General features: G+C 59.7%; 58 protein-coding genes (1 of these 58 only partly in view). 30 read left to right on the forward strand and 28 right to left on the reverse strand.

What is annotated here, in order from left to right; translation table 11 throughout:
- Both EJ576_RS29895 and EJ576_RS25045 read left to right on the forward strand, forming a co-directional pair.
- Positions 1–212, forward strand: a 212-nt coding sequence (locus EJ576_RS29895; RefSeq protein ID WP_218570339.1) for a hypothetical protein, incomplete at its 5' end; no start/stop codon positions are given.
- Between the two features lie 146 nt (positions 213–358).
- Positions 359–688, forward strand: a complete 330-nt coding sequence (locus EJ576_RS25045; protein WP_126571391.1) for a hypothetical protein — start codon at positions 359–361, stop codon at positions 686–688.
- A gap of 8 nt (positions 689–696) precedes the next feature.
- Here the strand turns inward: EJ576_RS25045 and EJ576_RS25050 are convergent, their stop codons facing one another.
- The gene (locus tag EJ576_RS25050) at positions 697–1332 is read right to left on the reverse strand and encodes a LysE family translocator (RefSeq protein WP_126571392.1); all 636 of its coding nucleotides are present in this window, start codon (positions 1330–1332) and stop codon (positions 697–699) included.
- 126 nt (positions 1333–1458) lie between these two features.
- Here EJ576_RS25050 and EJ576_RS25055 point away from each other — a divergent pair, with 126 nt between their 5' ends.
- The 5 genes from EJ576_RS25055 (at position 1459) to EJ576_RS25075 (ending at position 4383) form a co-directional block, all read left to right on the forward strand.
- Complete coding sequence (locus tag EJ576_RS25055; protein WP_122725519.1) at positions 1459–1830, forward strand: PH domain-containing protein; 372 nt, start codon at positions 1459–1461, stop codon at positions 1828–1830.
- Positions 1831–1962: 132 nt separating this feature from the next.
- Complete coding sequence (locus EJ576_RS25060) at positions 1963–3126, forward strand: S-type pyocin domain-containing protein (RefSeq protein ID WP_126571393.1); 1164 nt, start codon at positions 1963–1965, stop codon at positions 3124–3126.
- A 14-nt stretch (positions 3127–3140) separates the two neighbouring features.
- Positions 3141–3428 carry a colicin E3-like toxin immunity protein gene (locus EJ576_RS25065; protein ID WP_122725524.1) on the forward strand — a complete coding sequence of 96 codons (288 nt, stop codon included), beginning with the start codon at positions 3141–3143 and terminating at the stop codon, positions 3426–3428.
- 105 nt (positions 3429–3533) lie between these two features.
- Positions 3534–3821 (forward strand): colicin E3-like toxin immunity protein, encoded by a 288-nt coding sequence (locus tag EJ576_RS25070; protein WP_126571394.1) that lies wholly within the window; start codon positions 3534–3536, stop codon positions 3819–3821.
- 4 nt (positions 3822–3825) lie between these two features.
- On the forward strand, positions 3826–4383 hold the full coding sequence (locus EJ576_RS25075) for a hypothetical protein (protein ID WP_305956023.1): 558 nt from the start codon (positions 3826–3828) through the stop codon (positions 4381–4383).
- Here EJ576_RS25075 and EJ576_RS25080 read toward each other — a convergent pair.
- From EJ576_RS25080 to EJ576_RS25090, 3 genes are all read right to left on the reverse strand, one after another.
- Positions 4322–4894 carry a hypothetical protein gene (locus EJ576_RS25080; protein ID WP_122725528.1) on the reverse strand — a complete coding sequence of 191 codons (573 nt, stop codon included), beginning with the start codon at positions 4892–4894 and terminating at the stop codon, positions 4322–4324. The genes EJ576_RS25075 and EJ576_RS25080 overlap by 62 nt on opposite strands.
- Positions 4895–5034: 140 nt before the next feature.
- A complete protein-coding gene (locus EJ576_RS25085; protein WP_028617863.1) occupies positions 5035–5412 on the reverse strand; it encodes a cytochrome c family protein in 378 nt (125 codons plus the stop codon).
- 43 nt (positions 5413–5455) lie between these two features.
- Positions 5456–5887, reverse strand: coding sequence for a VOC family protein (locus tag EJ576_RS25090; RefSeq protein WP_126571395.1), 432 nt, complete (start codon positions 5885–5887; stop codon positions 5456–5458).
- 148 nt (positions 5888–6035) lie between these two features.
- Between EJ576_RS25090 and EJ576_RS25095 the strand changes: the two genes are divergently transcribed.
- From EJ576_RS25095 to EJ576_RS25105, 3 genes are all read left to right on the forward strand, one after another.
- The gene (locus EJ576_RS25095) at positions 6036–6416 is read left to right on the forward strand and encodes a response regulator (RefSeq protein ID WP_122725532.1); all 381 of its coding nucleotides are present in this window, start codon (positions 6036–6038) and stop codon (positions 6414–6416) included.
- Between the two features lie 195 nt (positions 6417–6611).
- The gene (locus tag EJ576_RS25100; RefSeq protein ID WP_122725534.1) at positions 6612–7226 is read left to right on the forward strand and encodes a biliverdin-producing heme oxygenase; all 615 of its coding nucleotides are present in this window, start codon (positions 6612–6614) and stop codon (positions 7224–7226) included.
- Positions 7223–9466, forward strand: coding sequence for an ATP-binding protein (locus EJ576_RS25105; RefSeq protein WP_126571396.1), 2244 nt, complete (start codon positions 7223–7225; stop codon positions 9464–9466). Before EJ576_RS25100 ends, EJ576_RS25105 begins: the two co-directional genes overlap by 4 nt.
- Before the next feature lie 11 nt (positions 9467–9477).
- On the opposite strand, the gene EJ576_RS25110 is transcribed toward EJ576_RS25105, so the two are convergent.
- Both EJ576_RS25110 and EJ576_RS25115 read right to left on the reverse strand, forming a co-directional pair.
- Positions 9478–10794, reverse strand: a complete 1317-nt coding sequence (locus EJ576_RS25110) for a cell wall metabolism sensor histidine kinase WalK (RefSeq protein WP_123477969.1) — start codon at positions 10792–10794, stop codon at positions 9478–9480.
- Positions 10791–11501, reverse strand: a complete 711-nt coding sequence (locus tag EJ576_RS25115) for a response regulator (protein ID WP_016979629.1) — start codon at positions 11499–11501, stop codon at positions 10791–10793. Before EJ576_RS25115 ends, EJ576_RS25110 begins: the two co-directional genes overlap by 4 nt.
- 165 nt (positions 11502–11666) lie before the next feature.
- Here EJ576_RS25115 and EJ576_RS25120 point away from each other — a divergent pair, with 165 nt between their 5' ends.
- The 3 genes from EJ576_RS25120 to EJ576_RS25135 all read left to right on the forward strand — a co-directional run bounded on the left by EJ576_RS25120 (position 11667) and on the right by EJ576_RS25135 (position 15949).
- Entirely contained in the window at positions 11667–12455 is a 789-nt protein-coding gene (locus EJ576_RS25120) for a VacJ family lipoprotein (RefSeq protein WP_126571397.1), read from the forward strand.
- 449 nt (positions 12456–12904) lie between these two features.
- Positions 12905–14794, forward strand: coding sequence for an alkaline phosphatase D family protein (locus tag EJ576_RS25130; protein ID WP_126571398.1), 1890 nt, complete (start codon positions 12905–12907; stop codon positions 14792–14794).
- 141 nt (positions 14795–14935) lie between these two features.
- Positions 14936–15949, forward strand: coding sequence for a diguanylate cyclase domain-containing protein (locus tag EJ576_RS25135; protein ID WP_126571399.1), 1014 nt, complete (start codon positions 14936–14938; stop codon positions 15947–15949).
- Positions 15950–15961: 12 nt separating this feature from the next.
- On the opposite strand, the gene EJ576_RS25140 is transcribed toward EJ576_RS25135, so the two are convergent.
- Positions 15962–16990, reverse strand: a complete 1029-nt coding sequence (locus EJ576_RS25140) for an amino acid ABC transporter substrate-binding protein (protein WP_126571400.1) — start codon at positions 16988–16990, stop codon at positions 15962–15964.
- A gap of 144 nt (positions 16991–17134) precedes the next feature.
- On the opposite strand from EJ576_RS25140, the gene EJ576_RS25145 reads away from it, so the two are divergent.
- Together EJ576_RS25145 and EJ576_RS25150 are read left to right on the forward strand one after the other, a co-directional pair.
- A complete protein-coding gene (locus EJ576_RS25145; RefSeq protein ID WP_122725550.1) occupies positions 17135–18034 on the forward strand; it encodes a LysR substrate-binding domain-containing protein in 900 nt (299 codons plus the stop codon).
- 83 nt (positions 18035–18117) lie between these two features.
- On the forward strand, positions 18118–19368 hold the full coding sequence (locus EJ576_RS25150; protein ID WP_126571401.1) for an aspartate aminotransferase family protein: 1251 nt from the start codon (positions 18118–18120) through the stop codon (positions 19366–19368).
- On the opposite strand, the gene EJ576_RS25155 is transcribed toward EJ576_RS25150, so the two are convergent.
- On the reverse strand, positions 19365–21389 hold the full coding sequence (locus tag EJ576_RS25155) for a c-type cytochrome (RefSeq protein WP_126571402.1): 2025 nt from the start codon (positions 21387–21389) through the stop codon (positions 19365–19367). The two genes, EJ576_RS25150 and EJ576_RS25155, sit on opposite strands and share 4 nt — an antisense overlap.
- Before the next feature lie 199 nt (positions 21390–21588).
- On the opposite strand from EJ576_RS25155, the gene EJ576_RS25160 reads away from it, so the two are divergent.
- The gene (locus tag EJ576_RS25160; RefSeq protein ID WP_123477955.1) at positions 21589–22092 is read left to right on the forward strand and encodes a DUF6622 family protein; all 504 of its coding nucleotides are present in this window, start codon (positions 21589–21591) and stop codon (positions 22090–22092) included.
- A gap of 70 nt (positions 22093–22162) precedes the next feature.
- A complete protein-coding gene (locus EJ576_RS25165; RefSeq protein WP_122725558.1) occupies positions 22163–22882 on the forward strand; it encodes a hypothetical protein in 720 nt (239 codons plus the stop codon).
- 132 nt (positions 22883–23014) lie between these two features.
- Here the strand turns inward: EJ576_RS25165 and EJ576_RS25170 are convergent, their stop codons facing one another.
- From EJ576_RS25170 to hmpA, 8 genes are all read right to left on the reverse strand, one after another.
- The gene (locus tag EJ576_RS25170; RefSeq protein WP_126571403.1) at positions 23015–24109 is read right to left on the reverse strand and encodes a pyridoxal phosphate-dependent aminotransferase; all 1095 of its coding nucleotides are present in this window, start codon (positions 24107–24109) and stop codon (positions 23015–23017) included.
- A gap of 145 nt (positions 24110–24254) precedes the next feature.
- Positions 24255–25142: a heme o synthase gene (gene cyoE, locus EJ576_RS25175; protein ID WP_003194050.1), complete on the reverse strand. Its 888-nt coding sequence runs from the start codon at positions 25140–25142 to the stop codon at positions 24255–24257.
- An 11-nt stretch (positions 25143–25153) separates the two neighbouring features.
- Positions 25154–25495 (reverse strand): cytochrome o ubiquinol oxidase subunit IV, encoded by a 342-nt coding sequence (gene cyoD / locus EJ576_RS25180; protein ID WP_010206434.1) that lies wholly within the window; start codon positions 25493–25495, stop codon positions 25154–25156.
- Positions 25495–26121 carry a cytochrome o ubiquinol oxidase subunit III gene (locus tag EJ576_RS25185; RefSeq protein WP_010206435.1) on the reverse strand — a complete coding sequence of 209 codons (627 nt, stop codon included), beginning with the start codon at positions 26119–26121 and terminating at the stop codon, positions 25495–25497. Before EJ576_RS25185 ends, cyoD begins: the two co-directional genes overlap by 1 nt.
- A 3-nt stretch (positions 26122–26124) precedes the next feature.
- The gene (gene cyoB, locus EJ576_RS25190; protein ID WP_028617881.1) at positions 26125–28143 is read right to left on the reverse strand and encodes a cytochrome o ubiquinol oxidase subunit I; all 2019 of its coding nucleotides are present in this window, start codon (positions 28141–28143) and stop codon (positions 26125–26127) included.
- A gap of 3 nt (positions 28144–28146) precedes the next feature.
- Positions 28147–29088 carry a ubiquinol oxidase subunit II gene (cyoA, locus tag EJ576_RS25195; protein WP_028617882.1) on the reverse strand — a complete coding sequence of 314 codons (942 nt, stop codon included), beginning with the start codon at positions 29086–29088 and terminating at the stop codon, positions 28147–28149.
- Positions 29089–29880: 792 nt separating this feature from the next.
- On the reverse strand, positions 29881–30387 hold the full coding sequence (locus tag EJ576_RS25205) for a disulfide bond formation protein B (protein ID WP_010206438.1): 507 nt from the start codon (positions 30385–30387) through the stop codon (positions 29881–29883).
- Positions 30388–30597: 210 nt separating this feature from the next.
- The gene (gene hmpA / locus EJ576_RS25210) at positions 30598–31779 is read right to left on the reverse strand and encodes an NO-inducible flavohemoprotein (RefSeq protein WP_126571404.1); all 1182 of its coding nucleotides are present in this window, start codon (positions 31777–31779) and stop codon (positions 30598–30600) included.
- 147 nt (positions 31780–31926) lie between these two features.
- On the opposite strand from hmpA, the gene norR reads away from it, so the two are divergent.
- Entirely contained in the window at positions 31927–33450 is a 1524-nt protein-coding gene (gene norR, locus EJ576_RS25215; protein ID WP_126571405.1) for a nitric oxide reductase transcriptional regulator NorR, read from the forward strand.
- Positions 33451–33498: 48 nt separating this feature from the next.
- Here the strand turns inward: norR and EJ576_RS25220 are convergent, their stop codons facing one another.
- Entirely contained in the window at positions 33499–34401 is a 903-nt protein-coding gene (locus EJ576_RS25220) for a DMT family transporter (RefSeq protein WP_126571406.1), read from the reverse strand.
- A gap of 138 nt (positions 34402–34539) precedes the next feature.
- Here EJ576_RS25220 and EJ576_RS25225 point away from each other — a divergent pair, with 138 nt between their 5' ends.
- Positions 34540–35415, forward strand: a complete 876-nt coding sequence (locus EJ576_RS25225) for a helix-turn-helix domain-containing protein (RefSeq protein WP_126571407.1) — start codon at positions 34540–34542, stop codon at positions 35413–35415.
- Here EJ576_RS25225 and EJ576_RS25230 read toward each other — a convergent pair.
- The 8 genes from EJ576_RS25230 to EJ576_RS25265 all read right to left on the reverse strand — a co-directional run bounded on the left by EJ576_RS25230 (position 35412) and on the right by EJ576_RS25265 (position 45631).
- Positions 35412–37913: a LuxR C-terminal-related transcriptional regulator gene (locus EJ576_RS25230; RefSeq protein WP_126571408.1), complete on the reverse strand. Its 2502-nt coding sequence runs from the start codon at positions 37911–37913 to the stop codon at positions 35412–35414. The genes EJ576_RS25225 and EJ576_RS25230 overlap by 4 nt on opposite strands.
- A 146-nt stretch (positions 37914–38059) precedes the next feature.
- The gene (locus EJ576_RS25235; protein ID WP_126571409.1) at positions 38060–39418 is read right to left on the reverse strand and encodes a DUF1329 domain-containing protein; all 1359 of its coding nucleotides are present in this window, start codon (positions 39416–39418) and stop codon (positions 38060–38062) included.
- 26 nt (positions 39419–39444) lie between these two features.
- On the reverse strand, positions 39445–41235 hold the full coding sequence (locus EJ576_RS25240) for a DUF1302 domain-containing protein (protein ID WP_122683432.1): 1791 nt from the start codon (positions 41233–41235) through the stop codon (positions 39445–39447).
- 484 nt (positions 41236–41719) lie between these two features.
- A complete protein-coding gene (locus EJ576_RS25245; protein ID WP_028617890.1) occupies positions 41720–42631 on the reverse strand; it encodes an SDR family oxidoreductase in 912 nt (303 codons plus the stop codon).
- 117 nt (positions 42632–42748) lie between these two features.
- Positions 42749–43651, reverse strand: coding sequence for an alpha/beta fold hydrolase (locus EJ576_RS25250; RefSeq protein ID WP_068932145.1), 903 nt, complete (start codon positions 43649–43651; stop codon positions 42749–42751).
- The gene (locus EJ576_RS25255; RefSeq protein ID WP_126571410.1) at positions 43651–44433 is read right to left on the reverse strand and encodes a class II aldolase/adducin family protein; all 783 of its coding nucleotides are present in this window, start codon (positions 44431–44433) and stop codon (positions 43651–43653) included. Before EJ576_RS25255 ends, EJ576_RS25250 begins: the two co-directional genes overlap by 1 nt.
- A gap of 150 nt (positions 44434–44583) precedes the next feature.
- Positions 44584–45270 carry an LrgB family protein gene (locus EJ576_RS25260; RefSeq protein ID WP_123477938.1) on the reverse strand — a complete coding sequence of 229 codons (687 nt, stop codon included), beginning with the start codon at positions 45268–45270 and terminating at the stop codon, positions 44584–44586.
- Positions 45260–45631: a CidA/LrgA family protein gene (locus EJ576_RS25265; protein WP_126571411.1), complete on the reverse strand. Its 372-nt coding sequence runs from the start codon at positions 45629–45631 to the stop codon at positions 45260–45262. The genes EJ576_RS25260 and EJ576_RS25265 overlap by 11 nt, the downstream gene beginning before the upstream one ends.
- Before the next feature lie 98 nt (positions 45632–45729).
- Here EJ576_RS25265 and EJ576_RS25270 point away from each other — a divergent pair, with 98 nt between their 5' ends.
- On the forward strand, positions 45730–46626 hold the full coding sequence (locus EJ576_RS25270) for a LysR family transcriptional regulator (RefSeq protein ID WP_028617895.1): 897 nt from the start codon (positions 45730–45732) through the stop codon (positions 46624–46626).
- On the opposite strand, the gene EJ576_RS25275 is transcribed toward EJ576_RS25270, so the two are convergent.
- Positions 46607–47062 carry a flavodoxin gene (locus EJ576_RS25275; RefSeq protein WP_122814845.1) on the reverse strand — a complete coding sequence of 152 codons (456 nt, stop codon included), beginning with the start codon at positions 47060–47062 and terminating at the stop codon, positions 46607–46609. The genes EJ576_RS25270 and EJ576_RS25275 overlap by 20 nt on opposite strands.
- 128 nt (positions 47063–47190) lie before the next feature.
- On the opposite strand from EJ576_RS25275, the gene EJ576_RS25280 reads away from it, so the two are divergent.
- On the forward strand, positions 47191–47658 hold the full coding sequence (locus tag EJ576_RS25280; RefSeq protein WP_028617897.1) for a PAS domain-containing protein: 468 nt from the start codon (positions 47191–47193) through the stop codon (positions 47656–47658).
- A gap of 58 nt (positions 47659–47716) precedes the next feature.
- Positions 47717–48322 (forward strand): hypothetical protein, encoded by a 606-nt coding sequence (locus EJ576_RS25285; protein ID WP_126571412.1) that lies wholly within the window; start codon positions 47717–47719, stop codon positions 48320–48322.
- A 2-nt stretch (positions 48323–48324) separates the two neighbouring features.
- Here EJ576_RS25285 and EJ576_RS25290 read toward each other — a convergent pair whose 3' ends face one another.
- A complete protein-coding gene (locus EJ576_RS25290) occupies positions 48325–49275 on the reverse strand; it encodes a MerR family transcriptional regulator (protein ID WP_126571413.1) in 951 nt (316 codons plus the stop codon).
- Positions 49276–49490: 215 nt separating this feature from the next.
- On the opposite strand from EJ576_RS25290, the gene EJ576_RS25295 reads away from it, so the two are divergent.
- From EJ576_RS25295 to EJ576_RS25320, 6 genes are read left to right on the forward strand one after another with little or no spacing between them, the layout of a single operon-like run.
- Positions 49491–50051 carry an antibiotic biosynthesis monooxygenase gene (locus tag EJ576_RS25295; RefSeq protein WP_028617900.1) on the forward strand — a complete coding sequence of 187 codons (561 nt, stop codon included), beginning with the start codon at positions 49491–49493 and terminating at the stop codon, positions 50049–50051.
- A gap of 57 nt (positions 50052–50108) precedes the next feature.
- Entirely contained in the window at positions 50109–50819 is a 711-nt protein-coding gene (gene folM, locus EJ576_RS25300; RefSeq protein WP_126571414.1) for a dihydromonapterin reductase, read from the forward strand.
- Positions 50820–50838: 19 nt separating this feature from the next.
- A complete protein-coding gene (gene folE / locus EJ576_RS25305) occupies positions 50839–51393 on the forward strand; it encodes a GTP cyclohydrolase I FolE (protein WP_122725587.1) in 555 nt (184 codons plus the stop codon).
- A gap of 2 nt (positions 51394–51395) precedes the next feature.
- Complete coding sequence (gene folX, locus EJ576_RS25310) at positions 51396–51767, forward strand: dihydroneopterin triphosphate 2'-epimerase (RefSeq protein WP_003176029.1); 372 nt, start codon at positions 51396–51398, stop codon at positions 51765–51767.
- A 22-nt stretch (positions 51768–51789) separates the two neighbouring features.
- Positions 51790–52086 (forward strand): DUF1244 domain-containing protein, encoded by a 297-nt coding sequence (locus EJ576_RS25315; RefSeq protein ID WP_010206472.1) that lies wholly within the window; start codon positions 51790–51792, stop codon positions 52084–52086.
- Positions 52079–52417 carry a HopJ type III effector protein gene (locus EJ576_RS25320; protein ID WP_122725589.1) on the forward strand — a complete coding sequence of 113 codons (339 nt, stop codon included), beginning with the start codon at positions 52079–52081 and terminating at the stop codon, positions 52415–52417. The genes EJ576_RS25315 and EJ576_RS25320 overlap by 8 nt, the downstream gene beginning before the upstream one ends.
- A gap of 187 nt (positions 52418–52604) precedes the next feature.
- On the opposite strand, the gene trxB is transcribed toward EJ576_RS25320, so the two are convergent.
- Complete coding sequence (gene trxB, locus EJ576_RS25325; protein ID WP_016976180.1) at positions 52605–53567, reverse strand: thioredoxin-disulfide reductase; 963 nt, start codon at positions 53565–53567, stop codon at positions 52605–52607.
- 283 nt (positions 53568–53850) lie between these two features.
- Here trxB and cysZ point away from each other — a divergent pair, with 283 nt between their 5' ends.
- Together cysZ and EJ576_RS25335 are read left to right on the forward strand one after the other, a co-directional pair.
- Positions 53851–54618 (forward strand): sulfate transporter CysZ, encoded by a 768-nt coding sequence (gene cysZ, locus EJ576_RS25330; protein WP_123477924.1) that lies wholly within the window; start codon positions 53851–53853, stop codon positions 54616–54618.
- 54 nt (positions 54619–54672) lie between these two features.
- A protein-coding gene (locus EJ576_RS25335) for a glycosyltransferase family 1 protein (RefSeq protein ID WP_028617905.1) crosses the window boundary here: on the forward strand, positions 54673–55485 show its 5' portion. Its footprint extends 390 nt past the window's final position; 813 of the gene's 1203 nt are visible here — the first part of the coding sequence; its start codon is at positions 54673–54675; its stop codon lies beyond the right edge, outside the window.

Genomic DNA, 55485 nt, shown 5'->3' on the forward strand with positions numbered 1-55485 from the left:
TTTTCAGAAGCTTTCGAAGATTTCTTCAACAACTTCAACCACTTGCGCTTCCGATCTCTCGTCAGCGGGAGGCGAATAATACAGCTTTAAAATTCGTGGTCAACCCCAGCATAGAAATTATTTTTCCTTACCGAAGAGCTCAGGTTGCCACTCTGAAAATGTCCAAGGGCTGTACAACATCTCCGGGCAGCACGGTCAGAAGGTGTGCTTGAAACGCGTCATGAAGTTCCGCGGCGCGCCATAAGCATTCCAGTTGCCTGCATACCCATAGTAGTAGCCCCAGGTCTTTTTTTTCCGCCACAGAACAGGGATCATCGCCCTCCCCTACTATCCCCAAAGACGCCGAGGAACCGAGACCATGGAATTGACGCTGGAAGCGGCTGCGCTCTTTGCACTGAAGCTGGTGCAGGAGACGGACGACAGCAGCCCGGTTTTGCGGGATGACCCGGTGATGGAGAGGTATGACCGCGAAGTGTTTGGGTTGTTGATACGGCAGGGGGATTTGGCTGGGATTCAGTTGAAGCTCAATGAATGCCTGAAGTTGGCGCTCGACTCCCTGGGCGGCGCCGATACTGTGCTGGGTCGCGAACTGCAACGGCTGGCGGTGGATGTGCGCCAAGCGTCGACACTGAATGAACTCAATGCCCCGCTCAGCGCACTCAAGGACTATCTGAAAGCCATCCTATAAAGAACAACTTACCGCCGCCCTTCCACCGCCATCCGCACCGCCAACCCCATCAACACCGACCCCATCAACCAACGCTGCACCACCTGCCACCCCGGTCGGGTGACGAAAAACACCGCGATGGAGCCCGCCATGGAGGCAATCACCGCATTGACGCTCACGCTGATAAAAATCTGCGTAAAACCCAACACCAACGATTGCGCCAGCACACTGCCATGACCGTTCGGGTCGATGAATTGGGGCAGCAATGACAAATACATTACCGCCACCTTGGGGTTCAGCAGGTTGGTGACCAGGCCCATGGTGAACAGCTTGCGCGGGCTGTCCTTGGGCAGGTCCCGCACCTGAAAGGGTGAACGCCCACCCGGCCGAATCGCCTGCCAAGCCATATACGCCAGGTACATCGCCCCGCCGAAGCGCAGCACGTCGTAGGCAAACGGCACCGCCATCACCAACGCCGTGATCCCCAGCGCAGCACACAGCATATAAACCAGAAACCCCAACGCCACGCCGCCCAGTGAGATCAATCCGGCCTTGCGCCCTTGGCAGATCGAGCGGGAAATGAGGTAGATCATATTCGGGCCGGGGGTGAGCACCATGCCGAGTGAAATCAGCGCATAGGCCAGCCAGTTGGAGAGTTCAGGCATGATGGGGCTCCGTTTTTGAAACATCTGGCCAAGGTTGTAAGGTTGGCCGCCATGGTAGGGCGCTCAAAATGCCCGCGTTAGATACAGATCCGCGAGCAAAACGGCATACACCCAAGAGGCAGGCCCATGATCGATTTCAACAACAAAGGTTTCTTCAAACTCAAGCAAAACAACGAATACGCCGAACGTGTCGCCGACCTGCTGCTGGACGGTGAAAAAGTGGTGGATGCGTACAAGGCCATGCGTGATGGGGTGGTATTTACCAACCAGCGGATTATCGCGGTGAATGTGCAGGGGATTACCGGTAGCAAGAAGGACTTCACGTCGCTGCCGTACAAGAACATCGTCGCGTATTCGGTGGAGACGTCCGGGACGTTTGATCTGGATTCGGAACTGGAGATTTACTTTTCTTCGCTGGGCAAGGTGAAATTCGAATTTACTGGGAGGACCTCGATCGTCGAAATTTCACGATTGATTTCCAAGCACCTGCTGACCTGATCAACCTGCAGAAACAGACGCCTCCACCCAACCGTCAGTCCACTTTTCCCACATCAATCACCGATTGATGCCGACATAAGGTTTTAACTACCCCTCGTACGCTCACTCCCTCCCACAAGGAAGTGAGCCGACATGTCAGAACGCTTTTACCCACCCACAGAAGAAGAGTTAAGCAAGCGACGGATCCTGACCCCGCAGCCATCGCGTGCGCCGTATTCGCCGTCTGTTGATTACTTCGAGGCATCCCCTGCCCCGCCACCCGCGATAGCCAAACCTCCCGGCTGCGTCTTTATCAAGCCCTGCCAACTGCCTGACGGCATCACTCATTACTTCAACCCCGCCGGTTATGTCCCGCTGGAGCTGATCAAGGAGTACAGCCATTTAAGCCTGTTGGGTGGGCGTGAAGTGGACAGCCGGGGGACGGTTGCCTTACGCAAGATCAGTGGTAGCGCTTTGCCTGCTGGGTTGGGGCAATTGGCATTGCGTTCGGCGGTCCTGGAGTCGGCGACCACTGCCGTTGTGTCCGCTGCTGGTGGATTGTTGACAGGTTTGGTGGCGCTGGCTTGGCCGTCGGAATTGGGCGATAGCGCGCTCTACAGCGAAGCGCAATTGCGCTCGATGCAGCGGGCGCGTTCGCAGATGCGGTTGCATGTCGAGCAAAGGGAGGACGGCACGCTTAAGGGGTATGGGTTTTACACAGGCAACAACCCTGACTGGCAGATGATCGATGTGGTGCAGTTCCAAGACCGTGGCGATCAGTTTGTGGCGGAGCTGGGTGAGGGTGTGGAGCTGATCTGGACACCTGCCGTTGATCCAGGCGACACGTTAGGTATTCCGGCTTTGGAGGCTGCGCCGCAAGCGCCGGTGATCTGGATTTATCCGCCGACGGAGAAGGCGGCGCAGATTCTGGTGAACCCGATTTACCCGCCGGAGTATCGGGATTTTATTCTGGTGTTCCCGGTGGAGTCGGGGGTTCGGCCACTGTATGTAGTAGTGAATGAGCAACGCAAGGGCCTAAGAAATGCGGATCATGATTACTTTGCAGCGCCAAGGACGGAGGACCTTACTGGCTTCCCCGGTTTAATAAAGCAAAAGAGGAAGTCCTCAAAAAAGGATGGTCGCGGGCTTCGCGAGCGTTGGAAGGACGCCAAAGGGCGACGGATTTTTGAGTGGGACTCAGAAAAAGGTGAATTGGAAGTTTACCGATACAGCGATGTGAAACACCTAGGTTCATTTGACCCCTATACCGGTGAACGTCGAGGACCGGCGAAAGATGAACGACGCATTAGAAAATAAACGGAGAGTCAATCATGGTGATGAAGGTAAGACTGGAATGGTTTGATAAACAAACCGAAAACTTAGAGGCGGACGAATACTCCGCAAACCTTGACGAGGACGATGGCATCCTTAAAGCACTGGACCTGCATGATGAACCTCAAATCTATGCCGGAGGATTCGATGTTCTCCCAAGCTGGATAGCGATACTCCAGCCACATTTCCGGCATGTTATAGAACCTCGCTTTTTCGACTATCAAATTTCCTTTCGCTACCAAGGCGCTTGGCCACCACCTCCCAAGCAACCTAACAAGGAGTTTTGATGCAATGAGACCTGTACTTTTGGCGCGTTTGACCCTTACACCGCCGAACGTCGAGGCCCGGCGGACCCGAAACGTCGAATCTACAGATAACGAGGAACTCGGAAAATGGTGATGAAAATCAAATTACGATGGTACGAAAAGCACAGCAATGACTTGAAAGAGCATGAGTACTCAGCGGACATCGAAGATTCAGACGGCGTTTTTGAGGCGTTGGGTTTAGCTGAAGAAACTGCGATATATGCAGATGTATTCAACGTATTGCCTAAGTGGCTAGCGATTATTCAACCGTACTTCCAACACATGATTGAACCCGACCACTTCGACTATCAAATCTCCTTCCGCTACCAAGGCGCCTGGCCACCACCTCCCAAGCAACCTAACAAGGAGTTTTGATGCAATGAGACCTGTACTGCAAAAGCCCCTCCTCTACCGCTCAGTCAACACCCGAACCCATGGCGTACGCCACGGGAGTTGCAGCGCTTACCGGTACGAACGCCACAGCAAAAAGGCACAGCGCGCACTATCAACCCGAGGCTCGATGCACAGCCACCATCAACACGGCTTTGATTACACCCCGCTATTTCGCTTCCTCCTATCCAAAGTCGGTCACCCCTGGGATCAGGTTTTCAGCGAAGCCAACGCCCGCCTGAATCGCCCGGAGCCGGTGTTCTGGATGGTTGCGCAACATGAAAGCGACAAGCAGGACTACGTGGCAACGGATGAAAATAGCTACTACAGCGGCTTGTGGGTCGACGAAGCCGGCCTGCTACAAAAGGTCAATCCACAGCTGACGCCCGAGCAGATGAACCCCGTTTGCGATGGCTACACCCACACCTTTAACGGTGTGGTATTCGCCCAGCCTTTACCACGCAAACGGAGGTCAACGCCCACTATCACCCCTCCTTCACCTCACTCCCCGCGCCCCCAATCAACACTCGATTCCCCGGATCCGTAATATCAAACACCTGCAGCGCACACGCCGCACGGTTGAGCCGGAACTGGTACTCCACCAAATACACCTTGGCCTTCTCCGGGCTGAACGTGCTCATCACCGGCCCGCAGCTATAGTAAGTGCCATTGCCCTGGCTTCTCGCCGAGCTGGACACGGTGAGTTTCTTGCCAGGATCCGCCTGTATCTCCAATTGTGGAAACCGCTTGAACCCCACACTCGCCACCGTCTGGTTGACCTTGGCAATCCAGTTGAAGACCTTGCCTTCGCCGGTATCCATCACAGTGCCGAGGGTTTCCAGGCGTTGGTCGGGGTCGCCTTCGCGGCGGATGGCGAATTCGACGGGGTTCGTGCCGCCGGTGGCCTTCATGATGACCTTGGCGTGCTCCGCATCCACGTCCACGGTTTTCTGGCGCAGTTGAATGCCGTCCTTGAGCAGGCTGGGCGACGAGTCGCGTTGGTTGGATTGGCAGGCGCCCAGGGCCAGGGCGATGGAGAGCAGCGCGATTCGCTTCACGGGGGATGTCCTTATCGGGGTGAGAGTGAGTAATAACTGGACCCGTGTTTAAACGGATTGTTCCCCCACTATGCCGACTCGTTAAACACCCACTGCGCGCCATTGGCGTTGCCTCGACGTTCAGAAACGTGCGCGAGTGATCACTTAGGCTGGAAGGTTTCCAGGTACGCCAGGATGTTTTCGATTTTCTCCTGATCACTGATGCCCCAGAAGATCATCCGCGTGCCACTCACCACCTTCTTCGGTGCCTCGATGTAGGCAGCGAGTTTGTCCCGGGTCCAGACCACGCCGGAGTTTTTCATCGCGTCGGAATACTGGTAGTCCGTGGTGGTCCCGGCGGGTCGGCCGATGATGCCGTTGAGTTCTGGACCGAACCCACCTCGCGCACCTTCACCGATACTGTGGCAACCGCCGCAAGTCTTGGTGAAGAGCTTGCCGCCGGCCTCGGCGTCGCCGGCTGCGAAGGCAGGGCTTGTGGTGAGGATCAGGGCGAGGGTCATCAAAGCGCGGTACTTCATGGGGACTCCATTTCAAGCGTTGCGGCGACAAAGGTCGAGGCAATTATGCCGGTACTAAAGGCCTTTCCCCCAGCCGTTCAACCAGGCGTACCAGGTAACCGTCCGGGTCTTGCACAATGAACTGGCGCTGCCCGGCCTCTACATCGCCCGCGCGGTACCAGGCTTGCTCAACATCCTTGAATAGCGGCCAGTCAACACGGGCCAAACGTTGCAAAATCGGCGCGACGACGGGTACGTCGATCTGCAGGTTGATACCTCGTCCGAAAGGTCGATCCAAAGGTGCGGTCAACCACTGCCCGCCGTTGGGGTCGTATTGCTCCAGCATGATTTGCGCGCCATTGAGGTCGAGGTATGCAAAGCCTTCCTCAACGCGCTGGTAAGCCAGGGTGAAACCCAACTGGTGCACCCAGAAATCCAGACTGGCACTGAGGGTGGTAACGATCAGTTCTGGAACCATAGGGTTACGGATAAACATGTCAATCCTTGAGCACGTAGAAGCGAGCCCCACACTTTACCGGATAGTGCCTCTAAAACGACCATCCATCGCCCCATAGATATCCAATCGAACCTATATAGACGTGTTCTACTCCACCTCTATGAACCCTGATGGTGGAGTAAGGATCATGGCTCAGCCATCGATTTTAGTGCTGGAAGACGACGAGATTATTCGATCATTGATGGTGGATTTACTGGAGGATTTCGGCGCGCTGGTGACGTCGTTTCCTTCGGCGGATGAAGGGATGATTTACCTGGAACGGGGCGATGACCCGGTGGACTTGATTGTCAGTGATATCCAGATGCCGGGGTTGCTCAATGGTTATGACTTGAGCCGGGTAGTCGCCCATCGTTGGCCGAGCGTGCCGGTGGTGCTGACGTCGGGTAACACCAGGCTGGCGGCTCAGTTGGGGGGATCCGTGCGCTTTCTGCCCAAGCCGTGGAGCAGCGAACACCTGATTGAATGCGTGAAAACTGCCCTGACCCAACAGGGGTTGTCCATGCATTAATGGCGTCACGACATCACTTGAACCGAACTTCGCGACAAGCGCTGCGGTCATTAATGAGGCAAGGAGCGACTTTTCTGATCCGCTGGTCAGCCTTTTCGCCTTGTGCGTACAGATGAAGGCTTTGAGGTGTGTAGAATCGTCGCCCATTTCGACGCGTCATTCATGGCCGAGAGGCCCACAGTTCGAGCTCATTGAATGCATTCACAGGCCCATGACGCTGGTGCGCCCTCATTGCTGGAAGCGTTGCGCACAGGCACGGCCCTGCTGCATGTGGCGCTGGAAAAGCGCCTGCCGTTTTTCTCAGAACGACTGGATGCCGATTGGTACGTGCGCTTGCTCGAGGCGTATTACGGGTTTTATCAGCCGATGGAGTCCGCCCTGTATGACAGTGGCTTGATCCCCGATGGATTCGACACAGCGCTGCGTGTGAAAACACCCACGTTGGTGTGCGATCTCAATGCCTTGGACCTGGATGCCCCGGCCATCAACACCCTCCCCTGTTGTACTGAACTACCAACCTTCGATACCCCCGCCGCCTGCCTCGGTGCTCTGTATGTACTGGAAGGCGCGACCCTGGGCGGCCAGGTATTGCGTCGGGAAATGACTCAGCGCCTGAACGTAAACGCCGACAACGGTGGTGCGTTTCTCAATGTGTACGGAGCCGAAACCGGTCGGCGCTGGAAAGATTTTCTCGACTACCTGGGCGTCCAGCCACTGGACGCGCCAGCCAGGCAGCGCGCAGTAGACGCTGCCCGATCAACATTCAGCTGCTTTGAGCATTGGCTCGACAGCCAGGAGGTACTGCTATGAAACCCGAAGATTTTGAAGAGCTGCTTGCCAACTGTGCCGACGAGCCCATCCGTTTTCCTGGAGCGATCCAGCCCCACGGTGTGCTGCTGACGTTGTCGGAGCCGGACCTGAACATCATCCAGGTCAGCGCCAACATCGCCAATTTGTTTGGCCATGCCCCCGAGGCGCTGCTGGGCCAGCCACTGCACACGTTGGTAGGCGCGGAGCACGCCAAGGCGGTTGCCGTCATGGCCGAAAACCATACGTTCTTCGATGCCCCCCCTTTGCATGTCACATTCAACGGCGCGGAATTCGAAGGCCTGCTGCACCGCCATCAAAATGTGCTGGTGCTGGAGTTCGAACCGCTGCTCAAGGATTTCCGCCCACGGGTGCTGAATGGTCGCACCAGTGACCTGGGCAAAATGCTGCAGCGCTTGCAGTCGGCGAAAACCCTGCAAGCGCTGTACGAAATCAGCGTGAATGAAATCCAGGCCATGACCGGGTACGACCGGGTACTCATCTATCGCTTCGAAGACGAAGGCCATGGCCAAGTGATCGCCGAAGCGTCGGCGCCGTCCATGGAGCTGTTCAACGGGCTGTTCTTCCCTGCGTCCGACATCCCGGAGCAAGCCCGCGAGTTGTATCGCACCAATTGGCTACGCATCATCCCGAACGCGGCCTACGAGCCCGTGCCACTGCTGCCCAAGCTGCGCCCGGACACCGGCCAGCCGTTGGACTTGAGCTTCGCCACCCTACGCAGCGTGTCGCCGATTCATTGCCAGTACATGCAGAACATGGGCGTGTTGTCGTCCATGAGCATTTCATTGATGAAGGGCGACAGGCTGTGGGGCCTGATCAGTTGCGGCAACCGTGAGCCGCTGCTGGTGCCTAATGACCTGCGTACGGCCTGCCAAACCATCGGCCAGGTGTTGTCGTTGCAGATCAGCGCCATGGAAGCCCTGGACCTGAGCCGTCAGCGTGAAGAGAAAGTCGAGGCCCTGGCCTTACTGGCTCAGGCGATGAAGCGCTCGGAAGCAAACGTGTTCGACGGCCTGGCCCAGCAAGGTCGGTTGCTGATGGACCTGACCCTGTCCGGCGGCGTGGCGATCATCGAAGACAAGCAACTGCACCGCTACGGAAACTGCCCGGAGCCGGCGCAGATCCGTGCTTTGCACAAGTGGCTGCAAGAGGGTGGCGAGCCAGTGTTCTCCAGCCATAACCTGTCGTCGGTGTACCCGCCGGCCGCCGAGTTTCAGCAGGTAGCCAGTGGGGTGCTGGCCATGAGCCTGCCCAAGCCTGTGGATAACGGCGTGCTGTGGTTCCGCCCGGAAGTGAAGGAGAACATCAACTGGAGCGGCGATCCGAAAAAACCGCTGGATCTGGAAAACTCCGACGCCGGCTTGCGCCTTCGCCCACGCACCTCGTTTGAAATCTGGAAGGTGGAGATGGCCGGCATCTCCACCAAGTGGAGCCATGGCGACCACTTTGCCGCCAATGACCTGCGCCGCTCGGCCCTGGAAAACGACCTGGCGCGCCAGGTGCTGCGCGAACAACAAGCCGTGCGCGCCCGCGACGAGCTGGTGGCGGTGGTGTCCCATGACCTGCGCAACCCGATGACGGTGATCTCCATGCTGTGCGGCATGATGCAAAAGGCCTTCAGCTCTGACGGCCCACACACATCGCGACGGATTTCCTCGGCCATCGACACCATGCAGCAGGCCGCCGGGCGCATGAATGTGCTGCTGGAAGACTTGCTCGACACCTCGAAAATCGAGGCCGGGCGTTACGTGGTGCGGCCAGTGATCCTGGATGTGAGCCAGATTTTCGACGAGGCCTACTCGTTGCTGGCGCCCCTGGCGATGGAGAAAGGCATCGATCTGTCGTTCAACGCCGAACCGGGCCTGCAAATCAATGCCGACCCGGAGCGTCTGTTTCAGGTGCTGTCGAACCTGATCGGCAATGCCATCAAGTTCACCCCGCGCCAGGGCAATATCGGTATCAGCGCCATGAGCAATGGCGAAGAAATCGTGTTCTCGGTGCGCGACTCCGGCGAAGGTATTGCACCGGAACAACTGCCTCACGTGTTCGATCGCTACTGGACGCAAACAGAAAACAACCCGACCGGCAGCGGGCTGGGACTGTACATCACGCAAGGCATCGTCCAGGCCCATGGCGGCAAGATCGTTGCCGAGAGTGAGGTGGGTCGCGGCAGTGAGTTCCGGTTCACGGTGCCGAAGGTGATTGACGACTCGCATACCTGACGGACCTTGGGCTAAACAGGTAACACCACCACCGCCTCCAACCCCCCACCCTGGCGCTCGGCCAGGGTCAAGGTGCCGCCATGTTCCAACACAATCGCCCGAGCGGTAGAGAGTCCCAAGCCGACACCGCCCGTGCTTTTGTTGCGTGACCCTTCAAGGCGATAGAACGGCAGGAACACCTGCTCACGATGCTCGACGGGAATGCCTGGCCCGCGATCGAGTACGCGAACCACCACCTCTCCATTTTTTTGCTGCAATTCGATCTCCGGCGCGGTGCCGTAATGAATCGCGTTGTCCATCAGGTTGGTCATCACGCGCTTGAGGCCCAACGGTCGGCCGAAGTACACCAGGCGCGGCGGGCCGCGAAAGGTCAGGTCAATGGCCTGGTCGCGGTAGTCGTCGATCAGGGTTTGCAGCAATTCCGCGAGGTCCAGTTGGGTGGCTTGTTCCAGGCGGGCATCGTCGCGGAAGAATTCCAGCGCGGTGTTGATCATGGCCTGCATTTCATCCACATCGCGAAACAGCTTTTGCTGTTGATCAACATCCTCGATGAACTCACCACGCAGGCGCAGGCGGGTCAACGGCGCGCGCAAGTCGTGGGAAATGGCCGCGAGCATTTGGGTGCGGTCCTGGATGAAATGCCGCAACTGCGCCTGCATGCTGTTGAAGGCGAGGATCGCCTGGCGGATTTCATGCGGGCCGACCGGCTCGATGGGCGGTGCCCGAAAGTCGGCACCAAAGCGCCGCGCCCCCTGAGTGAAGTGCTGCAGAGGGCGGGCCAGGCGGCGGGTCGCGACCAGGGTGACCAGCGCGGTCGAGATCAGCACCAGCAACACCACGATCAGGCTGCGTGCACCATCGTCCAAACCCCAACTGCGCGACGGCGCGCTGAACATCAGCCAGGAGCGGTCAGCCAATTGCACCAGTAGCGCATAGCGGCCGTTGCCGCCGGGCCAGTCAGACGGCTCATACGCTTCCATCGGACGAGGTGGCCCTTGGAGCAGGTGCTTGAACACCTGCTCGCCCGAGTGGAAATCAGGGTCGGCCAGAACGGGTAACCCCAATGCCTGGCGCTGCCCGGCCCAGGTCACCCTGAACGCTTCGTCACCTACCGCTTGGGCCAGACGTGAACGTTGCGACGGGTCGGAGGCCTCGACCACGCGCACGACCACGGCGATCCTTTCCAACAATCCGATTTCAGTCAGCGGTGGTCGCGCCCACACACCTGCCATTTGCACAAACAAAGCGTTGAACGCCAATGCAGTCAACATCGCAATCAGAATGGTCAGGGCGATCCAGCGCGCCACAGTATCGCGTGGGCGCCTCATGAGCGGGTCACACTGGCGGTGAATTGGTAGCCACCGTTGCGCACCGTGCGAATCATCGCCGGGCGCTTGGTATCGAATTCCAGCTTGCGGCGCAGGCGGCTCACTTGCACGTCAATGCTGCGGTCGAATGCATCATGACTGTGGCCACGCGCCAGGTTGAGCAATTGCTCGCGACTGAGCACCCGTTGGGGGTGTTCGACAAACACCAGCAGCAGGTCGAACTCGCCGGATGACAATGGGATCATCACCTGATCGGGCGAGCGCAATTCGCGGCGCGTGAGGTCCAGTTGCCAGCCGGCAAAACGGATCAGCGGGCGCGCGGCATCGCCCAAGGGCGGCCGGCTCTCCCCCGCCCGGCGCAACACCGCACGCACTCGGGCCAGCAATTCACGCGCGTCGAAGGGCTTGCTCAGGTAATCATCGGCGCCCATTTCCAGGCCCACCACACGGTCACTGAGTTCACCCATAGCGGTGAGCATGATCACTGGCGTGGCGTATTGCTGGCGCAGACGCTGGCACAGCAGCAGGCCGTTGTCGCCGGGGAGCATCAGGTCGAGGATGATCAGGTCGGCGGGCTGGCGCTCCATGGCCGCCCACAACTCGATGCCACTGGCCACGGTCTCGACCGCATAGCCGTGTTGCAGAAAGAATTTCTTCAGCAGGGCGAGGACTTCAAGGTCATCGTCCACGATCAACAGGTTGCTCACCGACGGTCTTCACTGGGCTGGGACAAGGTGCCATCTAAAACCATTCGGCGCGGCTCGTCATATATTTCAACCGTGCAATAAAGCGTCAACGGCGCAATAAACCAGACATCTTTGCGCAAGACGGCAGTGCCAGCATCGGCTTCCTTTTTGCGGAGACCGTCCCCCATGCGCTCGCTAACCTACCCCCAACATCTGGCCCGCCAGGCCGTGCTGTTGCTGACTGTGTCCTACCTGACGGGCTGTGCGAGCCCGTCGCCCGTAACGCCCGCCACGCAGTGCGCACAGGTGAACTACCCGGTGTATGACCCGGCGGAGCCGGTCAACCGTGGGGTGTTTGCATTCAACCGTGCGGTGGACGACTACGCACTGGCTCCCGTAGCCCGCGGTTACCGTTACCTACCGGATTTTTTCCAGCAGGGTGTGCATAACTTCGCGAGCAACTTCAGCGAGCCAAAGGTGTTTATCAACGATCTGCTGCAAGGCAACCCGCGACGCTCGGTCAATACCCTGGGGCGTTTCGCAGTGAACACGACGGTAGGCGTGGTGGGGCTGTTTGATGTGTCAGATAGCCTGGGCATCCCGCGCCACACAGCTGACTTCGGCCAGACATTCGGCGTGTGGGGCATGGGTAACGGCCCCATTGTCGAGTTGCCATTGCTGGGCACCAGCAACAGCCGGGACGCTGCGGGCAAGGTCTTGAGCTTCCTGGTTTCGCCACTGGGGGACAGCGACACGGTGCAGACCCTGGGCACTCTCAGCCTGGTCGGCGGTACGGTCGATACACGGGCATCATTGTTGCCGCTCACCGACAGCCTGCAGAAACTGCCGGATTATTACAGTGCGTTGCGTAATGTGGTGGCGGACAATCGCGCGGCGTTTGTGCGGGAGGGCAAGCAAGGCGCTACCTCTCCCGGTCTAGACAGTTGCGCGAACAGCGCCTCGGATGACTTCTGAAAGCGCCAGCCACCCCCTGGTCATATCTTGCAGCAGCGCGTTTATAGCTGACCCGTTTCGTCCTCTATAAGTTTGGCCTCACTTCGCTCCAACAGGCGAAGTAACCCTCTACTCACTAGAAGGAAACATTCATGCTTAGCGCAATCAATCACTCAGTGGGCAGCTTTCAATACCCTCCCCAGCAGCAGGATGATGCAGAGCCCCAGCGCAGGAAGCGCAGCATTGAAGCAACACATACGCAACAGAGCGCCGCTGATCCTGAAGGCACGGCCGCCAATGATCGGCACCGTAAAACCGGAGGTGGGCTAGACAGCCTCGGTAGAGGCAATCTGCTTTAAACCGCATTAGACGAAGGGCAGTGCACGGCCCTTCGTACTCGCGCTTAACAAAATCATGACATTCACTGGATTAATCTTGCGGGTTCAATCCAGTCTGGAAATCTTGCCTGCATGCCGCTCACCCACACACTGCCCGCCGTACTGGCTGGACCACTGCTGCGACGCCTCGAACCACGGCGCCTGGTGTTGTGGCTGGTGGGGAGTCAAGCACTGGCATTGACCCTGAGGCTCCATCTGCCCTCACGAATCCTGGAGGTCCCCCTTGACCACTGTCAGGTCGTACCCGTGGGGCGCCATGCCTTTATCCACCTGATCGATGTGACACTGGACAACGCACTGCCCCTGGACGTGGAGATCAGCTACGACCTGCTGTTCGACAACACCGGCATCGCCGACTGGGCACCGCACCTGCTGTATGCCAACGCCCAGTTGCCGAGCTTCGTGCTGCACAGCCGCATCCATCAATTGGTTCACGGCTCATGCCGCAAACCCCATCACAGCGCCGACGAGGGTCTTTTGTGTGTCGATCGCCTGCTGGCCGCTGCCCAAACGCCTGCCGACCGCCCGGCGCTGTTGATGATGAGCGGCGACCAAGTCTACGCCGACGATGTCGCTGGGCCGATGCTGCGGGCAATCCATGCATTGATTGCACGCCTGGGCTTGTTCGATGAATACCTGGAGGGCGCTGTGGTAGATGACAGCGCCAGCCTCTATGGACATAGCGCCAGCTATTACCATCGCGCCGACCTGCTGCCGGCGTTGGACAGCAACGAAACCCTGCGCGAACGCTTCTTTGGCGGTGTGAAAAAACCAATCTTTACCAGCAGCACCGCCGACAACCACCTGGTGACCTTCGCCGAAGTCATCGCAATGTATTTGCTGGTGTGGTCGCCGACGCCCTGGACGCTGATCGCGCCTCAACCTCCGCATCTGAACGCAGAACGACAGCAGCGCTACGCCCGTGAACAGACCCAGATAGAGCGATTCCGCGACGGCCTGCCAGGCGTCGCGCGGGTCTTTGCGCACCTATCCACCTTGATGATCTTTGATGATCACGACATCACCGATGACTGGAACCTCAGTGCCCAGTGGGAAGAAACCGCCTACGGCCACCCCTTTTCAAAGCGCATCATCGGCAACGCCCTGTTGGCCTACCTGCTATGCCAAGGTTGGGGCAACCAACCGGATGCGTTTGGGGAACTGATCAACCAGACCCAAGCGCTCACTGCTCAACCGCAAGCCAACCATCTTGACGCCACCGCGCAGGATGAACTGTTCGAAACACTGCTGGAATTTCAACGCTGGCACTACGTACTGCCCACCACGCCTGCCCTGGTGGTGCTCGACACCCGCACCCGCCGCTGGCGCAGCGAATTCACGCTCAAGCAACCTTCCGGCCTGCTGGACTGGGAAGCCTTGAGCGAACTGCAACAGGAACTGCTGGACCACCCCTCGGCCATCATCGTCTCACCCGCGCCGATCTTTGGCGTCAAGCTGATCGAGACGGTGCAGAAGGTCTTCAGCTGGTGCGGCCACCCCTTGCTCGTCGATGCGGAAAACTGGATGGCCCATCGTGGCGCCGCCCAAGTGATCCTCAATATCTTCCGCCACTCGCGCACGCCGGGTAACTACGTGATCCTCTCCGGTGACGTGCACTACTCGTTCGTCTACGAAGTGCTGATCCGCCATCGCAACGCTGGCCCCAGGATCTGGCAGATCACCAGCAGCGGTATCAAGAACGAATTCCCACCACGATTACTGGAGTGGTTCGACCGCCTCAACCGCTGGCTCTACTCGCCCCGCTCGCCCCTCAACTGGTTCACGCGCCGCCGCACCATGCAGGTGGTGCCACATATTCCCGAGCATGCCGAAGCAGGCGAACGGTTATGGAATTCGGCGGGTATCGGCCAGGTATTTTTCAATGATCAGGGCCAGCCAGAAGCGATTTACCAGCACAACGCAGATGGGAAGGTGCCGACGAGGATGGCGGCCCCAAATTAATAGCCTATAGCCATCAATCGTAAGCCGTACATCTGCCCTATTCAAAGCCTCCAGCCCGCGTTGTACAGTAGCCTCAGCCACGGAGTATCGGCGACAACAATGGCGGGCTTCAGATGCCTGCCTACGCAAGGAAACGCGCAGATGAACGAGACCTCCGACAACAATCCGTTAAAGCAGGATTTCTCTCACTTCAACGCCGACATGCTGCACACCGTCCTGGAGCTGGTCAGCGATGGGATCTGGGATTGGAACGCCAATACCGGGTTCGTCTACCGCAACCCCGGCTGGTACGAAATGCTTGGCTATCATCGCCACGCACTGGAGAACAGCGTATTCACCTGGGAGAACGTGATCCACCCGGATGACTACCCCCAGGTGATGAAACGGTTCGACGACTACATCCACCGTCGCGCCCCTCACTACCAGGCCGAGTACCGTTGCCGCAAAAAAGATGACAGCTACCTGTGGATCGAAGACCGCGGCTACGTGATTGCGCGCAATGAGGATGGCTCGGTGGCGCGCATGGTGGGCGCCCACCGCGATATTCATCTAAGGAAATGCTCCGTCGAACAGTTGGAACGGCGCAATCAATCCCTTGAAGCGCTGGTGGCCGAACGCACCCGCGAGCTGTCACGGGTCAATCAACAGTTGCAACTGCAGTTGGATGAAAACCGCGCCCTGGCCGAAAGGGATGCCCTGACTCTGGTCGCCAATCGCTACCGCCTGGAAAAAGTGTTGTTGGAAGAGTGCGACCGCTCCCAGCGCTTTCGCCTGCCGCTGGCGCTGATCGCCATGGACATCGATGATTTCAAGTCGATCAATGATCGATACGGTCACGGTGTGGGCGATCAAACGCTGGTGCAGGTGGTTGAATGCCTGCAAAGCTGTATTCGCCCAGGTGACCTGCTGGCTCGCTGGGGTGGCGATGAGTTTGTGCTGATCCTGCCCAAAACCTCGGTGGAAATCGCAAAAACAATGGCGGCGAGTGTGCGGCTGAAATTGAAGAACAGCCCGCACCGGGATGACTTCAAGGTCACCCTGAGCCTGGGCGTGGCCGAGCGTCAAACGGATGAGCCCCCCGCCGCGTTGATAGCGCGCGCCGATCAGGCGTTGTATCGCGCCAAAGCGGCGGGGAAGGATGGGGTGTCCGAATAACACCCCAGCGTCTCAGCGAACCGGCGGTGCGTACTGGATGCCGCCGTTGTTCCACAGCGCGTTGAGCCCGCGCTTGATCTTCAACACGCTGCCCTGGCCAATATTGCGTTCAAACACTTCGCCGTAGTTACCCACCTGCTTGACGATCTGCACTACCCAATCCTTGCGCAGCTTCAGGTCCTTACCGTATTCGCCGTCCGTCCCCAGCAACCGCGCGACATCCGGATTCTTGGTGGTGTTGGCCTGCTCTTCGACGTTCTGCGAGGTGATGCCCATTTCCTCGGCGTTGAGCATCGCGAACAGGGTCCATTTGACGATGCTGAACCACTCGTCATCACCCTTGCGCACCAATGGACCCAGTGGTTCCTTGGAGATCACTTCCGGCAACACCACGAACTCGTCCGGGTGAGCCATCTTGATGCGCTGGGCGTACAGGCCCGACTGATCGGTGGTCAGCACGTCGCAACGCCCGGCTTCCAGGCCCTTGGCGCTTTCGTCGGCGGTGTCGAAGGTAATCGGCGTGTACTTCATGCCATGGGTGCGGAAGTAGTCCGAGACATTCAACTCGGTGGTGGTGCCGGCCTGGATGCACACCGTGGCGCCGTCCAGTTGCTTGGCAGCGGTGACGCCCAGTTTGTTGTTTACCAGGAAGCCAATGCCGTCGTAGTAGGTGACGCCGGTGAACACCAGGCCCATGCCCGAATCACGGGAACTGGTCCAAGTGGTGTTGCGTGAGATCAGGTCGATTTCACCGGATTGCAGCGCGGTGAAGCGCTCCTTGGCGGTCAACTGGGTGAATTTCACTTTTGATGCGTCACCGAATACCGCAGCCGCCACGGCGTGGCACACGTCCACATCGATACCGGTCATCTTGCCCTTACTGTCCGGTACGCCGAAACCCGGCAGCCCGTCACTGACGCCGCACTGGATAAAACCTTTTTTCTGGATGGCGTCCAGGGTCGTGCCCGCCTGGGCGGTGCTCGCCAAACCGAAAACGGCGGTGGCGCCGATGGCAGCCAAGGTGGTTTTGAATGGGTTCATGCAAGGCGCTCCCTGTCATTCCTTATTATTCGGCGCCCCACAGCCCGCGCCGGTTTATAGTGCTGCCGGGCAGTATCAACGGCTTTGCGTCACTGCCACAAACGACCTTTAGGCAAAGGCTCCTTCCGATTTGGAATGAACTGCATGATTTCAAAACGCTTGACCCCTTCGATGACCGCCCTGCAATGCTTCGAAGCCGCCGCCCGCCATTTGAGTTTCACTCGCGCCGCCGAAGAGCTGCACCTGACACAGAGTGCAGTGAGCAAGCAGGTGGCGCAGCTGGAAGAGATGCTTTGCCACAATCTGTTCGAACGGGTGCGTCAGCGCCTGTACCTGTCGCCGGCGGGCTCGCTGTACCTGGCCGAGGTGCACAAGATCCTCACTCAGGTGGACATCTCCAGCCGCTACATCCTCACCTACGGCGGCGAGACTGAAGTGCTGCGCATCGCCACCCAGCCCACCTTCGGTGACCGCTGGCTGGTGCCCAAGCTCAAGGATTTCGCGGCGAAACATCCGAATATCCATCTGGACGTGCGCAACGAGCTGGAGCCTTTCGACGTATTGCAGGCCAAGGCCGATATCGCGTTTTTCTTCGGCCAAGGCTCATGGCCGGGGGCGACCTGCATTGAGCTGTTCCGTGAGGCGGTAGTGCCGGTGTGTGCGCCAGGATTCGTCGCCGAAGGCAGCGATGCGTCGTCGCGACACACCTTGCTGCAATGCACCTCGCGTCCGGAAGCCTGGCACGAATGGTTCCTGGAACAGGGCCTGCACTCGCAAAACAGCTACCACGGCCCGCGTTTCGACACGTTCTACATGTGCATCCGCGCGGCACAATCGGGCTATGGCGTAGCGCTGGTGCCGCAGTATCTGGTGGCGGATGAACTGGCGCAGGGTAGCCTGATGATTCCGTGGGACTACGCGATGCCCAGCAGCGGCGCGCACTTCATCGCCCATGCCGAACATGCCGGCGAGATTCCGAAGGTAAAAGCCTTCCTCAACTGGATGGTGGAGTACATCGGCACACATCCCGACTTTCAGTCATGACCCGGCGACTTTATTTCGTTTGCGGCAAAGGCGGGTGCCCGGCTTAGATAAAAACAAGCCCGTCACTGCCGAGTCCCCGATTCATGAGCCGCGAAACCATCAGCCAATCGATTTCCATTGTTCACCCCATCAGCCTCAGTCACGGTAAAAACGCTGAGGTCTGGGACACCTCGGGTAAACGCTACATCGATTTTGTCGGCGGCATTGGTGTGCTCAACCTCGGTCACTGCCATCCCGGCGTGGTCGAGGCAATTCGCGACCAGGCGACCCAGCTGACGCACTACGCGTTCAATGCCGCCCCTCACGCGCCCTACATCGAGCTGATGGATCGTCTTACCGCATTTATGCCGGTGGACTACCCGGTCAGCGGCATGCTCACCAACAGCGGCGCGGAGGCGGCGGAAAACGCGCTGAAGATCGTACGCGGCGCTACCGGCCGCACCGCAGTGATAGCGTTTGACGGCGCCTTCCACGGCCGTACCCTGGCCACGCTCAACCTCAATGGCAAAGTCGCGCCCTACAAACAAAAGGTCGGGGTACTACCAGGCCCGGTGTATCACCTGCCCTACCCCAGTGCCGATAACGGCGTGACCTGCGCCGAGGCGCTGAAGGCCATGGACCGCCTGTTCAGCGTGGAAATCGATGTCAGCGACGTGGCCTGTTTCATCATCGAGCCGGTACAGGGCGAAGGGGGGTTCCTGGCGCTGGACATCGAATTCGCCCAGGCGTTGCGGCGCTTTTGCGACGAGAACAACATTTTGCTGATTGTCGATGAAATCCAATCGGGCTTTGGCCGTACCGGCGAGCGTTTTGCGTTCTCGCGCCTGGGGATCGAGCCGGACTTGATCCTGCTGGGTAAAAGCATCGCCGGCGGTGTGCCGTTGGGCGCCGTCGTAGGGCGCAAGGCGTTGATGGACAATCTGCCCAAAGGTGGCCTGGGCGGCACCTATTCCGGCAACCCCATTGCGTGCGCGGCAGCGTTGGCGACCCTCGATGCCATGACCGATGACCACCTGAAAACCTGGGGCTTACAGCAGGAAGAAGCCATCGTCAGCCGTTATCAGACCTGGTGCGCGCAAGGCCTGACTCCTTACCTGGGCCGTCTGACCGGCGTGGGCGCCATGCGCGGCATCGAACTGGCCAACGCCGACGGCACACCCGCGTCGAAACAGCTGACCCAGTTGCTCGGCCTGGCGCGGGACGCCGGTTTGTTGCTGATGCCCAGCGGCAAGTCGCGGCATATCATCCGCCTGCTGGCACCGCTGACCATCGAGCCTGCGGTGCTGGAGGAAGGCCTGGATATTCTCGAGGCCTGCCTCAAACAGTTGGACTAGTAACGCGCATCGACAGGTTTACCGCCGTTCGGCCAGTCCTTGACCTTGTCCGGGAAGTCCGGGCGCGGTTGACCAGAGAAATACGCCGCCACATCCACGGCTTCCTGGTCCGATAAACCGCCCTGCCCCAGCGGGAATTTCTCGTGGAAGCCGATCGGCATGTTGCGTTTGACGAACGCCGCTGCCGTGTAGGTGCGCGCCATGCCGGCACCGATGTTGAACGATTGGTCGCCCCACAGCGGCGGGTAGATCAACTCACCATCAGCACGTGCCAGGCCCTGGCCGTTGTCGCCATGGCACACCGCGCATTGCTTGGCATAGACCTGTTTGCCATTGGCCAGGTCCGGCTTGATCGCCGGGTCGACCTTGCCCACGCCGCGCCCGGCTACTTTGTCTTCGGGGCGGGTGTTGTTTTTCATCCAATCGAAATAGGCGACCATCGCTTGCATGTCTGCCGATTGTGGCGGCAGTGGTTTGCCATTCATCGAGCGGCGGAAGCAGCCGTTAATTCGTTCTTCCAGGGTCACCACCTTGCCTGCGCGCGGCGCATAGCTGGGGAAAAACGCCGAGACGCCTACAAACGGAGACCCATCCGCTACCGTGCCAGCGTTGAGATGGCAACTGGTGCAATTGAGTGAATTGCCGACATTGTTGGGCAGCAGCTCTTTGGTTTGCAGATGCAGGCGCATGCCGCGAATCACCTGGTCGGCGTTTGGCGCCGCAAGCAAATCGGCCAGGCGCGGGGTTTCGAAGGCCGATGAATCGGTGGTGGCCGGGTTGAGTTGGTCACGCAGTTTCTTCACCTGGCCGGCGCTGATCGGCGTGCCTTCGTTACCCCAACGGGTACGTACGAAACTGAGGATCTCAGCGATTTCCTGATCGTTCAAACGGGCGAAACCGGGCATGGTGTAGATCCGCGGGTGCGTTGCCGTTTGTGCGGTCTCCCAGCCGGTGAGGGTGATGTGCAGCAGTGACGTCGGGTTGCTGGACGCAATGCTCGGATTGCCGGCCAAAGGTGGGAACAGACCTTTCACGCCCGCACCATCGCTGCGATGACAGTCGCTGCAGAACTGCATGTAACCCAGTCCGCCACGACTGGTGAACAAATCTGCAGGTGGCACGGCTGGGGCCTGGGCCACGGACGGCATGGGCAAGTCGTCTTTACCGAGGGGTAGGGATTTCAAGTAACTGGCGATAGCCGTCAGGTCGTAGTCGCTGAAGTGCTGGGTGCTGTGGTGAATCACATCGGCCATGTTGCCGGCGACCGTGGCAAAGCGGTTTTGCCCGGTCTTGAGCAGTTGCACGGTGTCTTCCACCGTCCACAGATTGCGCAGGCTCAGGGCGCGCCAATGCTCGACGGTTTCGCCGGCCAGGTAGTGCTGGCCGCTAGAACCCTCGTCGCTCATGGCTTTTTCCTGGAACGCAATGCCCCGTGGCGTGTGACAGGAGCCGCAGTGGCCCAGGCCCTGGACCAGGTAGGCGCCACGGTTGAGTTGTTCATCGCGTGCAGGATTCGGCTTGAAGGGTTGTTTGTCGAGGAAGACAAAATTCCACAACGCCAGACCCCAGCGCTGGTTGAACGGGAAGCCCATGTCCGCCTCAAGATTGGCCTGCTGCACCGGCTCGACGCCTTGCATCAAATAAGCGAACAGGGCACGCATGTCGGTTTCGCTCATCTTGGCGTAGGACGGGTACGGCATCGCCGGGTACAGGTTCATGCCCGTCGGCGTCACGCCTTCGCGCATGACACGGTCGAACTCTTCGAAGGAGTAGGCGCCAATCCCTGTCTCTCGGTCCGGCGTGATATTGCTCGAATAGATCGTGCCCATCGGCGTGCTCAGCTCCAGGCCGCCGGCCATCACCTTGCCTTGCTTGGCGGTGTGGCAGGCGATGCAGTCGCCCAGTTGCGCGACGTATTTGCCCTGCTCGATCAGCGAAGCGTCGGGAACGTTGGCGTGCAGGGGAAGAGACAGGCAAAGCGTCGCCCCCAGCAAGGCCAGGCGGGAAAGGGAAAGCGCCATCGCATTAGTCCTTTAATAACCTGACGTGGGGCGGTCCCCTCGGCGCAGGTCAGTGGTCGTTTTTATGGGTTCATCAGGCCTCTGTGTTGTAACGGTTTTGTGGGCGGGGAGTGTTGATGTGGGTCAGAGGCAGATCGCTGGACAAAGGCGTCAGTACTCAACGACTATCCACCACCTCCCCTCTGCACGGACGCACACCATGCTCGACATCCTCCAAGGCACGCCCATTTGGGTCTACGCCATTTACCTGTGGATTTGCTACTACGGCATCAAGGCCTGCCTGGGCGGACGCGAAAATCGCCGCTCACTGGTGATCCTGCCGGTGGTGCTGGTGGTGTGGTCGTTGATGTCGCTGGCGCCTTCAATCTTGTCGAGCGGCGCCTGGGTCGCCGGCGCGGTGCTGGGCAGCCTTGTGGGGATGGTGCTGTTCAACGTTGAAGGGGCGCGGCTGGATGCCAATGGCGAGACCCTGGTATTGCCGGGCACCTGGAAAACCCTGCTGATCTCGCAACTGTTCTTTGCGGTGAAGTACTACTTCGGCTACCAGCAAGCCGTGCATCCGCTGATGCTGAGCACGCCGACGATGTTGATGGCAGTTGGCGGTGTATCGGGGTTTACCGTAGGTCTGTTTTGCGGACGAGCCGTACGACTGCAGCGGGCGCTGACGGCGTTGCGTCGGGATAAGGGCATTGTGCTGCCTTGACCTGACCTCCCTCCCCCCTGAAAATGCCCGACGCTTTTTTGTCCTCGTTTACTGAAGTAGTGAAATTTCAATGTCCGATTCTTACACCGAAATATCCGCCCCCGAAGAATCCGTAGCCGCGCTGCAATCCAAAGCCGAATACGAAAACGCCATCAATCTTTCACAGCATCTGCCAGCGGCCAAGATCATCAGCGAGATGGTGCTGGACGCGTTCCACACGTCCAAGGAAAGCGACCAGATCCGTGAGCTGCGCGTGGCCATCCGCCAGGCCCATGACGCCTTCGACGACGACAAGGCCTACGACCTGATGGGCCAGCTCAAGCAACTCAAGGACGCCGAAGCCGCCGATAACGCAGCCCTGGAAGACCTGAGCAGCCAATTCTCGATCAGCCGCATCCTGTCCAGCTTCAAGGACGACCCTGAATTCCAGGAGTTGGTCTACGGCCTGGCGCTGAAAGTGCTGAACCAGAGCCACCAGGCCATCAGCAACCCGAGCGCCGGCAAGAGCAAGGCCTCGCGGCCCAAGAAAGAGGCCGAAGTGTTTGTGATCAGCAAGGATGGCATCAGCGTCACCCTGCCGCTGCGCACACCGCGCTCCAAGCTGAACGTCGACCGTGAAGCGTTCGAGTTTTTGGGGTTCAGCTTTGTGGGTGAAGGGGATGAGGCGGAGTTGGACGTTGAGAGTTTTGTCGATAACGCCGGCGCTGAGCAGCCGCTGAGCCGCAAGAGCGTGATTACTGCGTTGCAGCAGCAGACTGCGTTTGATGGGTACAGCATCGCGCAGCAGTAACCCAAAGCAAGCTACACCGCAGAATCAAATGTGGGAGCTGGCTTGCCTGCGATAGCATCACCTCGGTTTCATTGATATACCGAGGCGTCTGTATCGCAGGCAAGCCAGCTCCCACATTTGTTTTGCATCGGTTTAACCCGCGCGTTCGACTTGTGCCGCAAACACCTCACGAAACCGTGCCATCTCCCGCTTGTTCCCCACCGTCACCCGAACCCACTGCGGCCAGTTTTTAAACACACGGCCGATCAGCACGCCTTGGGCTGCCAGTTTCTCGATCACCTGCTCGGCCGGTTGCTTCACGTCGATCATGAAACAGTTGGCCTGTGACGCCGTGCAGGTGAAGCCACGCCCCTGCAGCCAGGCCACGGTCTCATCGCGCAGTTGTTTATTGAGCGCCTTGCGTTGTGGCAACAGCTTCACGTCCTCCAAGCTGGCAAGGCCGCCGAGCAAGGTGGTGCCGGCCGGCACGTTGTCGCCGCCAAATACGGCGAGGCGTTCCAGCAACGCCGGATGCCCGACCGCCAAGCCCAGGCGGGCACCGGCCATGCCGTAGATTTTCGAGAAAGTGCGCAGCACCAGCAGGTCGTCGTGGTCCTTGACCCAACTGACCACGCTGGGTACGTCGGCGAAGTCGATGTAAGCCTCGTCCACCACCAGCACACTGCCTTTGGGTTTGTTCGTCAACGCGTGGCGGATGGCGTCGACGGGCGTAACGGTGCCAGTGGGGTTATTGGGGTTGCACAGGTAGAGCATGCCGGCCTGTGGATCGGCGGCGAGCATGGCCGGGATGTCGTGGGCGTGGTCGGCGTTCAGGCTGACTTCCTTCACCGCAGCCTTGTTCGCCTGCGCCGCCTGGCGCGGCACTTCGTAGGACGGCGTAGCCATCACCAGGCCGCGAGTTTCGTTGGTGAATGCCAGCACCGCATAACGTAAGGCCGCCATTGAGCCTGCAAACACTGCCACCTGTTCTTCGGCAATGCCTTGCTGCTGAGCAAATAGCCCGGCTAAAGCATACATGTGGTTGTAGGGGTAACGCCCGGACGTCGCGATACCACGCTGCATCGCTTCACGTGCAGCCTGTGAAGGTCCGTAGGGGCTTTCGTTGTAGTTGAGTCGCACCTCATCAGACTTTGCCAGCGGCGGCGCCGCGACCGCCCAATCCAGGCGCCCCAATAAAGGCAGGGCGGCGCCCAGGGCGAGAAGGGACCGACGACTAACGCTGACCATGGGGCAACTCCTTGTTGGCGGGTGGTGGATTCGCACAGCACGTACAGAGGGGTATGACGAGATAAACATCCGCAGATTTAAACCGACGCCCAAGAAAAAGCCCCGCGCTTCTCTCGAAGGCGGGGCTTTTTCACTGCAGGACCACTCAGTGAGCGTAGGTCAGCAACAGCTCTTTCGGCACTTGGAAATCCAGGGACATCATCACGCTGAGCGCGGTGATGGTGAAGATCGAGAACACGAACAGCTTGCGAGCCCAGACGGTGTCATCCACCGCCTTGTAGCCGGTCCAGGCCATGTACAACCAGTACATGCCCATGGCGGCGGCGACGGCAAGGTAGCTCATGCCGGCGTAGCCACTGAAGGTCAACATCAAGGTCGCCACAAGGAAGGCCAGGATGTACAGCAGGATGTGTTTCTTGGCGACCTGGATGCCACGTTTTACCGGCAAGACCGGAATCGAAGCAGCCAGGTAGTCATTGAAGCGGAAAATCGCGATGGCGTAGGAATGCGGCATCTGCCACAGGCTGAACATCACCAGTAGCGTCAGCGCGGCCATGTCGAAGCTATTGGTTACAGCCACATAACCAATCACCGGCGGCATCGCTCCCGACAGACTGCCCACCAGCGTGCCGTGAACCGACTTGCGCTTGAGGTACAGGCTGTAGAGGCCGACGTAGATGACAAAGCCGATCACGGCAAACAGCGCCGCCAGCGGGTTGGCCACCTTGTACAACAACGCCACGCCGGCAACACCGAGGACGGTCGCGTAGATCAGTGCCAGCTTCAGGGAGATGAGGCCCTGGACCAGCACACGATTCTTGGTGCGTTCCATCTTGATATCGATGTCACGGTCGATGCAGTTGTTGAACACACAACCGGAAGCTACCACCAGGGAAGTGCCGATCATTGCAGCCAGGAAGATGGCCAGATCGACATGTCCCTTGGAGGCCAGGAAGAAACCGCCCGCCACAGAAAGCACGTTACCGAAAATGATCCCCGGTTTGGTGATTTGGATAAAGTGCTTAAGCGACATCGGGTCTTACCTCACTTCGCCATCATGAACGTATGGATGCTGAACATGATCCATATCGACAGGCCAACCAGCAGCAGGATTACCAACCCTGCGAACACGAACGCAATCACGTTATCGCGTTGCTCTTTGGAGCGGTCCAGGTGCAGGAAGTACACCAGGTGAACCAGAACCTGAATCACCGCGAATGCCAGCACGATCATCAAGGTGATCGACTTAGGCAGGGTCGGGTACATCACCAGACCGAACGGGATGAGCGTCAGGATTACCGACAGGATGAAGCCGATGGCGTACGACTTAACGCTGCCGTGGCTTGCATCATGGCTGTCATGGTCATGGGAGTGTGCATTAGCCATTACAGAGTCCCCATCAGGTAAACAACGGTGAAGACGCAGATCCAGACCACGTCCAGGAAGTGCCAGAACAGGCTCAGGCAGCTCAGGCGAGTCTTGTTGGTGTTGGTCAGGCCGTGTTTATTGACCTGATACATCATCACCGCCATCCACAGCAGGCCAGCCGTTACGTGCAGACCGTGGGTACCTACCAGCGTGAAGAACGCGGACAGGAAGCCGGAACGGTGTGGGCCGTAGCCTTCGGAGATCAGCAGGTGGAACTCGTTGATCTCCATGCCGATGAAGCCCAGGCCGAACAGGAAGGTCAGCGCCAACCAGCTCAGTACGCCTTTCTTGTTGCCCTTGTAGAAGGCCAACATGGCGAAGCCGTAGGTGATCGAACTGAACAACAGCAAGGCGGTTTCGCCGAGCACGTAAGGCAGTTCGAAGATGTCGTGGCCCGACGGGCCACCCGCTACGTTATTTACCAGTACCGCGTACACCGCGAAGATCGACGCAAACAAGATGCAGTCGGTCATCAGGTAGAGCCAGAAACCGAAAACGGTCATCGGCCCCGAGTCGTGGTGATGGTCATCGTGCCCATGGTCATCGACATGGGCGTGTCCAGCATTGGTCACTAAGTTCGACATGGTTTAAGCCTGTTCCAACGAGGTTTCTACACGGTTGGCCGGGATTTTCTTCTCGGCGACCAGGCGAGCGTGTTGCTCGGCTTCGATGCGTTCGATCGTCTCGACCGGCACCATGTAGCCTTGATCATCACGTGCAGCGTGGACAATGAAGTAGCCGATGGTGCCCACCAGGCTCGCGATTGCCAGCCACCAGATGTGCCAGATCATCGCGAAACCGAACACGGTCAACAGCGCGCCCATCACCACGCCAGTGGCGGTGTTGTTTGGCATGTGGATCGGTTCGTAGTGCTTAGGACGCTGGTACGCAGTACCGTCTTCCTTGGCTTCGGTGAACGCATCAATGGTGTTCGCAGTAGGGATCACGGCGAAGTTGTAGAACGGCGGTGGCGACGAAGTCGACCATTCCAGGGTGTGGCCATTCCATGGGTCACCGGATTCGCAAGCGTTCTGCTTACGGTCACGGACACTCACGTACAGCTGGATCAGCTGGCAGGCAATACCCACAGCAATCATCACCGCACCGAACATGGCGACGTACAGGTACGGCACCCACTCAGGGTTGGTGGTGGCGTTCAGACGACGGGTCATGCCCATGAAGCCCAGTGCATAGAGCGGCATGAACGCGACGAAGAAGCCCGAGATCCAGAACCAGAATGCAGCCTTGCCCCAGCCTTCGTGCAGCTTGAAGCCGAACGCTTTCGGGAAGTAGAAGCTGAAACCAGCGATGTAACCGAATACCGCGCCGCCGATGATCACGTTGTGGAAGTGAGCGATCACGAACAGGCTGTTGTGCAGCACGAAGTCAGCACCCGGGATGGCCAGCAGTACGCCGGTCATGCCGCCAATGGCGAAGGTCACCATGAAGCCCAGGGTCCACAGGACCTGGCTGGTCATGCGCAGACGACCGTGGTAGATGGTGAACAGCCAGTTGAATAGCTTCACCCCCGTCGGGATGGAAATCAGCATCGTCGCCAGGCCGAAGAAGGCGTTGACGCTGGCACCCGAACCCATGGTGAAGAAGTGGTGCAGCCACACCATGAAGCCCAGTACCGAGATTGCGCCCGATGCATAAACCATCGAGTGGTGACCGAACAGGCGCTTGCCGGTAAAGGTCGAGATCACTTCGGAGAAGATACCGAACGCTGGCAGGATGAGGATGTACACCTCAGGGTGACCCCATGCCCAGAACAGGTTCACGTACATCATTGGATTGCCACCAAGTTCATTGGTGAAAATGTGGAAATCCAGGTAGCGGTCAAGCGACAGCAGCGCCATGGTAGCGGCCAGGATCGGGAACGAAGCCACGATCAGGACGTTGGCCCAGGTGCAGGTCCAGGTGAAGATCGGCATGTCCATCAGTTTCATGCCAGGGGCGCGCATTTTCAGGACGGTGGCCAGGAAGTTGACCCCCGTCAGTGTCGTCCCGAGTCCTGATAACTGTAGGGCCCAGATGTAGTAGTCCACACCCACGCCAGGGCTGTATTGCAGGCCCGACAACGGCGGATACGCAACCCAACCGGTCTTGGCGAATTCGCCGACGCCCAGGGACACGTTGATCAGCACCACGCCGGAAACCAGCAGCCAGAAGCTCAGGGAGTTCAGGAACGGGTAGGCAACGTCACGCGCGCCAATCTGCAGCGGCAAGGCAAGGTTCATCAGGCCGGTGAAGAATGGCATCGCCATGAAGATGATCATGATCACACCGTGAGCGGTGAAGATCTGGTCATAGTGTTCAGGTGGCAGGTAGCCAGGCGAACCCTCGGTGGCCATGGCCAACTGGGTACGCATCATGATGGCGTCGGCAAAACCACGCAGCAGCATGACCATGGCAACGATGACGTACATGACGCCGATTTTCTTGTGGTCGACCGACGTCAACCACTCGGTCCACAGGTAGGTCCACTTCTTGAAGTACGTAATACCTGCAAACAGTGCCAGACCACCCAGCGCGATCATGGCGATGGTCACCATTACGATCGGCTCGTGGAACGGGACCGCATCCCAACTTAATTTACCAAACATCGTTTACTCCTCTGCCCCAGCAGTTGAATGCGAGCCCGTGTCAGAACCTTCAACCGCGGCCACTTCTTTCTTCTCGTGCTTGACCGGCTTGCCTGGCTTCATACCTTCGTACTTGTCGACGATTTTCTGAAACAGGTCCGGCTCATACGCGGAGTACAGAGCGACTGGGTTGTTCTGGCTTGGTTTGGTCAGGGCATCGTATTCAGCTTGATCAAGCTGTTTAGGTGCGGCCTTGACTTCGGCTACCCAGGCGTTGAAACCTTCCTGGCTCGTCGAGATCGCTTTGAATTTCATGCCGGTGAAGCCAGCGCCGCTGTAGTTTGCGGAGATGCCTTCCATTTCAGCTTTTTCGTTGGCGATCAGGTGCAGGCGAGTCTGCATGCCTGCCATCGCGTAGATCTGACCGCCCAGGGCTGGGATGAAGAACGAGTTCATCACGGCGTCGGAGGTGATCCGGAAGTTAAGCGGAGTGTTCTCTGGGAACTGGATTTCGTTGACGGTGGCGATACCCAGGTCCGGGTAGATGAACAGCCACTTCCAGTCCAGCGCGACCACTTCGATGTTGATCGGCTTGACGTCGGATTCCAGCGGACGGTACGGGTCCAGCTCATGGGTCGACTTATAGGTGATGTAACCCAGGGCGATGATGATGAGGATCGGCACCAGCCACACTGCGATTTCAATCTTGGTGGAGTGCGACCACTTCGGCGCGTAGGTCGCGCTGGTGTTCGACGCGCGGTATTTCCAGGCGAAGGCGAAGGTCATGATGATCACAGGCACCACAACCAACAACATCAGCAGGGTGGCGGTGATGATCAGGTTTCGTTGATCCAGACCGATCTGTCCTTTTGGGTCCATCAAGGTCCACTTGCAGCCTCCCAGCATTAACATCATGCCAAGCAGCGGCAAAAAGCCTAGTAATCGGGGGTACCTGTTTTTACTCATCTCACGACCTCTAAAGCAGCTTGCGCAATGCAGTTGGGTTTTGATCGCCAACACTTCACCCTGCCAAGGGTTGGCATTTCTCTTCGATTGAATAAGAGCCTGCCCATCGCGCCATTAGGTGGCGTTTCACGGACCTGCGGTGAGTTCTTATTCGATTTCGTGGTTAAAGGCCTTGTTACAGACCAATTCCATTTGGTGCGGATAGTTGAAAGGCTGTCGGAACCTTGGGGTCGCACAGAGCCGTCCATCTGCCCCTCGACCGCTCCAGTGCTCAAATATTGAACAGCACCGGACATTCAGTGCGGGCGATTGTAGTTAGCTAGCGATGTATAAACCATGTCTTATAAAGAAATAATTTTTATCGATTACAGCAATAATCCTTCACCAATATTGCAAAGGTTCGCGATCTTATCGTGTTCGATTCTCAACAAAAACCACAAAAAATGCCGTGTTATAGGGCGACCCGTCGCAGCCCATATGGGCTGTAAGGGTAAGCCAAAGCGATGCAAGCCCCCATAAAACAAGGCATTCGGACATCACGCAATTGCTGACGTGGCCTGAGGTTCGTGGCCTCGCCGGAACCACGAACTGACAGCACATCTTGGCCGTTTTATGCAAATTTAAGCGGCCGTTCGGCGGGTCAGAAACGTCCTGCGGCAGCTTCCGTGTGACAACATGTCGCACACTGCGCGCACCTAAACTTGTCCGGCGTCACGTCCTATTCACAAATCCCTACAAACAAAAACGCCCCGGCCTTCCCTCAAGAAGGACCGGGGCGTTTCAGGGATGGGCTCAGGCTTTGCGCTGGCGATTCCGGTAAATCCCCAACGGCACCAGGATCACCGTCAGCACGAACGCAACCAGTGCCCACTGCGCCAGGGACAGACCCAGCACGGGCGGATACGGGGTGCTGCAGAAGCCATCGACCTGGAACCCCAGGGGGAACACTTTGGCCAGTGGCAGGTCATCGACGATCGGTTGCAGCACATCAATGCCGCAACTGACCTGGGGGAAGAACTGGGTGTACACGTGATGACCGGCTGCGGCCACACCGCCGAGGGCGCTGAGTATCACCAGCCCTTCGAAAAACGTGAGCGCCCCTTTGGTGCGCATGGCCGCACCGATGAACGCGAAGATCGCGATCAACAGCAAGGCGTAGCGTTGCAGGATGCACAGCGGGCACGGCGCCTCGCCGAGTACCACCTGCATATAAAGCGCACCGCCGATCAGCGCCAGGCAGATGATGCCCAGCAACACCAGAAAGCGCCGCTCCCTGCCTAAACGCAATTCGTCACTCATCACCGTTTCCCTTTGTTTGGTTGTGCCAATGGCCGCAAGTTTACACACAGGGAGTGGTTTAAACAGAGGGGGTTAACGGGGGATTAACCTGGAGGAATAGATAAGCAAATGTGGGAGCGGGCTTGCTCGCGAATGCGGTTTGTCAGTCGACCTGTAAGTGACTGATCTATCGCATTCGCGAGCAAGCCCGCTCCCACATTTTTGAGCGTGTTATTCCAGCGCCGCAGCCGGGCCGAAGAACTCATAGCGGCTTTGCTTCTCGGGTACACCCAGCGCCTTGAGATGGCGCTTGATCGCACCCATGAAGCCTTTAGGGCCAAGGAAGTAGGCATCGATGTCGCGCTGCTCGGGCAACCATGCCGCCAATTGTTCCTGACTCAGCAAGCCTACCTTGTCCGCCGCCGGGCTCACGCCATCATCTTCGGCGTAGCAATAGAAGCGCTTGAGCTGTGGATGCTTGGCCGCCAGGGCATCGACCCAATCACGGAATGCATGCACCCCGCCGTTACGCGCGCAGTGGATGAAGTGCACCGGGCGCTGGGTAGCCAGGGCGGCTTCGAGCATCGGCAAGGTCGGCGTGATGCCCACTCCACCGCTGATCAGCACCAGCGGTTTGTCGCTGGCTGCCAGGGTGAACTCCCCCGAAGGCGGAAACAGGTCAATAGTCGCACCGACGTGCAGTTGGTCGTGCAGGTAGTTGGACACCCGCCCGCCGGCTTCGCGCTTGACGCTGATGCGGTACAGGCCCGAATCGGTCAGGGCTGACAGCGAATAGTTGCGGCGCACTTCCTCGCCATCCAGCACCAGTTTCATGCCGATGTATTGGCCCGGTGCAGCGGCAAGAATCGGACTGTTGTCCACCGGCGCAAAGTAGAAGGAGATAATCTCGTCACTCTCCACCACGCGCTTGACGATGATGAACGGCCGCGCCCCCCGCCAGCCACCCGGGGCCTGCGCTTTCTCTTCATAGATCGCCGCCTCGGCGCCGATCAGGATATCCGCCAGTTGGCCATAGGCCGCGCCCCAGGCGTTCATCACCTCGGGCGTCGCAATCTCACTGCCCAGCACTTCGGAAATCGCGCGCAGCAGGCAGGCGCCGACGATCGGGTAATGCTCCGGCAGGATCTGCAGGGCCACATGCTTGTTGATGATCTTGGCCACCAGGTCACCCAGTTGGTCCAACTGGTCGATATGCCGCGCATACATCAACACTCCGTTGGCCAAGGCGCGGGGTTGATCGCCGCTGGCCTGGTGGGCCTGGTTGAACAGCGGGCGAACTTCCGGGTACTCGGAAAGCATCATGCGGTAGAAATGGGTGATCAGCGCTTCGCCGCCGCTTTCCAGCAGGGGCACGGTGGATTTGACGATGGCACGGTCTTGGGCACTAAGCATGGGAGCCTCCTGGGCTTCTTTACTGATTGCCTTTACCTACTCAGTATTCGTGCCAACAAATAAATCCTTTAATTTCAACGATTTATTTAAATTGTAGTCAGTATGACTTCCTACAAAGTATAGTCATAAGGACTACAAGGAGTCATTATGACTGCGCAATCACTGCTCACCACCCTGCTGCCCCTGGTCGCCGACCTGTCCCGTGAACTGCCCGAAGGCGAGCGTTATCGTCGTCTATTACAAGCCATGCGCGCCCTGCTGCCCTGTGACGCCGCCGCGCTGTTGCGCCTGGACGGCGAATGGCTGGTGCCGTTGGCCGTCGACGGCTTGAGCGCCGACACCCTAGGTAGGCGCTTCAAAGTCAGCGAACACCCGCGCTTTGCCGTGTTGCTGAGCAGCCCAGGCCCTACGCGGTTTGACAGTGACAGCGAATTGCCCGACCCCTACGACGGCCTGGTCGATGGACTGCACGGGCACCTGGAAGTCCACGATTGCATGGGTTGCCCGCTGTTCGTCGACGATCAGCCCTGGGGCCTGCTGACCCTGGACGCCCTCGACACCGAGCGCTTCGAGCGCATCGAACTGGACGCCCTGCAAGCCTTCGCCAGCCTCGCCGCAGCCACCGTCAACGTGGCCGAACGTATCGAACGCCTGACCCTGCGCGCCGAAATCTACCGCGAGGCCAGCGGCCAGCAGCACAAGGAGATGATCGGCCAGAGCAAACCCCACAAGCGCCTGGTGGAAGAGATCAAACTGGTGGGCGGCAGTGACCTTACTGTGCTGATCACCGGCGAAACCGGAGTTGGCAAAGAACTGGTGGCCCAGGCCATCCACGCCGCCTCAACCCGCGCCGATAAACCGCTGATCAGCCTCAACTGCGCCGCCCTGCCGGAAACCCTGGTGGAAAGCGAGCTGTTCGGCCATGTACGCGGGGCCTTTACCGGCGCGTTGAACGAACGTCGTGGCAAGTTCGAACTGGCCAATGGCGGCACGCTGTTTCTCGATGAAGTGGGCGAACTGTCGCTGACCGTGCAGGCCAAGCTGCTGCGAGTACTGCAAAGCGGTCAATTGCAACGCCTGGGCTCGGACAAGGAACACCAGGTGGACGTGCGTCTGATCGCCGCCACCAACCGCGACCTGGCTGACGAAGTGCGCAATGGTCGCTACCGCGCCGACTTCTATCACCGCCTCAGCGTCTACCCGCTGCAAGTGCCGGCGCTGCGCGAGCGCGGGCGCGATGTGCTGCTGCTGGCCGGCTTTTTCCTTGAGCAGAACAGGTCGCGCATGGGCCTGGGCAGTCTGCGCCTGACCAGCGATGCCCAGGCGGCGCTGCTGGCCTATAACTGGCCAGGCAATGTGCGGGAGCTGGAACATTTGATCGGACGCAGCGCACTCAAAGCCTTGGGAAACTGTCGCGAGCGTCCGAAGATTCTAAGCCTGAACGCTCAGGACCTGGACCTGCCCGATGTCAGCGCGCCGGTGATCGACGAACCGGTCGATGCGGTGCCCAGCGTGACCGGCGACCTGCGCCAGGCCACCGAACACTATCAACGCCAGATCATCAATGCCTGCCTGGAACGCCACCAGCACAACTGGGCCAGCGCCGCCCGTGAACTCGGGCTGGACCGCGCCAACCTAGGCCGCATGGCCAAGCGCCTCGGAATGAAGTAGTAAGATCACCCCAATCGAAATGTGGGAGCTGGCTTGCCTGCTCCCACACTAGACAGCCTTCGCGTTGAAAACCGGGCTCGTAACCTTAGGCTTACGAAACACCAACACATTGCCCAGCATCACCAACACCAACCCCGCCAGCGCTGGTGCAGTCCACTGGTACCCTTCGGCAAACGCCGAGACGTTAAGCGCTACAACCGGGAACAGCACCGTGCAATACGCCGCCCGCTCCGGCCCCATGCGCCCGACGAGCGTCAGGTACGCGGTAAAGCCAATCACCGACCCCGGAATCACCAGGTACCACAGCGCACCGAGGTAGCGCGCGCTCCAGTCCATCTCAAACGGGATACCACGCACCAGGCAGTAAGTCGCCAGCATCAACGCCCCATACAGCATGCCCCAGGCATTGGTGGTCAGCGGCTTGAGCCCGGCCTTCTGCTGCAGGCTCGAGAGCATATTGCCGGCCGAGAAACACATAGTCCCCAGCAATGCCAAACCCAAGCCGAGCAGGGTCTGCGGACTGGCGGTGTGCCCGACCAGCTCCGGCCAGAACAGCAGGCCCAAGCCCGCCAAGCCCAGACCGCCGCCCATCAACACATTGCGCGCCACCCGCTGGCCGAAAAACACCCGGGCGTTCAGCGCGTTCCACAAGGTCGCCGTGGAAAACACCACAGCCACAAGGCCGCTGGGGATCCACTGGCTCGCCGTGAGAAAGCACATGAAGTTGACGCAGAACAGGCACACGCCCTGGGCCAGGCAGATCAAATGCCCACGCCGGTTCATCACCTGCAACTTGCGGCTGACCAGCAACAGCGCAAACAACACCAGCGCCGCCAGGCCGAAGCGATAGACGATGGACACAGGAATCGCCACCACGCCCAGTTGCCATTTGAGGGCGATCCATGTGGTGCCCCAGATCAGCACGGTGAGTAAATACAGGGAAAGGTTCATAGCGGGCTCCATCGATTGAGCCACAGTGTGGCCCGCGATCCATGGCGCGCTCTTGCACAATCTTGCGCTTTTGTCGGCTGGTGGGCTCACAGCACTCAACGCGCGGAGTAGGATGCAAGGCGTCGGAGAGTACGAACCATGCCTGATCTGGAATCCCTGCAAGTCTTTCAAGCCCTTAACCGCTCGCCCAATGCACGCCTCGAAGCCTGCGCCGAGCTCGGTGACGGCTTGTCTGCGGCTTTGTGGAGCAACCATCACGATGCCCAGGATTACCAGGCTCCCAGCCATCACACCTTGTCGTGCTACATCGGCGGTGGCACCGGCACCTTTCGGCGTGACCAGCCGGGCACCAAGGGCGGACCCGACAAGCTGTGCATCCTGCCCGCCGAGCATCAGTCGGCCTGGGTGATCAACGGCGAAATCCGCCTGGCCCATGTGTACTTCAGCCCGGAGCAATTAGCCCTGGGCTGCGTCACCCTGCTCGACCGCGAACCGCGCACCCTGGAATTGCGCGAAAGCACCTTCCTGGAAGACGCCAGCCAGGCCCGGCGCTTTCACCAGTTGATCGCGCTGAACTGGCGCGAGCCCGCCGAGCGCCTGCTGACCAGTAGCCTGGCCCATGAAATGCTCAGCCACACCCTGCTCAGCCAAGTCGGCGCCCGCGATGGGCTGCGATTGAAAGGCGGGCTGGCGGCGCATCAGCGACGGCTGTTAGTGGAGTACATCGATCAGCACCTGGAAGACCCGATCAGCCTGGGCCAACTCGCCGGGATGTGTGCGCTGTCGGAATACCATTTCGCGCGGATGTTCCGCCAAAGCTTCGGCCTGCCGCCCCACCAATACCTGCTGGCGCGCCGCCTCACCCGCGCCCAGGCCCTGCTGCGCAGCAGCGCCCTGCCCTTGAGTGAAATCGCCTTGATGTGCGGTTTCTCCAGCGCCAGCCACTTCACCCATCGCTTCCGCCAAGCCATGGGCGCCACGCCCGGCGAGTACCGACAGGCGTTTTGCGCCTAGGACATCAACCCCAACGTCTTGGCCTTGGCCACGGCTTGCGTACGTCGCTCCACACCGAGCTTGCTATGGATACGCCGCGCGTGGGTCTTGACCGTATGCAGGGAGATAAACAGCCGGTCGGCAATTTCCAGGTTGGAATTGCCCAGGGCGATCAACTGCAGGACTTCCAACTCGCGCTGGCTGAGTGGGCTCTCTACCGCTCCCGACGCTGGCGCTTGCGGCTCCATGCCCAGCTCACTCAACAACCCCGGCGAGCGCAACCGCAGTTCGCGAATCGCTTGCTGCACTTGGCAGCGTGTCGCCAACGCCAGCCCGGTTTGCAGCGAGCGGCGCGCCAGCGCGCAATCACCGACTTGCCAGGCCACTTCGCCCAGCACCAAGTGCAGCTCGGTTTCCAGGCAGAGCATGCCGCGCTGATGGGCGGTCTCCAGCAAGGCCATGAGCCGCTCCACCGATTGATCGGCGCAACCCAGTTTCACTTCAGCCAGCACCAGCAGGTACTCCAAGCGCGGCACCAGCTCCAGAGTGGCCGGCGGGGCTTGTCTGGCCTGGGGCCCACGAAAGTGGCGAAGCACGCGGCGCACCGCTTCCACTGTCAATTCGGCACGCCCCTGCTGCAACCAGAAATGCCCGCTGACCAACAGCAACACCGCGCGGTACACCGTGTCGGGCACCTGACGCTGTTGCATCAGCCGCTCGGCATCGCGCAGTTGCACAAAGGCCTGGGCGTAATCGCCACGGTTGGCGGCCAGCAGAGCCAGTCCAAGAAATCCGTAAAGCACGCGCTTGTCCTGGCTGTGCAGGCACATCTTCAAGCCCGCCTCGAAACACTCGGCAGCCAGGCTGTCCTGCCCTTGCCGCAACGCCAGGTGCCCGCGCCGCAGGGCGATACGCCCGACCAAAGGCCCGGCCTTGAGGCGCTGCTCGAGCAGCATCGCCTGCACATTCTCCAGCAGGCTTTGCGCCCGATAAGGAGCGCCACGCTGCTCCAGCAGTTGCGCGTGATCCAGCTCCAACAAGGCTTCGAGCAGCAACGAGCCGTGGGCACGGGCCAGGCACAAGGCTTCGCGGCTCAGGGCCTGGGCCACGTCCAGTTCACCGCGCAACAAGGCTTGCTGGGTCAGGCCTGAAAGGCACATCAACCGCGACGTCCAGGCGCTGTCGGGCAAGGCTTGCAGCGCTTCGAGGAAGTGTTCGCGAGAACGTTCGGCATCGCCACCCAGATGCAGCAGCCAGCCCCACTGCGCCTGCCAGCGCGCCAGCAGATAGCGCTGCTGCGCCGCTGTCGGTTGCGGCGCGAAGCGTGCCAGTTGATCGATGCATTGCGCGGCCTGCTCGAAGCGTCCGGCGAACAGCAACGCCGCGGTCAACAGCCCGACCAATTGCGCCGAACCGAGCATCAGTTCGTCGCCCTGCTGTTCATGCAGGCGCAACAGCAGCATCGCGTTCTGCTGGCGGAACAGGTCTTCGAAACTGAAGTGCTGCAACAGGCTCACCGCCACTTCATATTCTTCGGCGAGCAAGGCTTGTTCAAACGCGGCCTGCCAGTCCTGTTCGGCGGTGAACCATTGGCAGGCGCGGCGATGCCATGAACGCTTGGCCGGCCAGGGCTCATCACGCACCAAATGGGAAAGCGGAGGAAAAACCTGCAACCAGTCGGTGTCTTCCCAGGGCTGGATAAACGCGCCGAAGGCCTGCAGATCGTGCAGGTACTGATCACCGTCGCCAAAGCCGAACAAGTGCTCGCACAACCCAGCGTTGAAGCGCGGCAGATGTGCCAGCACGCGCCAGGCTTCAGCCAGTTCGGGTGGCAAGGTGCTGAACAGTTCGTGTTGCAGGTAATCGAGCAAGGTCTTTTCCGGGTGGCCGTCCCCCAGCAAGGCAATGCGCGCGCCGGCACACCAACCAGCACTGAACTGCAACACGCTGTCGACGGATTGTCCCGGGGCATGAGTGAGCAAATGCTGGATCTCGACAGGGCTGAACGCCAAGTCTGCGCCGCACTCCAGCAATTCGTCGTCGAGCAGCAACCGCGGCCAATTGCACAGTGGCCGACGCCGCGCGCCCAGCCACCAGGTCAGGGCTGGACTGCTGGCGGTCAACAGGCGATCGAGCAAAGCGTCGGTGTCCGGCGCGGGCAAGCGGCAGAAGTCATCGAGGAACACCCACGCCGGGGCCTGCCAACGCGCAAGGTCCGACAGCAGCGTCGCTTCATCAGTGAACGGCAAACCCAGGTTCTGCGCCAGGCGCTGGCAAAGATCGACGGGGCTCAGGGCAACACCATTGAGCGGCAGCCAGTACACCGGGCAATCCTTGGGTGCCTGCAACGCGCACTCGGCGAGCAGCGCACTCTTGCCACTGCCAGCAGGCGCGCAGAGCAACTTGACCCTGACCTGCGCCGCCAGCAAAGGCTCGGCCAAACGTGGGCGCAATAGATGGTGGGCGGACAGCCGAGGCATGAATCCAGGACGGTCCAGGCAGCGTGTCATGGCGGTCATTGCTGCATCCTGCTTTTTTATTGTTATGCAACGTGGCGCCTACCCTAGTCCTGTGGTCGGCGGTTGTTGAAGAAGTATTCAGCAGGGTGATTGGCAGGCATAAAAAAGCCGGGAGCCCAAAGGGTCCCGGCCAGGTAAAAGGGTGATCAACGAACCCCTTCGGCCCTCAATGCGGCCGGGGTGTAGTCCGCCGCCTTGGCCGCGAAGCCAAACACAAAGCTGCTCTTCTCCTCATTCTTCATGCCCAGCGCGATGTAGCGCCCGGCGATGATGTCGTAGAGGGTTTCCACGGTGTAGGCCGGAGTCTGGTGGTCGTAATAGAACTGCGCATGACCTTCGGCGACACGCCACAGTTGACCACGGCCGTCGTAGTGATCCACCAGCGCCACCTGCCAGCTGTCCTCGTCGATATACATGTGGCGCTTGGCGTAGATATGCCGCTCACTCGGCTTGACCGTGCCCACCACTTCCCACACGCGGTGCAGCTCATAGCGGGTCAGGTCCTGGTTGATATGGCCGGCCTTGATGATGTCGTCGTACTTGAGTGTCGGCTGGTCCAGCTTGTAGCTGTTGTAGGGGATGTACATCTCTTTCTTGCCCACCAGCTTCCAGTCGTAGCGGTCCGGGGCGCCGGAGAACATGTCGAAGTTGTCCGAGGTGCGCAGGCCGTCGGAGGCAGTACCCGGCCCGTCATACGCCACTTGCGGCGCACGGCGTACGCGACGCTGGCCGGCGTTGTAGATCCACGCCAGGCGCGGCTCCTTCACTTGGTCGAGGGTTTCATGCACCAGCAGCACGTTGCCCGCCAGGCGCGCCGGGGCCGTCACCGACTGTTTGAAGAAGGTCAGCACGTTGGCCGCCTTGGCCGGGTCCATGTCCGGGATCAATTGCGGGACCGCCACTTCCTCTTCGAAGCGGATCGGCGTGTAGCTGCCGTTGGTCTGCGGCGTGGCCTGGGTGATGATGCGGCGCAAGTTGCCGCCGTGGTAGCGGGTGATGTGGTTCCACAGCACTTCCACGCCATTCTTCGGAATCGGGAACGCGTAGTAACGGTTACCGGTGAAACCTTCCAGTCCATTGCCGTCGTTGATCGGCTTGACGTTCAGCGCACTGCGCTTGATCGACTCGTAGATATCCGGCGGCAGGTTGACCGTGCGGTGGGTTGGGTACACCGGAATCTTGTAGGTCTCAGGGTAACGCTTGAACATCGCCACCTGGCCGTCGGAAAGTTTGTCCTTGTACTTGTCGACAGTGGCCGCGGTGATCACGAACAGCGGTTTCTCACTGGCGAACGGGTCGGCGAGGAAGCCTTTGCTGTCGACGGCGCCGGCATTTTTAGGAATGCCACCGGTCCAGGCCGGGATTGAGCCGTCGGCGTTGCCGGCTTTTTCGGCGCCGACCGGGGTCAGGGTCGTGCCGAGCTTGGCCGCCTCTTCCGGCGACACCGCTGCCATCACGTGGGTGGCCAACAGGCTGAGGGCCAACACTGCAATTGTCTTACGCATGGATGCTTGTCCTTCTTTAAGCCAGGTCAGAAGTTCGCGCCGAAGCTGAGGGCGAGGAAGTCGCGGTCGGTCAGGGTGTTGTAGTCGCCACCGAAAAAGTCGGTGTAGCTCAGGCTGGCGGTGTAGGTGCTGCGGTAGTCCGCGTCCACGCCGATGCTGATGGCCTTGGCGCCTTTGTTGAACAGACCATTGGGGCCGTAGCCGGCCACGTCATGGGACCACGACAGGTTGGGCTTGAGGTTCACCCCGAAAATTGCATTGTTGTAGTCAAGGATCGCGCGTGCGCGGTAGCCCCAGGAATTGGCTGTGACAAAACCGTCGGTGTCGCCTTGAAAACCATAGGCACCGTAGACCGAGTCGCGGCCGTAGCGCAGTTTGGATTTGTCTTCCAGCCCGGCGACGTGCACGTACGCAGCCTCGCCAACCAGCGTCAGGCGTTCGGCCCCCAGCACCTGGTCGAAGAACTGGGTCATGGTGCTTTGGATCTGCGTGATTTCCTTGCGGCGGTAGCCTTTGTTGTCGTCGCCAAAGTTGCTGCGGATCGGCGAGGCCAGTTGGCCTGCAACCGGGTTGATCAGGGCCAGGGTCAGGTCGGTGGTGTTGAGTTGCACGGGGGCATTGGGGCGATAGCTGATCTCGCCGGTCCAGGCCGTGCCGGTAGGCAAGGTGGTGGAGAAGCTCGCACCGAACAGGCGGATGTCTTCCGGGTAGTCGAGGTAATACTGGCCACGACCGAGCATCAGGCTCTGGACCAGACCTGCACCCGAGCCGGGCGCGATGCCATTGGCTGCGCCGGAGATCGCACCGAGCCTGGCCAGGCTTGTATTGTTGGTGATGGTGCCCACCGTCGGGGTGCGGCTGTGGTAGTTCATGAAGTACAGGCCGTATTCGGTGTCATCTCCCAACCAACGCAACGCCGTACCGAACTGACCACTGTCACGGGCATCACGATCCCGTGCACGCTGCACGATCACACCTTCACGGGTCACTTGAAAGCCCTGTCCAAACGCGGCGGCTACAGGCTGCAACGGCGCAATCGCCGGGTTACCGACCGTGTAGTTGTCATTACAGCCGTGGGCCGCCACATCCCCACCAAAGAATGTGCCGCAATTATCCAGTACGGTATTTTCCCAGTTCAGTTGGTAAAAACCTTCCACTGTCAGCTGGTTGGTCAAGCTCTGGGAAGCGAACAGCATATTTACCGGAATCAGCCCTTCCTTGATCTCCGCACCGGGCCGGCGAAAGGCTGAAACGTCGATGGGGTTGATGCTGTTGATGGAGTTACCGATAAAAGTGCTCTCGCCCCAACTGACCACTTGCTTGCCCAGCCGCACGTTCCCTGGCTGATCGCCAATGGAATAGTTGTGATAGACGAAGGCATCGAGCAATTCGTAGCCGGAAGACCGCGCGCCTTCATCGCGGTGGTGATTGCTGATCTGTTTGAATTCGCGATCTTCATCCTGCAACTCGAAGTCGTACCAGTACTTGCCCCGAACGAACACGCCGCTGTCACCGTACTTGAGTTCCAGGTCGTGAATACCCTTGAAGATCTTGGAAAAGGTCTCGCCCTTCTTGAAGTTCAGGCGCCCGTCATCCCCGGTAGACGCCTGGCCAGTGCCGCCGTTGACGGTGCCCACCAGCTTTTTATCGGCGTCGCGCATGCCCCAGCTCGCGCCCACCGACAGCGAGGAGTCGAATTGCCCTTCGATCTCGCCAATGTTGAACGAAACAGCCTGTGCCTGGGCACAGCACCCCAACGCAACCGCAGCGGCCAGCGCCTGTGGCCTGAAGATGGCGCGCATTGTTGTTCTTGTCATGCGTCTTCCCCGGTGAGTGACAGAAGGCCCCACCCTACTGCCGCCCAACGGGAGCGATAAGCGCACCAAGGAGGGATTCGTGTTGTCGCCCAAAAGGATGACACGGCGCTCTGGCCTGGGCTCCGGGCGCAGGCATGCATTAGGTGGATGGAGGGTTATCAGGGGGATGTATGGAGGACTGCGCAACTGTTGCTGATTGCGCAACAGTCCTTGTCACGAATCGGCATTACTCATTTTGTTACAAGCGGCTATTCTTGTCGGGCTTTCAGGGCAAATAGCCCGCTTCCCCATCGGGAAGAAAAGCCAGATTCAAATGGATTGATGCCTGTTTTCAGTCTGTTACCCGTGTTCACTGACGTTGATTTGTCGCTCCTTGATCCAACGTCTTACTTCGGCCGCTGCCTATGCAGCGGCCTTTTTTATGCCTGGAATAAAACGGGACGCCATCAGCGCCCCGTAGGATTCAAGCTTATTCAAGCAACGATCACAGGCTGAACTTCTGCAAATTGGCCATCATCTCCTTCAACGCCTCGATGTTGTCCTTGGGGTGCGCCGCCCCTTCGAAGTCGCAGATCTGCTGCCAATGCGCCGCCACGTCATCCGGCGAGAAGCCCGTTTCCGGATCAAAGCCCACCCCCAGGCTACGCTCCCAACGGGTCTTGCCGATCCAGCCGCCGCCCACTTCAAACAGCCCCGAGGTTTCCTGGCACGCTTCGCTGCCCAGGTACACCACCAATGGGCTGACCAGCTCCGGCTTGAGCCGCTCGAATACCTGCGGCGGGATCAGGCCTTCGGTCATGCGCGTGCCGCCTGTCGGGGCGATGGCGTTGACCAGGATGTTGTTCTTGCGACCTTCCAGCGCCAGGGTCCGCGTCAGCCCGTACAGACCCAGCTTGGCCATGCCGTAGTTGGACTGGCCGAAGTTACCGTAGATGCCCGAGGTGGATGCGGTGAAGATCACCCGGCCGTAACCTTGCTCGCGCAGATGGGGCCAAGCGGCGCGGGTAACTTTGTAGGCGCCCTCGACATGCACCCGGTAAACCAGGTCCCAGTCGCTGTCGTCCATTTTGTGGAAGGTCTTGTCGCGCAGGATGCCCGCGTTGTTGACCACCACATCGATACGGCCAAACGCATCGAGGGCGTTCTGCACAATCTTGTCACCGTCGGTGACAGAGTCATGGTTGGCTTCAGCAATACCGCCAGCTTCGCGAATCTGCGCCACCACGCGATCGGCAGCCGAAGCGTTGGCGCCTTCGCCCTGGGTGGAACCGCCCAGGTCGTTGACCAGCACCTTGGCGCCATGTTTGGCGAACAGCAGCGCATGGGCACGGCCCAATCCGCCGCCGGCACCGGTGACGATCACGACCTTATCCTGGAACTGCACTGATTCACTCATACCGAACTCCAATGGCGACAATGGGAATAGGTCGAGTGTCAGGCAAGGGGGCGCTGGTCACAATAAAGCCGGCCAGGGCTGAATGGTGTTCGATAAGGCTGGGGGATAGTCGTCAGCTCAGGAATAGGCCAATCGAGGTGTCGGCTGCCCAATCCGGTCACGAAACGCCAGGTAGTGTTTGAGCACCTGCACCGGCGCCTCGATCTGTGGGTAGTGGCCGATATTGGCCAGCAGCACCGTGTCGGCGTGGGGCACCAACTCGCGGTAACGCTCCACCATATGAGCGCCCGAAATCGGATCGATCTCGCCATCGATCACCCGCAGCGGCACATCGCCCTGTTGCATCGCTGCCACCCAACGCTCACGCATACGGCGGCGTTGAGGGATGTAGGCAATGAGTTTGTGCAGGATGCGCGTGCCGTCATGGCAGTCGATCAGGCTCCAGAAATCATCCAGCGCGCTTTCGCTGGGGCGGGTATCAGGGCCAAAGATCTGGTTGAAACTGTTCGCCAAGGCATTGCGCCCAAAGGCACGACCGATCATCCAGCCCAGCGGGCTCAGCAAGAGTTTTTGCACCAGCGCCGGGCGATGGGTTTCGGGAAACAGCCCACCGTTGAGGAACACGCAGCTGGCCATCTGAAAGCGACCCTCGTAGTGCCGGGCCAGTAGTTCCTGGGCGACGCTGTCACCGTAGTCGTGGGCGAGCACGTGCACCGGCTGCTCAACGCGCAGGTGTTCCAGCAATGCTTGTTGCAAATCCGCCTGCTCCAGCAGGCAGTAACCGTGGTCGAGTGGCTTGGCCGAGTCGCCGAAACCGAGCATGTCGCAGGCGATCACCAAGTTGCGCTGGGCCAAGGGCTGCCACAAGTAGTGCCAGTCCCAACTGGCGGTGGGAAAGCCATGGATCAGCAGCAACGGCTCGCCCTGCCCCGCCACCCAATAACGGAGGGTGCGGCCATGGAAGTCGAACGTCTGGCTGCGTTTGCGCCAGGCTCTCAGCGGGATCTCGGCGAGTGGCATCAGCTTCTATACCCAGGGTCTTGAGTGTCCAGCTTACGAAGCAACGCCGGCCAGGCCAGCGCGCCTCCCATACCTTGCGCGCTCTTTGTGACAGCCGCCACCATCGCCTTGGCGCCAGCGAGAATCTGCGGGCCGATGTTGATCAATTCAGCGCCACCGTTTTGCGCCAGCACCTGGATATCGCAGGCGCGCTGGAACGTGAACATCATCAGAAAGGTGTCGGCAATGGTGCTGCCGCAGGTCAGCAGACCATGGTTGTGCAGCATCAGGAAGTGGTTGTCGCCCAGATCGGCCTGCAGGCGGGCCTTCTCTTCATGATTCAGCGCCACGCCTTCGTAGGCGTGATAAGCCAGGCTCGACAGCACGAATATCGACTGCTGGCTGATCGGCAATATGCCTTGCTTCTGTGCCGCCACCGCCACACCGGCAGCGGTGTGGGTGTGCAGCACGCAGGTCACGTCGTGGCGCACTTCGTGGATGGCGCTGTGAATGGTGTAGCCCGCCGGGTTGATCTCGTAGGGGCTGTCCATCAGCTTGTTGCCGGCCTGGTCGACCTTCACCAGGCTCGACGCGGTGATCTCATGAAACATCAGCCCGTAGGGGTTGATCAGGAAGTCATCAGTGCCCGGCACCTTGGCCGAGATGTGGGTGAAGATCAGGTCATCCCAGCCATGCATCGCGACCAGGCGGTAGCAAGCGGCAAGGTCGACACGGGTCTGCCATTCGGCAGCGCTGACCTGATCTTTGACATTCTGTGGCGATAGAACGGGGGCAAGGCTCACGGCAACGACCTCCTTGGCACATTTTCTTCTTGTTATTTGGGGTGATGGGCCAGTCTAGTCAGACGTCTCTGCCGCCGTAGTTGCCTTGGCAGCCAGCTTGATGACCGTACGAGTCAGCGTTGAGAATAGTTGAAATCCATCCAGGCGACGTCAGAGAAGTGCCGCCAATAAAGGCGCGGCGAACAGGTTGAGCAACCCCGTCAGCACCATCACCAAGCCCGCGACGGAGCCCTCTTCGCCGCCGACTTCGTGGGCTCGGCTCACGCCCGCACCGTGGGCACCCACGCCAAACAACGCGCCGCGCGCCAAGGGTGTGCGCAGCGGCAGCCACTTGAGCAGCACGCCGCCGAGCATGGCGCCGAATACGCCGGTGAACATCACGAACACGGCCGTCAGTTCCGGCACGCCACCCAGGTCGGACGACACGGGCATGGCGAACGGTGTGGTGATGGAGCGCGGCACCAGGGACATCGTCACCGAGCTGTCCAACGCCAGGGCTTTGGCCAGGCCGAACGAGGTGGCGATAGAGGCCACGCTGCCGGCGATCATGCCCAACAACAAGGCCGGCCAGTAACGCGCCAGCAACGTGCGCTGCTGCCAGATCGGCACCGCGAACGCCACGGTCACCGGGCCCAGCACGAGCATCAACCAGTGGGTGTCGGCGGAGTACTCGGCGTAGGCGGTGTTCATCGGCACCGCCACGGCCAGCAAGAGTACCGGCACCAGGATCAGCGGCGACAACAGGTAACGGCCGGTACGGCGGTAGATCCAGCGGCTGAAAATGTACGCACCTAAGGTCAAGGCGAGCCAGAACACCGGCATCCATTCAAGCTTCATGGCGCAGGCTCCAACGGCACACCAGTTCGACGGTGAACGCGGTCACCAACATCACCGCCAAGGTGCTGAAGCCAATTACCAGCAAGATGCGCCAGCCGTCATTGCGCAACAGACCACCGTAGTCCAGCAGGCTCATCAGCGCGGGGATGAAGAACAACAACATTTCAGCCATCAATACACCGGCGCCCAATTGCAGGGCCGCCGGTTTGACCAGGCCGCTGGCGAAGGTTGCAAGCAGCAAGCCGAGGCCTACTACACCACCGGGGATCGGCCACGCCAGCCAGACGGCCAACTGGCAACCGAGCAGGTAAATGGCCAACAACACGACCAGTTCAATCAATAGACGGATGAAACGCTTCATGGGCTTTGGGTCCTCGCAGGCCTCCATTTTAGAGAGGCGCGCCCTATCCCCACAGCGAATTGTTAGACTGCAAGCTATTCCAAACAGGAATTCAGTAGATGGAATTCAAACAGCTGCGCAGTTTTGTAGAAGTGATCCACCGGGGTGGCTTCACTCAAGCGGGAAAAACGCTGCACATCAGTCAATCCGCCGTCAGTAAACAAGTGGCACAACTGGAGCAGAGCCTGGGCACACCGCTTTTGGAACGTACCGGCTCCCACATCCGCCTGACCGCCACCGGCGAAGTGGTGCTGCAACGGGCTGAAGCCATGCTGCGCTTACAAACGGAACTGCTCAGTGAGCTGGATGATATGCAGCAACTGACCCGCGGCGAGTTACGCCTGGGCCTGCCGCTATTGGCGGGCGATACGCTGTTTGCCGGGCTGTTTGCCGAGTACCGCAAGCGCTACCCGAAAGTCACCATCCAGTTGCTGGAGGGCGGCAGTCGCACGATCGAACAGGCGATTCTCAATGGTGAACTGGATGTGGGGGGCTGCCTGAACTCCAGTGATCCGGCCTTCGCCCGACAAGCCTTCTGCGATGAACCGCTCGACGCCCTGCTGCCGATGGATCACCCACTGGCACACAACGCTCAGGTGCGCCTGGAGGAACTGGCGGACACGCCGTTCCTGATGTACCAGCGCAGCTTTGTGCTCAATGATCGGTTGATCCAGGCCTGCCAGCAGGTAGGTTTCACTCCCCGGGAAATCGGTCGCAGCGGCCAGGCTGACTTCCTCGCCGCCCTCGTCGCGGCCGGACAGGGCGTGGTGCTATTGCCCAGCGTGGTTGCCCGTGGACTGGTGCGACCGGGTGTGGTGCGCCTGACGCTCAAGGCACCCGACGACCTGCGCTGGGACATTGCGTTTACCTGGCGTGCGGGCGCCTATCTGTCGAAGGCCGCCCAGGCCTGGCTGGCGTTGCTGCGGGAATTTCCGGTCAGCCGCGCAGTGCAGTGACCAGCTCGGCCAACCACGGTTCGGCGTCGGCTTCGGGGGTGACGCTTTCGCTGGCGTCCAGGCGCAGCATCGGCAGCACTTCGCGCACGCCGAGCTCACCAAACAGCTCGCGCATTTGTTCGCCGCCGCCACAGAAGGTATCGCCGTAGCTGGCGTCGCCCAGGCCGATCACCGCGCCGGGCAGACCGCGCCAGGCGGCAGGCAGTTGGTCGCGAATGGTCGAATACAGCGGTTGCAGGTTGTCGGGCAACTCGCCCATGCCGGTGGTGGACGTCACCGCAAGGAACGCCTCGGGGCCGAAGGCTTGCACATCCGCCAGCGTGGCGCGTGGATTGTGCCAGGCCTCGAAGCCGGCGGCCTTGAGGATGTCGGCGGCGTGGCGGGCGACTTCTTCTGCAGTGCCGTAGACCGAGCCGGAAAGGATGGCGACTTTCATCAATCTGATCCTGTAGTTGAGCGAAAGCGTGGGATATTAACAGCTGAGGCAAATATTTCGGCGCAGCCCGTGCAACATTCGCCAATTGCCATAAACTTCAGGCTCAAAAACAAGCCATGGACCGCTCAATGATTAACGCCAAGCTGATGCAACTGGTCGTCAACGCTTCCAACGACGGCATCGTCGTCGCCGAGCGCGAAGGCAAGGACAAGCCGCTGATCTATGTCAACCCGGCATTCGAACGCCTGACCGGCTACACCCTGGATGAAATCCTCTATCAGGATTGTCGATTCCTGCAATCGGGCGACCGTGACCAGCCGGCCCTGATGGCCATTCGGGAGGCGCTGGAGAGTGGCGGGGCCTGCCGGGAAATCCTGCGCAATTACCGCAAGGACGGCACCCATTTCTGGAACGAGCTGTCGCTGTCGTCGGTGTACAACGAGGCGGACAAGCAGACGTATTTCGTCGGTGTGCAAAAGGACGTTACCCTGCAAGTCAAAGCCCAGCACCGCGTCGCCCAACTGGAGAGCGAACTGGCGCAGGTCAAGGCTGAACTGGCGATGTTCAAAGCGACGAGCGGATCTAACAAAATTTAGAAAATGCGGTCATTAGGGGGGATAATGGCATTTTAATACCCCCTAATGAGCATGAGTGATGCAGCGTGACGCGCTTCTGACCCAGGATGAGCTGGACTTCATTCAGAATATGCAACACAACCCGCAACTGAACCTGCGGGATGCGTCGTCGAGCTTAACGGTCAACGGGGGCGCGCAAATTCGCGATTTGCTCACACGACTGGCCGCTCATGACCACGTCACCATCCAGGCGCAATTCGACAACCAGCAACTCACTTTTCCGCTGCACCTGGTGGAAGATGAGTTCCATGCGATTCACCTGCGTCTGGGCGTACCGAGTATTTTCGAAGACGGCCCGATGATTCGGCCGTGGCGCCTGGCGCTTGAAACACCGGTGGCGCTGGAAAACATCAGGGGCAACGCAGGTGCGTTGTGGGTGCATGAGGTGTCGTTCAAGGGGGTGCTGGTGGAGATTCGCGGTCGGGTAAAGCCGCCGAAAACCTTTTCCCTGTGGTTCAGTCCTTCGGGTTACGAACGCATCGCGCTGCGCGGAACCTTCGAACGAGAAACCGCACGTGGGCTGTTCGCCTATCGGCTGAGCCAGGGCGACGCCGACGAAACCGAGCGCCTGCGCCAGTTCATCCTGCACCAGCACCGTCTGGTCCATCCTGAAGTCCATGCTTGAGATCAGGTATCCAGGCCACCGCCCAGAAACTGCTGCAAGCGGCGCTGCATCAACCGGCCTTCATTCCCCAGACAGCCGATTGATGAGCCGGCGAGGCTTTCCTGCGCCAAGTCCGCTGCATCACCGGCCAGCAACAACGGGCAATGCAGGGTCAGCGCCAGACGTTTGAGCCGTAGCGGCAGCTCGCTGCTGGGGGCGCGATTGGAAAACAGCACCAAGGCACTGGGTTGGGTCTTTTCACAGATCAGCGTCAACTCATCGAATGGCTGCCCCACACCCAAGATCTTGACCGCTTGTTTTTCCCCGGACATCAGCAGGCCCGCGACCAGCAACTCCAACTCGCGGCACTCCCCCGCAACAGCCGCCAGCAATACGCGAGGCAGCGGCGCAGCGGCGGCCATCTGCAGACGTTGTGCGGTACGCGAGCGCAGGAAATTATCGAAGAACAGCCACTCGCTGGCTTGGCCGAAGCGGCCTTGGTGACGCAACAATGCCTGCCAGAGCGGCATGAAAATGTCCTGGAACACCACGGCGAGGGGATAGGCGGAAAAGATCTGGCCGTACAAACGGTCCAATTGGCGGTCATCGAACGCGCTGATTGCATGGCGCAATTGCCCGTGCCATTGCTCCCACTCCACCTGCGCGCCGAGGGCGGCATCAGGTTCGCTGAGCAACGCGTCGCGCGCCAGGATCCTGCCGACTTTGCTCACAGCTACACCGCGTTCGATCCAGTCGAGAATCCGGTGCACGGTGTCGATATCGATGCGCGAGTACAACCGATGCCCGCTTTCGGTGCGAGTGGGTTGGATCAGGCCGTAGCGCCGTTCCCAGGCACGCAAGGTCACCGGGTTGACGCCGGTCAGCCGGGCGACTTCGCGGATAGGGAAAAGATCATCGGAAACGGTGCCGTTGTCGGAAGTCGTTTCGCGCTGAAGATCAATAGTTTCGGGCATCAGAGGTCAAAAACGTCCGTGTCAGTTTGGATACTATTTAACGCTTATTAGACGGGTTGATTCAAGGAGCACGACGAGCCGACCAAAGTATCTGGCGTATTTCGCTAAAACAGGAATAATCCTTGCCTGTTTTTTCTACGTCGCTGCAACACCCCGCAGCCTCGTTCGTGTGCCGCCTACCCGGCCCAGCGCACTCGCTTATTTGGAGATACACAATGTCTACCTCTCCCGTCACCCTGATGGTTGCGCGCCGCGTGGCCAAAGGTCGCTACGAAGAACTGATGGCCTGGCTGCGCGAAGGCGAGCAATTGGCCACAGACTTTCCCGGCTACCTGGGCTCAGGTGTCCTTGCACCGCCGCCCAACGATGATGAATTCCAGATCATTTTCCGCTTTGCCGATGAAAAGACCCTGCATGCCTGGGAGTTTTCGGCGTCCCGCAGTGCCTGGTTGAGCCGTGGCAGCGAGCTGTTTGCCGACCCGTCCGAGCACCGCGTACGCGGTATCGATGGCTGGTTCGGCGCAGTTGGCGCCCGCCCACCACGCTGGAAGCAGGCGGTGGCGATCTGGTTGGCATTTTTCCCAGTGTCACTGCTGTTCAACTTTGTCCTCGGACCGCTGCTCAGCGAGCTCGACCTGGCGCCGCGAGTACTGGTCAGCACAATGGCCCTTACGCCGCTGATGGTGTACTGGTTCATCCCGCTGTCGACCCACCTGTTGGCCAATTGGCTGCATCCTGTTCCGACCCCACGCAAGGCCAGCGAAGCCGCTGCTTGAGTACAGGGGCGCCCGGTCGCTGGTATAGTTTCAATCTGCCAGCGACTCGAGCCTCCCATGACTGCAACGAACGCCCCGATCCTGATCACCGGCGCCGGCCAGCGTGTCGGTCTGCATTGCGCCCAGCGCCTGCTGGACGACGGCCATCCGGTGATTTTCAGCTACCGCAGCGAGCGGCCCGGCGTACAGGCCCTACGCGAGCGCGGAGCGATCGGGGTGTTTGCCGATTTCTCCAGCGAGGCCGGCATCCTGGCGTTTATCGCTGAACTGAACACCCATACCCAACGCCTGCGCGCGATCATCCACAACGCCTCGGCCTGGATCGCCGAAACGCCCGACGAAGAAAGTCGCGCCTTTACCGACATGTTCAGCGTGCACATGCTTGCGCCGTATCTGATCAACCTGCATTGTTCACCTTTGCTGCAACGCTCTTCCCCCGCAGACATCGTGCACATCAGCGATGACGTGGTGCGCAAGGGCAGCCGCCAGCACATTGCCTATTGCGCCACCAAGGCCGGCCTCGACAGCCTCACGCTGTCATTTGCCGCGCAGTTCGCGCCGTCGATCAAGGTCAACGGCATCGCCCCGGCAATGGTGATGTTCAACGAAGGCGACGACGCAGCCTACCGCGCCAAGGTGCTGGCCAAGTCGGCACTGGGCATCGAGCCCGGGCCCGAGGTGATCTATCAGAGCGTGCGTTACCTGCTGGATAACCCTTATGTCACCGGTACCACCCTGACCGTCAACGGCGGGCGGCATATCAAGTAGCCGTTTGTGAGGATGTTGTATGACCCTGCCCCACCATTACCGCGAGATCCTCAAAGGCCTGGGCGAAGACCCGGAACGCGAAGGCTTGCTCGACACGCCCAAGCGCGCCGCCAAGGCCATGCAGTACCTGTGTCACGGCTACGAGCAAAACCTGGAAGAGATCATCAACGGTGCGCTGTTCACCTCCGACAATGACGAGATGGTGATCCTCAAGGACATCGAGTTGTACTCGCTGTGCGAGCACCACCTGCTGCCCTTCATCGGCAAGGCCCATGTGGCCTATATCCCCACCGGCAAGGTGCTGGGCCTGTCGAAGCTGGCACGCATCGTCGATATGTTCGCCCGGCGCCTGCAGATCCAGGAAAACCTCACGCGGCAGATCGCCGACGCGATCCAGGACGTGACCCAGGCCGCCGGCGTGGCCGTGGTGATCGAAGCCAAGCACATGTGCATGATGATGCGCGGTGTGGAAAAACAGAATTCAACCATGAACACCTCGGTGATGCTCGGCGCGTTCCGCGAGTCGAACACCACGCGCATGGAGTTCCTGCAACTGATCGGACGGAGCAAGTAGCAATGCCACAACTTCAACCAGGCATGGCGCGCATCCGGGTCAAGGACCTGTGCCTGCGCACGTACATCGGCATCAACGAGGACGAGATCCTCAACAAGCAGGATGTGCTGATCAACCTGACCATCCTGTATGCCGCCCAGGAAGCCGTACGCGACAATGACATTGATCATGCGCTGAACTACCGCACCATCACCAAGGCGATCATCGCCCACGTCGAGGGCAACCGCTTTGCCCTGCTGGAGCGCCTGACCCAGGAACTGCTGGACCTGGTGATGAGCAATGAGTCGGTGCTGTACGCCGAGGTCGAAGTGGACAAGCCCCATGCGCTGCGCTTTGCCGAATCGGTTTCGATTACCCTGGCGGCCAGCCGCTAACCCTGAATTGTCAGTGAGCCCTATGAACGACCAACAACGCCTCGAACTTGAAGCCGCCGCCTTCCGCCGCCTGGTGGCGCATCTGGACAGCCGCAAGGATGTGCAGAACATCGACCTGATGAACCTCTCGGGCTTCTGCCGCAACTGCTTGTCCAAGTGGTACAAGGCCGAGGCCGACGAGCGCCAGATCGAGCTGAGCCTCGATGACGCCCGTGAAGTGGTGTACGGCATGCCGTACGCCGAGTGGAAAGCCCAATACCAGAAAGAAGCCAGCGCCGACCAACAGGCTGCGTTCGCCAAAGGAAAAACCCATGACTGATTTGAACACCCTGCGCGCCAGCCTCAACAGTGGCGAACATGTTTTTGCCGATACCTTGGCTTTTGTTGCTGCTGGTTATGACTACCAGCCGCAAGCGTTCACCAATGGCGACGTGGACAATGCCGCGGGACAGAACGAAGGATCGTGCAAGACCCTGGGCCTGGCGCTGCTGGAGGGTCTGAGCGACCAGGAAGCGCTGCTGGCGTTTGGTGAGCATTACCGCTCGGTAGTGGCGACGCCTGAGGGCAGTGATCACGGCAACATCCGTGCGCTGATCGCCCATGGGTTGGCCGGTGTGAAATTTGACCAGCAACCTCTGACACGCCGCTAAATCAATTTGAAAACCTGGTCAGTGTGGGAGCCGGGCTTGACCGCGACAGCGGTGGTAACTGACACACCGCTATCGCAGGCAAGCCAGCTCCCACAGGGGTTGGGTTAACACTTCATGACCTGGGTGTTAGTTAAATTGCGGACATAAAAAAACCGGCCTTTCAGCCGGTTTTTTTATTTCAACGGGTTCAGAACGAAGCGTTCTGCAGGCCGTCGAGATAACGCTCGGCATCCAGTGCCGCCATGCAACCGGCGCCAGCCGAGGTGATGGCCTGGCGGTAGACGTGGTCGGCCACGTCACCGGCAGCGAAGATACCTTCGATGTTGGTGGCCGTCGCGTTACCTTCACGACCGCCCTGCACCACCAGGTAACCGTCTTTGGCTTCCAGCACGCCTTCGAACAGCGAAGTGTTCGGGGTGTGGCCAATGGCGATGAACACGCCGTCGACTTTCAGTTCGTCGAAGCTGCCGTCGTTGTTCTTCAGGCGGGCACCGGTCACGCCCATGTTGTCGCCCAGGACTTCGTCCAGGGTGGCGTTGAGCTTGAGGATGATCTTGCCTTCAGCGACACGGGCATGCAGCTTGTCGATCAGGATCTTCTCGGCGCGGAAGGTCTCGCGGCGGTGAACCAGGGTCACGGTACTGGCGATGTTGGCCAGGTACAGCGCTTCTTCCACGGCCGTGTTGCCGCCACCGACTACGGCGACTGGCTTGTTGCGGTAGAAGAAACCATCGCAGGTCGCGCAGGCCGAAACGCCTTTGCCCATGAACGCCTCTTCCGACGGCAGGCCGAGGTAGCGGGCGCTGGCGCCGGTGGCGATGATCAGCGCGTCACAGGTGTAAACGCCGCTGTCGCCGGTCAGGCTGTAAGGCTTTTTGGAGAAGTCGACTTGGTTGATGTGGTCAAACACGATCTCGGTTTCGAAACGTTCGGCGTGTTCTTTCATACGTTCCATCAGCACCGGGCCGGTCAGGCCGTGGACGTCGCCCGGCCAGTTGTCGACTTCGGTGGTGGTGGTCAGTTGACCACCCGCCTGCATGCCAGTGATCAGCAGCGGCTTCAGGTTGGCCCGGGCAGCGTAGACCGCAGCGCTGTAACCGGCAGGGCCGGAACCCAGGATAATCACTCGCGAATGACGGGTATCAGACATGACTCACTCCTATCGACCGCCCGGACTACAAGGCGGCTGGAATAAAAAAGGGACCACGAAGCACTTGGGGAAGGCTTCAACTCGCAGACCCTGAAAAATAATGGGTGCAGCGTATCGAGGGGGGCAAGATTAAGGAAATACGGAATAACAATCCAGCTCATAGGTGGTCTCTATGCAGTCGACCCGATTAATCGACGCCTTTGTTACCGTTGATGTCGTCGCTTTCACCGCTGGTTTAAAGCCGGTAAGGTCGGCGCGTTCGTCATCCTGTTCGGAGTCCTCCATGCCCGCCCCCGCTCTTTCCGGCCCGCAATACCTGCGCGAAGGCCTCAAACTGGTGCTGAGCCCCGGCCTGCGCCTGTTTGTGCTGCTGCCTCTGGCGATCAACCTGATGCTGTTCGTCGGCTTGATCTATTTCGCCGGTCATCAGTTCAGCTTGTGGGTCGATCATTTGATGCCGACGCTCCCGAGCTGGCTGAGCTTTCTGAACTACCTGCTCTGGCCCCTGTTTGTCGTGCTGGTGGTACTGATGGTGTTTTTCACCTTCACCATGCTGGCCAACATCATCGCCGCGCCCTTCAACGGTTTTCTCTCGGAGAAAGTGGAAGTGGTGGTACGCGGCACCGATGACTTCCCGGCCTTCAGCTGGGGCGAGTTGATCGCCATGGTCCCGCGCACCCTGGCACGGGAAATGCGCAAGCTGGGTTACTTCCTGCCACGGGCCATCGGCCTGTTTATCCTGTCGTTCATACCAGTGGTCAACCTGATCGCCGCCCCGCTGTGGCTGCTGTTCGGCGTGTGGATGATGGCGATCCAATACATCGACTACCCGGCAGACAACCATAAGCTGGGCTGGAACGAGATGCTCGCCTGGCTGCGTGAGAAACGCTGGCAGAGCATGAGCTTCGGCGGGATTGTTTATCTGGTGCTACTGGTGCCGGTGGTCAACCTGCTGATGATGCCGGCAGCGGTGGCTGGGGCTACGTTGTTCTGGGTGCGTGAGCAAGGTGCCGAAGCGATGGCGCAGCAGCAAAAGATAACCCAGTCATAAATCCATCATCTCGATGACACAATGACGACATGGCCCACGGCGACACTGTGGGTCATGACGACAGCTTCGCTTCACATCACCCTCATTACCGAAACCTTCCCGCCTGAGATCAACGGGGTGGCCAATACCCTGGGTCGCCTGTGCGAGGGGTTACGGGCCCGCGGCCATCAAGTCGAGCTGGTGCGCCCGCGCCAAGGTGTCGACCAGAGCCGCCCCAGCGACGACGCCTTGCTGCTGTGCCGTGGCTGGCCGCTGCCGGGTTATCCGGGGCTGCAATGGGGGCAGTCGTCGATGCACAAGTTGCTGCGGCGCTGGACCCGTCAGCGCCCGGACGTGCTGTACATCGCCACGGAAGGGCCTTTGGGCCTGTCTGCCCTGCGCGCCGCGCGTCGCCTGGGGATCAGCGTGGTCAGCGGCTTTCACACCAACTTCCAGCAGTACTCGAACCAATATGGCATGAGCCTGTTGAGTCGGATGGTCACTCACTATCTGCGCTGGTTCCACAACCGTTCGACGCTGACCCTGGTACCCAGCGCCAGCCAGCGCCTGGAACTGGAACGCAAGCATTTCGAGCGTCTGGGGATGTTGGCGCGCGGAGTGGACAGCCAACTGTTCCATCCCGCCAAACGCGATAGCGCGCTGCGGGAAAGTTGGGCCCTGAACAGTGAGCAGACCGCCGTGCTCTATGTGGGCCGACTGGCCCAGGAAAAAAACCTGGGGCTGCTAAAGCGCTGCTTCGAGGCCTTGCAGGACACCTATCCCCTGCGTCAGATGAAGCTGATCATCGTCGGCGATGGCCCGCAACGCGCGACGATGGAAAAGGAACTGCCAGAGGCGATTTTCTGCGGCACCTTGCGCGGCGAAGAA

The organism is Pseudomonas sp. C 49-2 (assembly GCF_003970195.1).
In the GTDB taxonomy this organism is placed as follows: domain Bacteria; phylum Pseudomonadota; class Gammaproteobacteria; order Pseudomonadales; family Pseudomonadaceae; genus Aquipseudomonas; species Aquipseudomonas canadensis.

Bases quoted from the DNA above. Each gene is read 5' to 3' on its own strand.
- EJ576_RS25085 (WP_028617863.1), bottom strand. From the start codon at position 5,412: ATGAAGTACCGCGCTTTGATGACCCTCGCCCTGATCCTCACCACAAGC.
- EJ576_RS25265 (WP_126571411.1), bottom strand. From the start codon at position 45,631: ATGAAGCGTTTCATCCGTCTATTGATTGAACTGGTCGTGTTGTTGGCC.
- EJ576_RS25240 (WP_122683432.1), bottom strand. From the start codon at position 41,235: ATGACAAGAACAACAATGCGCGCCATCTTCAGGCCACAGGCGCTGGCC.
- EJ576_RS25055 (WP_122725519.1), top strand. From the start codon at position 1,459: ATGATCGATTTCAACAACAAAGGTTTCTTCAAACTCAAGCAAAACAAC.
- EJ576_RS25120 (WP_126571397.1), top strand. From the start codon at position 11,667: ATGCGCTCGCTAACCTACCCCCAACATCTGGCCCGCCAGGCCGTGCTG.
- EJ576_RS25320 (WP_122725589.1), top strand. From the start codon at position 52,079: ATGACTGATTTGAACACCCTGCGCGCCAGCCTCAACAGTGGCGAACAT.
- EJ576_RS25170 (WP_126571403.1), bottom strand. From the start codon at position 24,109: ATGGTCAGCGTTAGTCGTCGGTCCCTTCTCGCCCTGGGCGCCGCCCTG.
- EJ576_RS25135 (WP_126571399.1), top strand. From the start codon at position 14,936: ATGAACGAGACCTCCGACAACAATCCGTTAAAGCAGGATTTCTCTCAC.
- EJ576_RS25245 (WP_028617890.1), bottom strand. From the start codon at position 42,631: ATGAGTGAATCAGTGCAGTTCCAGGATAAGGTCGTGATCGTCACCGGT.
- EJ576_RS25105 (WP_126571396.1), top strand. From the start codon at position 7,223: ATGAAACCCGAAGATTTTGAAGAGCTGCTTGCCAACTGTGCCGACGAG.
- EJ576_RS25075 (WP_305956023.1), top strand. From the start codon at position 3,826: ATGAGACCTGTACTGCAAAAGCCCCTCCTCTACCGCTCAGTCAACACC.
- EJ576_RS25060 (WP_126571393.1), top strand. From the start codon at position 1,963: ATGTCAGAACGCTTTTACCCACCCACAGAAGAAGAGTTAAGCAAGCGA.
- EJ576_RS25290 (WP_126571413.1), bottom strand. From the start codon at position 49,275: ATGCCCGAAACTATTGATCTTCAGCGCGAAACGACTTCCGACAACGGC.
- EJ576_RS25270 (WP_028617895.1), top strand. From the start codon at position 45,730: ATGGAATTCAAACAGCTGCGCAGTTTTGTAGAAGTGATCCACCGGGGT.
- cyoB (WP_028617881.1), bottom strand. From the start codon at position 28,143: ATGTTTGGTAAATTAAGTTGGGATGCGGTCCCGTTCCACGAGCCGATC.
- trxB (WP_016976180.1), bottom strand. From the start codon at position 53,567: ATGTCTGATACCCGTCATTCGCGAGTGATTATCCTGGGTTCCGGCCCT.
- EJ576_RS25165 (WP_122725558.1), top strand. From the start codon at position 22,163: ATGTCCGATTCTTACACCGAAATATCCGCCCCCGAAGAATCCGTAGCC.
- cyoA (WP_028617882.1), bottom strand. From the start codon at position 29,088: ATGAGTAAAAACAGGTACCCCCGATTACTAGGCTTTTTGCCGCTGCTT.
- EJ576_RS25205 (WP_010206438.1), bottom strand. From the start codon at position 30,387: ATGAGTGACGAATTGCGTTTAGGCAGGGAGCGGCGCTTTCTGGTGTTG.
- EJ576_RS25095 (WP_122725532.1), top strand. From the start codon at position 6,036: ATGGCTCAGCCATCGATTTTAGTGCTGGAAGACGACGAGATTATTCGA.
- folX (WP_003176029.1), top strand. From the start codon at position 51,396: ATGCCACAACTTCAACCAGGCATGGCGCGCATCCGGGTCAAGGACCTG.
- EJ576_RS25230 (WP_126571408.1), bottom strand. From the start codon at position 37,913: ATGACCGCCATGACACGCTGCCTGGACCGTCCTGGATTCATGCCTCGG.
- hmpA (WP_126571404.1), bottom strand. From the start codon at position 31,779: ATGCTTAGTGCCCAAGACCGTGCCATCGTCAAATCCACCGTGCCCCTG.
- EJ576_RS25045 (WP_126571391.1), top strand. From the start codon at position 359: ATGGAATTGACGCTGGAAGCGGCTGCGCTCTTTGCACTGAAGCTGGTG.
- folM (WP_126571414.1), top strand. From the start codon at position 50,109: ATGACTGCAACGAACGCCCCGATCCTGATCACCGGCGCCGGCCAGCGT.
- EJ576_RS25235 (WP_126571409.1), bottom strand. From the start codon at position 39,418: ATGCGTAAGACAATTGCAGTGTTGGCCCTCAGCCTGTTGGCCACCCAC.
- EJ576_RS25285 (WP_126571412.1), top strand. From the start codon at position 47,717: ATGCAGCGTGACGCGCTTCTGACCCAGGATGAGCTGGACTTCATTCAG.
- EJ576_RS25070 (WP_126571394.1), top strand. From the start codon at position 3,534: ATGGTGATGAAAATCAAATTACGATGGTACGAAAAGCACAGCAATGAC.
- EJ576_RS25160 (WP_123477955.1), top strand. From the start codon at position 21,589: ATGCTCGACATCCTCCAAGGCACGCCCATTTGGGTCTACGCCATTTAC.
- EJ576_RS25065 (WP_122725524.1), top strand. From the start codon at position 3,141: ATGGTGATGAAGGTAAGACTGGAATGGTTTGATAAACAAACCGAAAAC.
- EJ576_RS25145 (WP_122725550.1), top strand. From the start codon at position 17,135: ATGATTTCAAAACGCTTGACCCCTTCGATGACCGCCCTGCAATGCTTC.
- EJ576_RS25090 (WP_126571395.1), bottom strand. From the start codon at position 5,887: ATGTTTATCCGTAACCCTATGGTTCCAGAACTGATCGTTACCACCCTC.
- EJ576_RS25260 (WP_123477938.1), bottom strand. From the start codon at position 45,270: ATGAAGCTTGAATGGATGCCGGTGTTCTGGCTCGCCTTGACCTTAGGT.
- folE (WP_122725587.1), top strand. From the start codon at position 50,839: ATGACCCTGCCCCACCATTACCGCGAGATCCTCAAAGGCCTGGGCGAA.
- cyoD (WP_010206434.1), bottom strand. From the start codon at position 25,495: ATGGCTAATGCACACTCCCATGACCATGACAGCCATGATGCAAGCCAC.
- EJ576_RS25050 (WP_126571392.1), bottom strand. From the start codon at position 1,332: ATGCCTGAACTCTCCAACTGGCTGGCCTATGCGCTGATTTCACTCGGC.
- EJ576_RS25280 (WP_028617897.1), top strand. From the start codon at position 47,191: ATGATTAACGCCAAGCTGATGCAACTGGTCGTCAACGCTTCCAACGAC.
- EJ576_RS25100 (WP_122725534.1), top strand. From the start codon at position 6,612: ATGCATTCACAGGCCCATGACGCTGGTGCGCCCTCATTGCTGGAAGCG.
- EJ576_RS25110 (WP_123477969.1), bottom strand. From the start codon at position 10,794: ATGAGGCGCCCACGCGATACTGTGGCGCGCTGGATCGCCCTGACCATT.
- EJ576_RS25185 (WP_010206435.1), bottom strand. From the start codon at position 26,121: ATGTCGAACTTAGTGACCAATGCTGGACACGCCCATGTCGATGACCAT.
- norR (WP_126571405.1), top strand. From the start codon at position 31,927: ATGACTGCGCAATCACTGCTCACCACCCTGCTGCCCCTGGTCGCCGAC.
- EJ576_RS25140 (WP_126571400.1), bottom strand. From the start codon at position 16,990: ATGAACCCATTCAAAACCACCTTGGCTGCCATCGGCGCCACCGCCGTT.
- cysZ (WP_123477924.1), top strand. From the start codon at position 53,851: ATGCCCGCCCCCGCTCTTTCCGGCCCGCAATACCTGCGCGAAGGCCTC.
- EJ576_RS25275 (WP_122814845.1), bottom strand. From the start codon at position 47,062: ATGAAAGTCGCCATCCTTTCCGGCTCGGTCTACGGCACTGCAGAAGAA.
- EJ576_RS25295 (WP_028617900.1), top strand. From the start codon at position 49,491: ATGTCTACCTCTCCCGTCACCCTGATGGTTGCGCGCCGCGTGGCCAAA.
- EJ576_RS25150 (WP_126571401.1), top strand. From the start codon at position 18,118: ATGAGCCGCGAAACCATCAGCCAATCGATTTCCATTGTTCACCCCATC.
- EJ576_RS25225 (WP_126571407.1), top strand. From the start codon at position 34,540: ATGCCTGATCTGGAATCCCTGCAAGTCTTTCAAGCCCTTAACCGCTCG.
- EJ576_RS25130 (WP_126571398.1), top strand. From the start codon at position 12,905: ATGCCGCTCACCCACACACTGCCCGCCGTACTGGCTGGACCACTGCTG.
- EJ576_RS25315 (WP_010206472.1), top strand. From the start codon at position 51,790: ATGAACGACCAACAACGCCTCGAACTTGAAGCCGCCGCCTTCCGCCGC.
- cyoE (WP_003194050.1), bottom strand. From the start codon at position 25,142: ATGTCGCTTAAGCACTTTATCCAAATCACCAAACCGGGGATCATTTTC.
- EJ576_RS25155 (WP_126571402.1), bottom strand. From the start codon at position 21,389: ATGGCGCTTTCCCTTTCCCGCCTGGCCTTGCTGGGGGCGACGCTTTGC.
- EJ576_RS25220 (WP_126571406.1), bottom strand. From the start codon at position 34,401: ATGAACCTTTCCCTGTATTTACTCACCGTGCTGATCTGGGGCACCACA.
- EJ576_RS25250 (WP_068932145.1), bottom strand. From the start codon at position 43,651: ATGCCACTCGCCGAGATCCCGCTGAGAGCCTGGCGCAAACGCAGCCAG.